Source organism: uncultured Microbacterium sp. (assembly GCF_963521645.1).
Classification (GTDB): domain Bacteria; phylum Actinomycetota; class Actinomycetes; order Actinomycetales; family Microbacteriaceae; genus Microbacterium.
The window spans coordinates 56,428-103,987 of record NZ_CAUQVQ010000002.1 but is presented as its reverse complement, the minus strand read 5'-3'; the positions used below and the strand labels follow the sequence as shown (position 1 = coordinate 103,987).

At 68.6% G+C, this 47,560-nt stretch carries 38 protein-coding genes and 2 pseudogenes; 18 read left to right on the top strand and 22 right to left on the bottom strand.

All coding sequences use genetic code 11. The features are described 5' to 3' along the window. The 5 genes and pseudogenes from RWO82_RS01535 to ligD form a co-directional block, all read left to right on the top strand. Positions 1 to 621, top strand: a pseudogene (locus RWO82_RS01535) (ABC transporter permease); the annotation flags it as partial. 116 nt (positions 622 to 737) lie between these two features. Further along, the gene (locus RWO82_RS01530; RefSeq protein WP_314422382.1) at positions 738 to 3,899 is read left to right on the top strand and encodes a lamin tail domain-containing protein; all 3,162 of its coding nucleotides are present in this window, start codon (positions 738 to 740) and stop codon (positions 3,897 to 3,899) included. Positions 3,900 to 4,035: 136 nt separating this feature from the next. Further along, positions 4,036 to 6,480: a UvrD-helicase domain-containing protein gene (locus RWO82_RS01525; protein ID WP_314422379.1), complete on the top strand. Its 2,445-nt coding sequence runs from the start codon at positions 4,036 to 4,038 to the stop codon at positions 6,478 to 6,480. Positions 6,481 to 6,506: 26 nt separating this feature from the next. Then, entirely contained in the window at positions 6,507 to 7,646 is a 1,140-nt protein-coding gene (locus RWO82_RS01520) for an SseB family protein (RefSeq protein ID WP_314422378.1), read from the top strand. Between the two features lie 50 nt (positions 7,647 to 7,696). Continuing rightward, positions 7,697 to 8,767 carry a non-homologous end-joining DNA ligase gene (gene ligD, locus RWO82_RS01515; RefSeq protein WP_314422375.1) on the top strand — a complete coding sequence of 357 codons (1,071 nt, stop codon included), beginning with the start codon at positions 7,697 to 7,699 and terminating at the stop codon, positions 8,765 to 8,767. A gap of 3 nt (positions 8,768 to 8,770) precedes the next feature. Here the strand turns inward: ligD and RWO82_RS01510 are convergent, their stop codons facing one another. Together RWO82_RS01510 and RWO82_RS01505 are read right to left on the bottom strand one after the other, a co-directional pair. After that, positions 8,771 to 9,814 carry an ATP-dependent DNA ligase gene (locus RWO82_RS01510; RefSeq protein WP_314422373.1) on the bottom strand — a complete coding sequence of 348 codons (1,044 nt, stop codon included), beginning with the start codon at positions 9,812 to 9,814 and terminating at the stop codon, positions 8,771 to 8,773. Between the two features lie 48 nt (positions 9,815 to 9,862). After that, entirely contained in the window at positions 9,863 to 11,314 is a 1,452-nt protein-coding gene (locus tag RWO82_RS01505; RefSeq protein ID WP_314422371.1) for an NAD(P)/FAD-dependent oxidoreductase, read from the bottom strand. Positions 11,315 to 11,355: 41 nt separating this feature from the next. Here RWO82_RS01505 and RWO82_RS01500 point away from each other — a divergent pair, with 41 nt between their 5' ends. Beyond that, positions 11,356 to 11,841: a hypothetical protein gene (locus RWO82_RS01500; protein WP_314422370.1), complete on the top strand. Its 486-nt coding sequence runs from the start codon at positions 11,356 to 11,358 to the stop codon at positions 11,839 to 11,841. Positions 11,842 to 11,883: 42 nt separating this feature from the next. Here RWO82_RS01500 and RWO82_RS01495 read toward each other — a convergent pair whose 3' ends face one another. Further along, on the bottom strand, positions 11,884 to 12,825 hold the full coding sequence (locus RWO82_RS01495; RefSeq protein WP_314422368.1) for an SDR family oxidoreductase: 942 nt from the start codon (positions 12,823 to 12,825) through the stop codon (positions 11,884 to 11,886). 130 nt (positions 12,826 to 12,955) lie between these two features. Between RWO82_RS01495 and RWO82_RS01490 the strand changes: the two genes are divergently transcribed. Beyond that, complete coding sequence (locus RWO82_RS01490) at positions 12,956 to 13,855, top strand: helix-turn-helix transcriptional regulator (RefSeq protein ID WP_314422390.1); 900 nt, start codon at positions 12,956 to 12,958, stop codon at positions 13,853 to 13,855. Between the two features lie 34 nt (positions 13,856 to 13,889). Here the strand turns inward: RWO82_RS01490 and RWO82_RS01485 are convergent, their stop codons facing one another. The 8 genes from RWO82_RS01485 to RWO82_RS01450 all read right to left on the bottom strand — a co-directional run bounded on the left by RWO82_RS01485 (position 13,890) and on the right by RWO82_RS01450 (position 19,110). Then, positions 13,890 to 15,125: an acyl-CoA dehydrogenase family protein gene (locus RWO82_RS01485; protein ID WP_314422367.1), complete on the bottom strand. Its 1,236-nt coding sequence runs from the start codon at positions 15,123 to 15,125 to the stop codon at positions 13,890 to 13,892. Between the two features lie 80 nt (positions 15,126 to 15,205). Beyond that, positions 15,206 to 15,868: a TetR family transcriptional regulator gene (locus RWO82_RS01480; RefSeq protein ID WP_314422365.1), complete on the bottom strand. Its 663-nt coding sequence runs from the start codon at positions 15,866 to 15,868 to the stop codon at positions 15,206 to 15,208. Positions 15,869 to 15,929: 61 nt separating this feature from the next. Further along, entirely contained in the window at positions 15,930 to 16,190 is a 261-nt protein-coding gene (locus RWO82_RS01475) for a hypothetical protein (RefSeq protein ID WP_314422362.1), read from the bottom strand. Beyond that, positions 16,187 to 16,630, bottom strand: a complete 444-nt coding sequence (locus RWO82_RS01470) for a hypothetical protein (protein ID WP_314422359.1) — start codon at positions 16,628 to 16,630, stop codon at positions 16,187 to 16,189. Before RWO82_RS01470 ends, RWO82_RS01475 begins: the two co-directional genes overlap by 4 nt. Further along, positions 16,627 to 16,911: a hypothetical protein gene (locus RWO82_RS01465; RefSeq protein ID WP_314422358.1), complete on the bottom strand. Its 285-nt coding sequence runs from the start codon at positions 16,909 to 16,911 to the stop codon at positions 16,627 to 16,629. The genes RWO82_RS01470 and RWO82_RS01465 overlap by 4 nt, the downstream gene beginning before the upstream one ends. Further along, on the bottom strand, positions 16,908 to 18,371 hold the full coding sequence (locus RWO82_RS01460) for a TNT domain-containing protein (RefSeq protein ID WP_314422356.1): 1,464 nt from the start codon (positions 18,369 to 18,371) through the stop codon (positions 16,908 to 16,910). The genes RWO82_RS01465 and RWO82_RS01460 overlap by 4 nt, the downstream gene beginning before the upstream one ends. After that, positions 18,368 to 18,697: a type VII secretion target gene (locus tag RWO82_RS01455; RefSeq protein WP_314422355.1), complete on the bottom strand. Its 330-nt coding sequence runs from the start codon at positions 18,695 to 18,697 to the stop codon at positions 18,368 to 18,370. Before RWO82_RS01455 ends, RWO82_RS01460 begins: the two co-directional genes overlap by 4 nt. Further along, positions 18,697 to 19,110 (bottom strand): YbaB/EbfC family nucleoid-associated protein, encoded by a 414-nt coding sequence (locus RWO82_RS01450; protein ID WP_314422352.1) that lies wholly within the window; start codon positions 19,108 to 19,110, stop codon positions 18,697 to 18,699. Before RWO82_RS01450 ends, RWO82_RS01455 begins: the two co-directional genes overlap by 1 nt. Before the next feature lie 162 nt (positions 19,111 to 19,272). On the opposite strand from RWO82_RS01450, the gene sucC reads away from it, so the two are divergent. Together sucC and sucD are read left to right on the top strand one after the other, a co-directional pair. Then, on the top strand, positions 19,273 to 20,439 hold the full coding sequence (gene sucC, locus RWO82_RS01445; RefSeq protein ID WP_314422350.1) for an ADP-forming succinate--CoA ligase subunit beta: 1,167 nt from the start codon (positions 19,273 to 19,275) through the stop codon (positions 20,437 to 20,439). A gap of 27 nt (positions 20,440 to 20,466) precedes the next feature. Continuing rightward, on the top strand, positions 20,467 to 21,369 hold the full coding sequence (sucD, locus tag RWO82_RS01440; RefSeq protein ID WP_314422348.1) for a succinate--CoA ligase subunit alpha: 903 nt from the start codon (positions 20,467 to 20,469) through the stop codon (positions 21,367 to 21,369). A 236-nt stretch (positions 21,370 to 21,605) separates the two neighbouring features. Here sucD and RWO82_RS01435 read toward each other — a convergent pair. The 3 genes and pseudogenes from RWO82_RS01435 to RWO82_RS01425 all read right to left on the bottom strand — a co-directional run. Next, a pseudogene (locus tag RWO82_RS01435) lies at positions 21,606 to 22,091 on the bottom strand (homocysteine S-methyltransferase family protein); the annotation flags it as partial. Between the two features lie 12 nt (positions 22,092 to 22,103). Next, on the bottom strand, positions 22,104 to 22,316 hold the full coding sequence (locus tag RWO82_RS01430; RefSeq protein ID WP_314422347.1) for a hypothetical protein: 213 nt from the start codon (positions 22,314 to 22,316) through the stop codon (positions 22,104 to 22,106). A gap of 65 nt (positions 22,317 to 22,381) precedes the next feature. Then, positions 22,382 to 23,839: an NCS2 family permease gene (locus RWO82_RS01425; protein WP_314422344.1), complete on the bottom strand. Its 1,458-nt coding sequence runs from the start codon at positions 23,837 to 23,839 to the stop codon at positions 22,382 to 22,384. 92 nt (positions 23,840 to 23,931) lie between these two features. On the opposite strand from RWO82_RS01425, the gene RWO82_RS01420 reads away from it, so the two are divergent. The 8 genes from RWO82_RS01420 to RWO82_RS01385 all read left to right on the top strand — a co-directional run bounded on the left by RWO82_RS01420 (position 23,932) and on the right by RWO82_RS01385 (position 34,796). After that, positions 23,932 to 25,344, top strand: coding sequence for a DUF6350 family protein (locus tag RWO82_RS01420; RefSeq protein WP_314422342.1), 1,413 nt, complete (start codon positions 23,932 to 23,934; stop codon positions 25,342 to 25,344). Between the two features lie 43 nt (positions 25,345 to 25,387). Beyond that, positions 25,388 to 25,975, top strand: a complete 588-nt coding sequence (purN, locus tag RWO82_RS01415) for a phosphoribosylglycinamide formyltransferase (protein ID WP_314422341.1) — start codon at positions 25,388 to 25,390, stop codon at positions 25,973 to 25,975. 40 nt (positions 25,976 to 26,015) lie between these two features. Beyond that, the gene (gene purH / locus RWO82_RS01410) at positions 26,016 to 27,623 is read left to right on the top strand and encodes a bifunctional phosphoribosylaminoimidazolecarboxamide formyltransferase/IMP cyclohydrolase (protein WP_314422339.1); all 1,608 of its coding nucleotides are present in this window, start codon (positions 26,016 to 26,018) and stop codon (positions 27,621 to 27,623) included. Positions 27,624 to 27,767: 144 nt separating this feature from the next. Next, the gene (locus RWO82_RS01405; RefSeq protein WP_314422337.1) at positions 27,768 to 29,267 is read left to right on the top strand and encodes an AlkA N-terminal domain-containing protein; all 1,500 of its coding nucleotides are present in this window, start codon (positions 27,768 to 27,770) and stop codon (positions 29,265 to 29,267) included. After that, positions 29,264 to 29,761, top strand: coding sequence for a methylated-DNA--[protein]-cysteine S-methyltransferase (locus tag RWO82_RS01400; RefSeq protein ID WP_314422335.1), 498 nt, complete (start codon positions 29,264 to 29,266; stop codon positions 29,759 to 29,761). Before RWO82_RS01405 ends, RWO82_RS01400 begins: the two co-directional genes overlap by 4 nt. A 350-nt stretch (positions 29,762 to 30,111) precedes the next feature. After that, positions 30,112 to 32,064, top strand: a complete 1,953-nt coding sequence (locus RWO82_RS01395) for an ABC transporter ATP-binding protein (protein WP_314422333.1) — start codon at positions 30,112 to 30,114, stop codon at positions 32,062 to 32,064. Beyond that, the gene (locus RWO82_RS01390) at positions 32,061 to 33,875 is read left to right on the top strand and encodes an ABC transporter ATP-binding protein (RefSeq protein WP_314422331.1); all 1,815 of its coding nucleotides are present in this window, start codon (positions 32,061 to 32,063) and stop codon (positions 33,873 to 33,875) included. Before RWO82_RS01395 ends, RWO82_RS01390 begins: the two co-directional genes overlap by 4 nt. A 117-nt stretch (positions 33,876 to 33,992) precedes the next feature. Then, positions 33,993 to 34,796 carry a hypothetical protein gene (locus RWO82_RS01385; protein ID WP_314422329.1) on the top strand — a complete coding sequence of 268 codons (804 nt, stop codon included), beginning with the start codon at positions 33,993 to 33,995 and terminating at the stop codon, positions 34,794 to 34,796. A 54-nt stretch (positions 34,797 to 34,850) separates the two neighbouring features. On the opposite strand, the gene RWO82_RS01380 is transcribed toward RWO82_RS01385, so the two are convergent. The 7 genes from RWO82_RS01380 to RWO82_RS01350 form a co-directional block, all read right to left on the bottom strand. Beyond that, the gene (locus RWO82_RS01380; protein ID WP_314422327.1) at positions 34,851 to 36,284 is read right to left on the bottom strand and encodes a GH1 family beta-glucosidase; all 1,434 of its coding nucleotides are present in this window, start codon (positions 36,282 to 36,284) and stop codon (positions 34,851 to 34,853) included. After that, positions 36,281 to 38,530: an alpha-xylosidase gene (gene yicI, locus RWO82_RS01375; RefSeq protein ID WP_314422325.1), complete on the bottom strand. Its 2,250-nt coding sequence runs from the start codon at positions 38,528 to 38,530 to the stop codon at positions 36,281 to 36,283. The genes RWO82_RS01380 and yicI overlap by 4 nt, the downstream gene beginning before the upstream one ends. Continuing rightward, complete coding sequence (locus tag RWO82_RS01370; protein WP_314422322.1) at positions 38,530 to 39,417, bottom strand: carbohydrate ABC transporter permease; 888 nt, start codon at positions 39,415 to 39,417, stop codon at positions 38,530 to 38,532. The genes yicI and RWO82_RS01370 overlap by 1 nt, the downstream gene beginning before the upstream one ends. Beyond that, positions 39,417 to 40,382, bottom strand: a complete 966-nt coding sequence (locus RWO82_RS01365) for a sugar ABC transporter permease (protein WP_314422319.1) — start codon at positions 40,380 to 40,382, stop codon at positions 39,417 to 39,419. The genes RWO82_RS01370 and RWO82_RS01365 overlap by 1 nt, the downstream gene beginning before the upstream one ends. A gap of 57 nt (positions 40,383 to 40,439) precedes the next feature. After that, the gene (locus tag RWO82_RS01360; RefSeq protein ID WP_314422317.1) at positions 40,440 to 41,747 is read right to left on the bottom strand and encodes an extracellular solute-binding protein; all 1,308 of its coding nucleotides are present in this window, start codon (positions 41,745 to 41,747) and stop codon (positions 40,440 to 40,442) included. 124 nt (positions 41,748 to 41,871) lie between these two features. After that, complete coding sequence (locus tag RWO82_RS01355) at positions 41,872 to 42,885, bottom strand: LacI family DNA-binding transcriptional regulator (RefSeq protein WP_314422315.1); 1,014 nt, start codon at positions 42,883 to 42,885, stop codon at positions 41,872 to 41,874. 204 nt (positions 42,886 to 43,089) lie between these two features. Further along, on the bottom strand, positions 43,090 to 43,548 hold the full coding sequence (locus tag RWO82_RS01350) for a GNAT family N-acetyltransferase (protein WP_314422312.1): 459 nt from the start codon (positions 43,546 to 43,548) through the stop codon (positions 43,090 to 43,092). Positions 43,549 to 43,728: 180 nt separating this feature from the next. Here RWO82_RS01350 and RWO82_RS01345 point away from each other — a divergent pair, with 180 nt between their 5' ends. After that, the gene (locus tag RWO82_RS01345; RefSeq protein ID WP_314422310.1) at positions 43,729 to 45,948 is read left to right on the top strand and encodes an NADP-dependent isocitrate dehydrogenase; all 2,220 of its coding nucleotides are present in this window, start codon (positions 43,729 to 43,731) and stop codon (positions 45,946 to 45,948) included. Positions 45,949 to 46,037: 89 nt separating this feature from the next. On the opposite strand, the gene RWO82_RS01340 is transcribed toward RWO82_RS01345, so the two are convergent. Then, positions 46,038 to 47,522, bottom strand: coding sequence for a L,D-transpeptidase family protein (locus RWO82_RS01340; RefSeq protein ID WP_314422309.1), 1,485 nt, complete (start codon positions 47,520 to 47,522; stop codon positions 46,038 to 46,040). Positions 47,523 to 47,560 lie beyond the last annotated feature (38 nt).

Below are 47,560 nucleotides of genomic sequence, written 5' to 3'. Positions count from 1 at the left end.
AACCCGCTCGTGCTGCTCGTGTCGCTGCTCGTGCTCGTGACCGAGATCGTCATCGTCGCGGCGATCGGCGTGGGGCTCAGCGGCCTGATCGCCAGGCCCCTGTTCTCGGTGGCGACCACATACCTCGTGGTCGCGGCGCTCACGATCGGCACCCTCATCGTCTTCTCACTCGGAGGCATGGCGATCCGCACCGAGACGACGCAGCACAGCCGGCCGTACGACGATACGGGCATCGTCGACTGCGAATCATGGGAGTCGTACACGACCGAGGTCCCGCGCTTCGACCTCGTCTGGTGGGTGCTCGCGGCGAACCCGTTCGTGGTGCTCGCCGACGCGACACCGACGGAGTTCACCCCGGAGGGCTACCCCGTCGACATGTTCGGCCAGATCAAGCTCGGGGTGCGCAGCGCGCAGCAGGCGCCGACCGACCAGCGCTGGGACGAGTGCACGTCGTCGCCCTACGACTACACGACTCCGCGGGAGATCATCGACAGCACGGTGCCGAGCTGGTTCGTGGGCCTGGGGGTGCAGATCGTGCTCGCCGGCGCCCTGTTCGCGGGTGCCTGGTCACGCACCCGCACCCCGGCCACGCGGTTGCCCCCGGGGACGCGCATCGCCTGAGGTGCGGGTGGTGAACGGCAATCCGCCGTTCACCACCCGTGCACCGTGGCGACGTCGGGCGGTCACCCCCACTCGGTGGTGTGGGGTGATACCCGTCTGCCTTCCTCAGGAGCCCCATGTCCCGCCTGCACTCCGCGGCTGCGGTCACGACGGTCTGCGCCCTCAGCGCTGCCGCTCTGCTCGCCGTTCCGCTCGCCGCCACCGGAGCCGAATCCGGCGTCCGCATCAACGAGGTCGAATCGAGCGGGGGAGTGCCCGGCGACTGGATCGAGTTCGTCAACCCGTCCGGTGCGGCGGTCGATCTGAGCGGCTACATCGTCAAGGACGACGGAGAGGATGAGTCGTACACCTTCCCGGAAGGGTCGGTCGTCGAACCGGGCGGCTACCTCGTGCTCGAGGAGACGAGCGACTTCGCCTTCGGTCTCGGCAAGGACGATCAGGTGCGTCTGTTCGCCCCGGGTGCCGTGCTCGTGGACGAGACGTCGTGGTCCGCCCACGCTGCGGTCACCTGGGGATCGCGCGAGGTCGAGGGCACCGTGGAATGGGCCGAGACCTCGGAGCCGACGAAGGGAGCGGCCAACGTGTTCGCCGCCGACACCCCGGCCGGCGGGTCGATCGCGATCAACGAGATCGACTCGCAGCCGGCGGACTGGGTCGAGTTCGTCAACGCGGGCGATGCCTCCCTCGACATCTCGGGGTACGAGATCCGCGACAACTCCGACGACCATCGCTGGCAGTTCCTGCCGGGCACCGAGATCGCCGCAGGCGAGTTCCTCGTCGTCGAGGAGGGCTCGACTGGTCTCGTCGACGGCGTGCAGGCCGCGTTCCGCGATGCGATCGGCATCGGCAGCGCCGACCGCATCCGTCTCTTCGATGCAGCAGGCGCGATGATCGACGACACTCTCGCGTGGAACGGCCACGCCGCGATCAACGGTGACGCCATCGCAGCGACTCTTGCACGGTGCCCCGACGGTGAGGGCGCCTTCGTCCTCGCGTACTCGACCCCGGGGCAGACCAACTCCTGTGTGATGCCCGACGTCGTGATCAACGAGATCGAGTCCAACGGCGACGTGACGGACTGGGTCGAGGTCGTCAACACGGGCAGCACCCCGGTCGACGTCTCCGGCTGGAGCGTCATGGACGGGGACCCCGTCGGACACGTGGCCGAGACGACGCCTCTGCCCGCCGGCACGGTGCTCGCGCCCGGAGCGTATCGCGTCTTCGATCAGCCGAGCGACTTCGTGTTCGGACTCGGCAACGGCGACACCGTCACGCTGCGCGACGCGAACCTCGGCGTCGTCGACGAGCACGTGTACACGGCGCATGCCGCGGGCGTCCTCGCCCGCTGCGCGGACGGCAGCGGCGAGTTCGTCGACATCGCGGTCTCGACCAAGGGCCTGCGCAACGCGTGCGGGAATCCCGTGCGGATCAACGAGGTCGAGTCCGACGGCGGTGCGCCCGGTGACTGGATCGAACTCGTCAACCCGACCTCGTCGGAACTCGACGTCTCGGGCGTCGTCGTGAAGGACGACGACGACTCGCACGCCTACGACGTCCCGGCGGGGACGACGATCGCGGCAGGGGCATACCTGGTCATCGAGGAGGCAGAGCTCGGCTTCGGCCTCGGCGGAGGCGACTCTGTGCGGGTGTTCGACGGCGACCTGCTCGTCGACTCGACCACCTGGGGCGCACAGCACGCGGCGACCACGTGGGGCCGCTGCCCCGACGTCACGGGCGCGTTCGCCGCGACCGCGGAGGGCACGAAGGGCGCCGCGAACGTCTGCGCCGGCGAGATCGCGGTCTCCGCCTGGCCCGGTTCGGCCGACGTCCACGTGATCGACACGGTCCCGACGTTCCTCGAGGACAGCTCCGGGCTCGACGTGCAGGAGACCTCCGACGGAGCGTTCCTCTGGGCCGTCGACAACGGCGAGGGACGCATCTGGAAGCTCGCGGCCCGTGCCGACGGATCGTTCACGCAGATCGACGGCTGGGAATCGGGAAAGCGCGTGCGCTTCTCGAAGGACGCCGCAGACCCGGGTGCCGCCGGCCCCGACACCGAGGGGATCACGGTCGACGGCGAGGGGCGCGTCTACGTCGCCTCGGAGCGGGACAACAGTGCGAAGGGCGTCAACCAGAACACGATCCTCATGGTCGACCCCGAGGCGTCGATCGGCGACCTCATCGCCCAGCAGGAATGGAACCTCACCGCGCTGCTGCCCGCCGTCGGCGCGAATCTCGGCATGGAGGCCGTGCAGTGGGTGCCCGACACCGCCCTCGACGGCGAGCTCTTCGACACCAACACGGGCGCGGCCTACGATCCGACCGACTACGCGGGGCACGGCGACGGGCTCTTCTTCGTCGCCGTCGAGGACAACGGCCACATGTACGCCTTCGCGCTCGCCGCAGACGGCGGCGCCACGCTCGTCTCGGAGATCGCACCGGGGCTTCCCGGAGTGATGGCGCTCGACTACGACAGCGTGCTCGACGTGCTGTGGGCGGTCTGCGACGACGGATGCCACGGGCAGTCAGCGCAGATCACGCTGAACGGCACGGAGAAGCCCGGGCTCGCGCACTTCGCGCGTCCCGCGTCGATGCCCGACATCAACAACGAGGGCTTCGCCACCGGGCCCGCATCGCTCGCGGTCGACGGACACCGCCCGGTGTGGTGGTTCGCCGACGGCTTCGCGTCCGAGGCTCTGCGCGCGGGCACTCTTCCCGCCGAGCCGGCGGAGAACCCCGGTGGGGAGCAGCCTGGTGGGGAGCAGCCTGGTGGGGAGAACCCTGGTGGGGAGAACCCCGGTGAGGAGCAGCCCGGTGAGGAGCAGCCCGGTGGGGAGCAGCCTGGTGAGGAGACTCCCGGTGAGGTGGTGACGCCGCTTCCCGGCGACGCGCTGACGGATGAGAACCGCAACGGCGTCACCGTGAACCCGTCCGTCGCAGGTCGCGGCGACCGGGTGACGGTCAGCACGGGAATCGCACACGCAGGCGAGCGTCTCGCGGTCTGGATGTATTCCGAGCCTGTCGCTCTCGGTGCGCGCACGGCATCGGACACGGGCGCGGTGACCGTCACGATCCCCGCGGATGCTCAGTTCGGCGCGCACCGCATCGCCGCGTACGCCGCGGACGGCTCGCTCGTCGGCTGGGCCGACATCACGATCGCGGAGCAGCAGGGGCTTGCGGTCACCGGAGGCGAGGCGCCGGTCGTGGCCGTCGTCGCCGCGATGATGATGCTGGTCGCAGGTGCTCTCATCGTCCGCCGGAGGCGGCGCGCCCTCTGATCGATCATTCATGCAGAGGGGAGCGCACGGCGGATCGTGTGCTCCCCTTCCTGCATGCGCTCGGACTCGCGGTCCCTGCTCGGGCTCCGCAGGCTCACGCCGCGATGTCGGCGCCTCAGCCTAGACTCGTAGTGCCATGACAGAAGCCCCCCTCATCGTGCCCGGAACCGTCGGACCCCGCTCCACCGGGAACCAGGGTCAGGACGATCTCCTCGCCGGTCTCAACCCGCAGCAGCTCGAAGCGGTCACCTACCGCGGCCCCGCGCTGCTCATCGTCGCGGGGGCGGGCTCGGGCAAGACGAGCGTGCTCACGCGGCGCATCGCCTCGCTGCTGCGCGCACGGGAGGCGTGGCCCAGCCAGATCCTCGCCATCACCTTCACCAACAAGGCCGCAGGCGAGATGCGCGAGCGCGTCGAGGCGATCATCGGCGACGCGGCTCGAGGCATGTGGATCTCGACGTTCCACTCGGCGTGCGTGCGCATCCTGCGTCGCGAGGCAGAGCAGTTCGGATTCACCAAGTCGTTCACGATCTACGACTCGGGCGACTCGCGGGCGCTGATCAAGAGACTCGTCAAGGAGCACGAGGCCGATGCCTACGGCCTGACGCCGGGAGCCGTGCAGTCGCGCATCTCCAAGCTCAAGAACGAGCTGTCGGATGCCGAGGGGTATGCCCGCCAGGCCAACATGTCCGATCCGGCGGAGCGCATCTTCGTCGAGCTGTTCGCCGACTACCAGCGCCAGCTGCAGAAGGCCAACGCATTCGACTTCGACGACCTGATCGGCCAGACCGTCTACCTGTTCCGCGCGTTCCCGCAGGTCGCCGACACCTACCGGCGACGCTTCCGCCACATCCTCGTCGACGAGTACCAGGACACCAACCACGCGCAGTACGCGCTCATCCACGAGCTGACGAGGCCCGTGTCCGGAGACGCCCCCGATCCGTACGCCTCCAACGGCATGATGATCTTCGAACCCGAGTCGACTCCGGAGCTCGAGGGGGCATCGCTCACGGTCGTCGGCGATTCCGACCAGTCGATCTACGCGTTCCGCGGGGCCGACATCCGCAACATCAGCGAGTTCGAGCGCGACTTCCCGGGTGCGAGAGTGGTACTCCTCGAACAGAACTACCGTTCGACGCAGAACATCCTGTCCGCGGCGAACGCCGTGATCGGCAACAACTTCGACCGCAAAGACAAGAAGCTGTGGAGCGACAAGGGCGACGGCGACAAGATCGTCGGCTTCACGGGGTACTCGCAGCACGACGAGGCGCAGTTCGTCGCGGATGAGGTCGAGTCGCTGCGTCGTTCCGGCATCCCCTACTCCGAGATGGCCGTGTTCTACCGCACGAACTCGCAGTCGCGAGCGCTCGAGGAGATCTTCATCAGATCGGCCGTGCCCTACAAGATCATGGGCGGCACGAAGTTCTACGAACGCGCCGAGATCAAGGACGCGCTGGCCTACCTGGTCGCGGTCGCCAATCCGGCCGACGAGATGGCGGTTCGTCGCATCCTCAACAAGCCCCGTCGAGGCATCGGAGATGTCAGCGAGACGGCGATCGCGAGATTCGCGGAGGAGCACGGCATCACGTTCCGTCAGGCGCTGTCGGTGCCAGACCAGCTCGGTTTCGGTCCCAAGATCCAGAGCGCGATCGCGCAACTCGACGCGGTGCTCGCCGAGGCGACTCAGATCATGCTCCCGGAGTCCGGCGAGGTGCCGGCGCCCACGACCGTCGCCGACGGGCTCAGTGTGCTGCTGTCGAAGAGCGGGTATCTCGACGCTCTGCGCGCGAGTCGCGATCCGCAGGACGAGGCGCGGGTGGAGAACCTCGACGAGTTCATCGCCGTGGCCAGGGACTTCGCGCGCAACAACCCCGAGGGCACGATCGTCGACTTCCTCACCGAGGTGGCGCTCGTCTCCGACGCCGACGACCTCGACGACGAGTCGGGCTCGGTGTCACTCATGACGATGCACACGGCGAAGGGGCTCGAGTACGACGCCGTCTTCGTCACGGGTGTCGAAGAGGATCTGATCCCGCACCGGATCTCGGCCGGGGAGCCGGGAGGCCCGCAGGAGGAACGCCGACTGTTCTATGTCGGCATCACCCGCGCCCGCAAACGACTGCACCTCTCACTCGCCATGACCAGGGCGCAGTTCGGCGAGGTGTCGGTCGCCATGCCGAGCCGCTTCCTGCAGGAGATCCCCGCCGGCCTCATCGACTGGCGGCAGTCGCCCGGCGATGTGAACTCGCGCGGAGGCATGCAGTCGCGAGCCCTCAACGCCCGCCGTCCCGGCGGCTCGGGATCCGGCGATCGATTCGCCGCGAAGCCGCTGCCCGGCAGGGACTCTCTGAAGCCGCTCTCGACCGCGATGGACAAGTTCCCCAACCGTGTCACAGCCAAGATGCGGGACAACGGCGACCTCGAGTTGGCCGCCGGCGACCGCATCCGCCACTCGGACTTCGGCGAGGGGCGCGTCGATGCGGTCACAGGAGAGGGAGCGAAGCGCATCGCGCACGTGCGTTTCGATTCGGCAGGGCAGAAGAAGCTGCTGATCAAGGTCGCGCCCATCGAGAAGATCTGAAGCTCACCCGGGTTAGGCTGATCGATATGGCCCTGTTCTCCCGCCGCAAGAAGTCCGCTGACGACGCCGTCACCGATCCGGCCGAGACCGCGGATGTCGATTCGCTCGACGAATCCGCGAACGACGGCGCGAGCGAATCCGCGAACGATCATGCGCCGACAGAGGAGGCGCCGAGCATCGGCATCTCCGTTCAGGCGTTCCGCGGGGTCGGCGCGCAAGCGGGGCCCGAAGTCTCGCTGAGCGAGTCCGAGCCCGCTGCGGCGAGCCCGACGACGCCCGCAGCTCCCGCCGCCGCCCCGACCGGCGCGCCGGTGCCGCCCGTCGAGCGACGACTTCCCCTCGCATCGCCGACGCCGCCGGAGCAGACCGAGACCGTCGCCGGGATGAAGGACAACGTCCTGCTGCGCGAAGCGCTGACCGAGATCGAGAAGGGCGCGACCAACGAACAGCTCCTCGGTGTGCTCCGCCAGGCGCTGCAGGGGCACCTGTACATCCGTGTGAACGGCGATGCTCGTGCCCAGATCAGCGAGGGGAAGCCGCTCTCCGTGGCCGTCGTGCGTGATGGGGAGCGTCAGTTCATGCTGGGATTCAGCTCGGCGGGCGCGGTGCGCGACTCCGTGCAGCTCGAGAAGGATCCGACCGCGACGTCGGCCGTCGCTCAGCCGGTCACCTCGGTCTTCCAGCAGGTGGTGTCCGGCGACTTCGCGGGTCTCATCGTCGACAACGCGTCGGCGCCGCATCGCGTGGTGTTCCCGACCGAGCTTCTGCAGAAGACTCTCGAGCAGGCCGACGTCGACATGACGGTCAAGTCGCTCATCGCGGCACCCCGGCAGCAGGACTCGGCAGTCAAGGTCGGAGAGGCCCTCGCGAGCACCCGCATGTGGGTCGCGGTCAACGACGGCGCCGGAACCGGCCAGGTCGGCATCGCCGAGGCGCAGACGCCCGACGGCAAGCGTTTCCTGCAGCTGTTCTCCCACCCTCTCGAGGTCATCGCCCTCGGTCGGGGCGATCGACCGCTGCCTTTCGAGCCGCTGCAACTCGCGAAGCTCCTGTCGTCGCACACCGACATGGCCGGTGTCATCATCGACCCCGCGGGTCCGACGATGATCGTCGAGCGGGACGCGCTCAGCGCGGTGCTGATCCTCGCGATCGATCTCGACGACTGACCTGTCGCCCCGGGGTTCCGTCGTTCCGGCGAGGCCCCTAAGGTCGGAGCATGGCATCCGAGCGCGTCACCCTGACCGTCGTCGATCCCGACGCTGAGCGCGAGGTCGTGCTCTCGAGTCCCGACAAGGTCGTGTGGCCCGACGTCGGCATCACCAAACGCGAGCTCGCGGACTACTTCCAAGCGGTGAGCGGCCCTTTCCTCGAGGCGAACGGACACCGTCCGGTGTCGCTCGAGAGGTTCCGTGACGGTGTCGGCTCGTCATCGACCGAGAAGCCCGAGGGATTCTTCTCGAAGAACCCGCCCAAGGGCACGCCCGATTACGTCGACGCGGTGACGGTGACCTACAACAGCGGACGCCGGCATCCGCAGATCGTCCTGAATCGACCCAGCGCGATCGTCTGGGCTGCCCAGATGAACACGATCGTGTTCCACCCCTGGGCCTCGCTGGCCTCGCAGCCCGACAACCCGGTCGAGTTGCGCATCGATCTCGATCCTCAACCCGGAACAGGCTTCGACGATGCCGTGCCCGCGGCGAGGGAGCTGCGCGAAGTGCTGAGGGAAGTCGGTCTGACCGCGTTCATCAAGACCAGCGGCAACCGCGGCCTGCACGTGTTCGCACCCATCGAGCCCGAGCATGAGTTCCTCGACGTCAGGCATGCGGTGATCGCCGCAGGACGCGAGCTCGAGCGGCGGATGCCCGAGCAGGTCACGATGAACTGGTGGAAGGAGGAGCGAGGCGAACGGGTGTTCATCGACTTCAATCAGGCCAACCGGGATCGCACCATGGCGGGCGCCTACAGCCCGCGGGCGCTCCCCGCAGCGACGGTCTCGACTCCGGTGCACTGGGACGAGCTCGACGGCCTCGACCCGGCGCGCTTCACGGTGCGCAGCATCCCGAAGCGGCTGGAAGACGTCGGCGACCCCTGGGCGGGCATGCAGAGCGCGCCGGGCAGGATCGACGCACTGCTCGCGTGGTGGGAGCGCGACACGCAGAACGGCCTCGGCGAACTGCCGTTCCCCCCTGAGTTCCCGAAGATGCCGGGGGAGCCTCCGCGAGTGCAGCCGAGCAAGAAGGTGGCGGCGAACTGGGACGAGAACGGCGATCCGGTCGAGGAATGACCGTCAGCCGATGACGTCGGCGAGATCGTATCCCGCCACGGTGTCGAGCTGGTCGTACGTGCAGGAGCGCGCATCGCGGTCGGGTCGCCACCGCTCGAACTGCACGGTGTGGCGGAAGCGTGCGCCCTCGAGCTGGTCGTAGCGGACCTCGAGCACGAGTTCGGGCCGCAGCCGTACGAACGACACGTCCTTCGATCCGCTGAATCGCGAGCGCTCGCCGGCGCCTGTGACGACTCCGCCCTCGTCGTCGCGTTCCACGAGAGGGGCGAGCTCGTCCACGAGCTCCGCGCGCCTCTTGTCGCTCCACGCGGCCACGCCGCCGACCTGTCGCAAGGTTCCGTCCGCGTCGTACAGGCCGACCAGCAGTGAGCCGACGCCGGAGCCCGACTTGTGGACCCGGTATCCGAGCGCGACCACATCCGCTGTACGGGCGTGCTTCACCTTGATGAGCGCGCGCTTTCCCGGTGCGTAGGGTTCTCCGAGCGCCTTCGCGACGATGCCGTCGAGTCCTGCGCCCTCGAACTCCTCCAGCCAGCGCACGGCGGCGTCGCGGTCGGTGGTCGTGCGAGTGATGTGGAAAGGGTGCTCGACGTCGCTCATGAGCGCTTCGAGCCGTTCGCGCCGCTCTCGGAACGGAATGCCCAACAGGTCGTCGTCGCCCAGAGCGAGCAGATCGAATGCCACGAACATCGCGGGCGTCTCGACGGCGAGCTTCGCCACCCGCGACTGCGCGGGGTGTATGCGCTGGCTCAGCGCCTCCCAATCGAGTCTGAGCGAGCCCTCGGTCCCGGTCGCGACCACGATCTCCCCGTCGAGCAGGCAGGGTCCCGGGAGCTGCTGCCGCATCGCCTCGACGAGCTCGGGGAAGTAGCGTGTCAGCGGCTTGGCCCCCCGCGACCCGATCTCGGCGCTCTCGCCGTCCCACGCGATGAGCCCTCGGAATCCGTCCCACTTGGGCTCGAAGAGCAGTCCGCCGGGCGTCTTGCCGGGGTCCGGGACGGATGCCGCCGCTTTCGCCAGCATGGGAGCGGGGATGTCGTAGCGCATGGGTCCATCCTGCCCGTGGCGCGCTCGCTGCAGAAGGGGCGCGGGGAGTCAGCCGAACAGATCGTCGAGCGTCGCGCGGTGTCCCGCGTCCTTCAGGGCGGTGCGGGCGGCGTGCCATCCGGCCATGCCGTTCACTCCGGGGCCCGGCGGGGTGGAGGCCGAGGCGAGGTAGACGCCGCGCATCGGCGTGCGCCACGGAGCGGTGCTCAGCACAGGGCGGCGGATCGCCTGGGGGATCGTGAACGCGCCGCCCAGGATGTCGCCGCCGATCTCCGACGGGTTGATCGCCTCGCGAGACGACGCGGGCACCGAGTGGTGCGCGAGGATGAGGTCGCGGAATCCGGGTGCGAAGCGCTCGACCTGGCGCGTGATGACTTCGGTGGCATCGAAGTCGGAGCCGTGCGGCACATGGATGTACGCCCACAGCACTGCTTTGCCCTCGGGAGCGCGCGTGGGATCGAAGATCGAGGGCTGCACCGTGAGCGCGTACGGCCGATCGTTGATCCGACCGCGGGCGACGTCGTTCTCGCTCGCCCAGACCTCCGCTCTCGTGCCTCCGATGTGCACCGTGGGTGCGAGCCCGACCTCCGGATTACTCCAGGGGATCGGGCCGTCGAGAGCGAAGTCGACCTTCGCGGCGCCCGGGCCGTAGCGGAAGTTCCTGATCGCTCTCGCGTAGCGCGCCGGGATGTCCGGGTGGGTGAGCATCAGCTTCGGCGAGGTGTCGAGGAGCAGCACGTCGCCGCGATCGGGGTCCCCCCAGTCGAGGGCGGCGAGATCGACGATGTGCCGGCCCGATTCGACCGCGCCGCCGTGCGCCTCGAGGTCGGCGACGAGGCTGTCCGCGATGCTCTGCGCGCCGCCGCGCGGGTACATCCAGCCGTCGGCGTGACCTTCGGCGGCGAGCAGCAGTCCGGCTGCCGCGCCCGCCAGGGTGGGCAGGGGAGTCGGAGGGTGCGCGAGCACTCCTGCGATGAGCGCCGCGGCCTCGTCGGTGCGGAAGGTGCGCGTCGCCAGGGGAGTGCCCTGATCGAGCATCCGCAGAGCGAAGCGCAGGGCGGTCAGCGGGTTCCGCGGCACGCGCAGCATCTGGTTCCCGGTGAAGTCGACGACGCCCTCCACGTGGGTGCTGAGGGGGCGCAGCAGGGCGAGCCACGCCCGTTCGTCGACGCCGAGACCGGCGGCGGTGCGTTCGATGTCGCGCCACGCGATCCCCGCGCGTCCGTCGTCGAGCGGGTGCGCATAGGAGATGTCGGGGTGAATCCACTCGACCCGATCGGCGAGGCCGAACGCCTGGAAGAACGGGGATGTGAGGGCGGAGGGCAGCACGGCTGCGCAGACGTCGTGCACGAACCCGGGAAGCGTGGATGCGGTCGTGCGCAGGCCGCCGCCGATCGTGTCCGCGGCCTCGAGGACCTGCACCTCGTATCCGCCGCGAGCGAGCGCGACCGCGGCTGAGAGACCGTTCGGACCGGACCCGATGATCGTCGCGCGTGCCATGCGGCCAGTCTTCCATGTCCGGACGTGAGATCCTTGAAGAGATGAATGAAGTTCAGGGCCCGACCCCCACAGGCACCTCCCGTCCGTACCGCACGCTCGCTGAGGCGCTTCGCGCGCACCGCATCGCCGTCGAGAACCACGAGTTCATCGCGGCGATCACGGATGCCGTGGGCATCTCCTCCTACATCGACCGCGGCCGCTACATCGAGGCGATCCGCCGCGGCGAGGGCGCCGCCCTGCACATCGGCAAGACCTACACCAACGGGTTCGCAGAGGACGAGGTCGTCGTGGTCGGTTCGACACCGCTGCGCCTGCGCCCGAGTGAAGGGCGTGCGCCGTATTTCTACGTGACCCACCCGAGCGAGTTCCGTCCCCTGGCGCCGGTGAAGACCAAGCGCTCGACGACCCCGCGCGTCGCGGCGGCGCCGAAGGCCGAGCGCACACCCAAGTTCGTCGAGCGGGACTACGGCGTCTGCGACGTCTGCTTCATGGTGAAGACGCCCGCCGGGGGCTGCGGCTGCGACTGATCGCCTCCGTCGTCGGGGCGGTGGCGCATGGCATCGCGCCGGTCAGACGGCGACCCCGACGCCGGTGAGCTCTTCGGAGATCCGCCAGATGCGACTCGCCGCGGCCTCATCCCGGAGACGTGAGTAGAGCCGCTGCGGCCCGGGGCCTCCGCTGAGGTGGCCGAGTCCCGAAGGCCCGTAGAATCCTCCGCCCACGGCATCGGGCGAGGTTGCCGCGTACAGGGCGGGGAGCCCCGCCGTCTCGGCGGTGCCGGCGAGTATCCCTCGGCGCGACAGCGCTTCGATCACCCTCCGGCTCGGCGTGGCGGCGGAGCGTCCGAGCTCGGGCTGTGCCGCCAGGAGATTGGTGGGGGCGATGCCCGGATGCGACAGGACGCTCGTGATTCCCCATCCCTCCGCCCGGCTCCGCCGCTCGAGCTCGAGCCCGAAGAGGCCGTACGCGATCTTCGACTGGCTGTACGCACGCATCCCGTCGTACGCACGCTCCCACTGCAGATCGTCCCAGTTGATCGAGCCGCTGTTGGCCGCGATGCTGATCTGCGACACGACTCTCGCCCTCCCGTCGATGAGAAGCGGCAGCAGACCGCCGACGAGTGCGAAGTGTCCCAGGTGGTTCGCGCCGAACTGCAGTTCGAACCCGTCGGCGGTGGTGCGACGCTCCGGCGGGGTCATGACCCCGGCGTTGCCGATCAGGATGCTGACGGGCGTGCCCTCCTCGCGCAGAGACTCCGAGAGAGCCGAGACGGACTCCAGCGATGCGAGGTCGACGTCCCGCAGAGACACACGCGCATCCGGCGTCTCGCGCCGGATGCGGTCGATCACCGCGGCCCCCTTCTCGCGGCTGCGCACCGGGAGAACGAGCTCGGCGCCCGCCGCCGCGAGTCTGGCGGCGATCCCGACGCCGATGCCGTCGCTCGCGCCGGTGATCACCGCCCGCTCGCCGTGCAGTGATCGAATCGTCAGTCCAGTGTTTCTCCGAGGCATGGTCGCTCCTGTTCGTCGGTGTGTCGATGGTCTCCCGCCCGGCCCGCCGCATCCAGGGATCGTCGATCCGATGATCAGGACGCCGCCAGGTGCTACAACGGAGAGACGACGCGACGGGGAGACCACCATGATCATCGACAGGAGCGGACTCGCCGCGTTCCTCCGTGGGCGGCGTGACGCGCTGCAGCCGGAGGACGTCGGGCTCCCGCGCGGGCCTCGTCGCCGCACGACGGGTCTGCGGAGGGAGGAGGCGGCCGCGCTGTGCCACATGTCGACCGACTACTACGCGCGACTCGAGCAGGAGCGCGGTCCTCAGCCCTCGGAGCAGATGGTCGCCGCGATCGCGCAGGGACTGCATCTCTCGCTGGCCGAGCGGGATCACCTGTTCGCACTCGCAGGGCACACTCCGCCGGCGCGCGGAGCCGAGAGCGACCACGTGAGTCCGGGGATGCTGCGGATCTTCGACCGGCTGCAGGACACCCCCGCCGAGATCGTGACGGAACTCGGTGAGACTCTGCGTCAGAACGTGCTCGGCGTGGCGCTGGTGGGCGAGCTCACCCGGTTCACGGGCCCGGAGCGCAGCATCGGATACCGCTGGTTCACGGATCCGGCGTCTCGCCTCATGTACGACGAGGCCGATCGCCCCTATCTCTCACGGCTCTGGGTCTCGGGGCTGCGCGGAATCGCAGGGCTCCGCGGACCGGGGTCGCGCGCGGCCCGATTCGCCGATCTTCTCCTCGGCCGCAGCGAGGAGTTCCGGAGCCTCTGGGAGAGGCACGAGGTCGGCCTGATGCCTCCGCACACGAAGAGGTTCGTGCACCCCGAGCTCGGTCGCCTGGAGCTCGCCTGCCAGACGCTCGTCGACCCGGAGCAGTCGCATTCGCTCCTGGTGTACACGGCGGCGCCGGCGAGCGAGAGCCAGGAGAAGCTGCGTCTGCTCTCGGTGATCGGCGCGCAGCGGTTCGCGGCCACGCCCGTGCCCTCTGAGGAGTCGGGTGCTCTCGCGGCCGAGGAGCGCGCCGACAGGTGAGTCCGGAGTGCGCCACCGGGTGACGACTCTTCGCTCAGGTGAAGGCGCTCATCCCCGTGATGTCGCGCCCGAGCAGCAGCGCCTGCACGCTCTCCGTTCCCTCGTACGTGTGGATCGCCTCGATGTCGGCCATGTGCTGCATCACACCGTTCTCGAGCAGGATCCCGTTGCCGCCGAGCAGGTCGCGCGCGACGGAGGCGACACGTCGCGCCGCCCGGGTGTTGTGGAACTTCGCCAGCGACGCCTGCGTGGGCCGCAGTTCGCCTGCGCTCTCGAGATCCGCCAGCCGCCGACAGTACAGCTGCATCGCGGTGAGGTCTTCGAGCATGTGCGTGAGACGCTCCTGCACCATCTGGAACTTCGCCAGCGGCTTGCCGAACTGGACGCGCTGCGTCGCGTAGGCCAGGGCGGCTTCGTAGCAGGCGGTGGCGTGACCGAGCGCCGACCAGGCGACTCCCGATCGGGTCGCGTACAGCACCACGGATGCGTCCTTGAACGACTTCGTCCCCGGCAGCACGGCGTCCAGCGGCACCCGCACGTCATCCAGCACGATGTGCGCCTGGTGGATGGCGCGCAACGATGCCTTGCCTCGGATCGGTGTGCCGGTGTACCCGGGGGTGCTCTGCTCGACCAGGAAGCAGCGCACGGCACCGTGCTCTTCCGCGGTGTCGTCGTCGACGCGCGCCCACACGAACGTGATTCCGCCCGATGCGCCGTTGCCGATCCACTTCTTGGTGCCGCGGATGACCCACTCGTCACCGTCGCGACGCGCCACGGTCTCGAGCGAGACCGAGTCCGAACCGTGGTCGGGCTCGGTGAGTGCGAAGGATCCGAAGACGGAGCTGTCGGCGAGGCCGGTGAGCCACCTGTCCTGCTGCGCGGGTGAGCCGAACAGTGCCAGCGTGCGCAGCGCGAGTCCGCCCTGCACGGCGAGCACGGTGCCGAGCGAACCGTCGCCGCGCGAGATCTCCATGTTCACGAGCCCGGCGGCGAGGGGGGACAGCCGGGTGAGCGAAGGATGCTCGATGCCGTCGACCACGAGATCCATCTCGCCCATGCGGCGGGCCGCGTCGAGCGGATACTCCGCGCGGTCCCACGCATCCGCCATCTGCGGCGCGACCTCATCGATGTACGCCTTCGCGCGGTCCCACGCAGATCTGTCGGCGGCGGGGATGTCGGCGAAGACCGCGTAATAGTCGCTGTCCTGCCGTCCCGTGATGTCGTACGACGAGACGCGCTCGCCGGGGAAGGGAGAAGCTGCAGTGCTCATGGAGACTCCTTTGTGGCACTAGGTATCGTACTACCCGATACTGAGTTCCACGAGTCGCCGAGGATCCGGCCGATCGAATGTCAGGTGATCTGCGAGCGCAGTCGTCTGGTGACCTCGGCGATCGGCATCGAGCGAGGGAACACGGCGACGACGATGTCGTCCGGAGCATCCGCCGCGGCCTCGGAGGGCACGCCGTAGCGTCGCCGCACCTCGGCCAGGGCGGTCTGCAGCGTGCTGAGCGGCACCTTCTTCGAGCCCCGCAGCAGCTGCCTGAGGACGTGGTTGTGCACGGCGGTCACGGCGGCGGAGAACCCTACGGCGTCGAGCGGGTCGATGCCCGGCAGCGAGCTGCGCAGATAGTCGTCGAAGAGGCGCTCGTATCGGAACACGGTGATGATCTCGCGCTCGCGCAGCACCGGGACCTGCCGGACGATCTGGTAGCGGCGGCGGGCGAGTTCAGGGTCGTGCGCGAAATGGCTGAAGACCGATTCGGATGCCGCGCACACCGCACCCCACGGATCCTCGTGCCCCTCGGCCAGGAAAGTGCGCAGCTGCTCCAGAAGCACTTCGTGATCGGCGAACACGACGTCTTCCTTGCCGCCGAACTGACGGAAGAAGGTCGAGCGCGAGACTCCGGCGGCCTTGGCGATCTGCTCGACGGAGGTCTGATCGAAGCCCTGCGACGCGAAGAGCTCGAGCGCAGCGGCCACGACGCCGGTGCGCAGTTCTGCGGATTCGTGCATGGGATGAGCCTAGACCCGTCGATGGCGTCGACTGCCGTCGGCGTCGCCGCGGATCGGTGCCTCAGCCCGTCGAACGGATGCCGCTGATGCGGTTCCAGATCTCCACTCGGTGAGCGAAGTCGGCGAGCGCCTCGGGCTCCTCGTCGAAGGTGCGGAGCGAGCCCTCGATCGGCTGTGCGCGCTCGTCTTGGATCCAGCTCTGGAATCCGTTCCTTCCGAACGCGAGGACCACGACGTTCGGCTTGCCGCGGGGGTCCTCGAACAGGGCGTAGCCCTCACGGCCGCGTGCGCGCAGATCGGCGATCAGGGTGTCACGGTTCATGCCGGACCTCCAGGGACGGCCAGTTCTCGGATGAGTCCGAGTCGCAGGTAGAACGACAGCGGCAGAGGCAGCACGAGCTGCGTGGCGCCGCCGGGATCGCCGAAAGCCGGAGCCACGATGCCACGGTAGATGGGCTCATCCCAGCGGTAGTAGCCGATGTCCACGAGATCCTCGAGGTCGCGGCGAAGAGCGGCGTCGTCGGATCGCTCGTATGCGGCGCGAACGTGGACGCAATCGCCGATGACGGCGAACTGATGGTAGGCGGACGGGTTCTCGACCCACGGAAGAGACCGTTCGGCGTATGAGGCGGGCTGCCCGTTCTCGACGAGGTACACGTACCGGGTGTTCACGGGTCCGTACATGTCCCACACTTCGGCGCCTGCCGGCACGGGCTCGCGAGTGAGAGCGCGCCCGTCAGGGCCGATCCACAGCTCGGTCATGCGGAGTCTCCGATCCGTCGCACTGCCTGAGAGTTCCCCGCCCTGTACCGACGCGCGATCTTCAGGAAGAGATCCAGCGCCTCCGCCTCCGAGCTGAAGTGGAGCGGGTCGTGGAACGTGTCTCCGCGCTCGTCGGTCTCCCACACGATCCAGCCGTCGCCGTCGCGGTCTATCCACGCCGCGGACTGGCGGCGACCGGTGCGGCCGAACCAGTTCGCGGTCGCCGTGAGCTGCTCGTCTCGGATGATGCGCTGCGCGTCGTCGGCGGTCAGGTCGGTCATGGGATCTCCTTGAGCAGGCCCAGCGCGATCAGCTGCGCGGCGGTGAGCGGAAGCTGCACCTGCACGCCGCCTCCGGTCGAGCCGAACCCGCGCGCGATATCTCCCTGGTACCCCTGCGAGCCGAGGTATTCAGGCCTGAGCCCGCCGGCGAGGAGCTCGTCCTTGACGTGCTGAGGGGCGCTGTCGTACGCGCCCCGCAGGTCGGACATGTCGCCGATCACTTCATAGCGGTGGTAATGCGCGGGGTTCTCCACATAGGGGAGGGACCGTTGGTCGTAGGTGTACGGCCCATCCTCCGGAATGGGCGAGGTGTACCGGCCCTCGGGAGGACCGTATCGGTCGAGCACGTCTCCGGGTTGCGGTGTGTGGGGAGTCTTGATCGGATCGCCGTTCGTGTCGAGGACGTACCCGCCGTGGGGGACCTGGTCCCAGTCGATGTTCCCGTCGGGCTGCAGGACCTCCGGCCCCTTCGGGATCTGGACGTCGGGCGGGAGCGTGCCGTCGTTCGCGAAGTCGTCGGCGTACTCCGGATAGTTGGTCTCGAGGTACGTCCGGAGCTGCTCGTCGGTGAGCGTGCTCTGGTCGCGCACGCTCGGGCCGGGCGACGAGGGCCCGTCGGGTGCGGTACCGCCCGGAGTCGTGCCGTCCGGGCCATGCGGGGTGCCCGGGGTGTGCGGTGATCCGGGGCTCGACGGTGCGTTCCCGCCGGGACCGCGCGAGAAGAGGTCCCCGAGGCGCTGGAAGAGCGCCTTGAGCTCGTCGAGGTGCTTGGCGAGGGCCGTGACCGCGTCGACGAGCTTGAGCACCGTGCCGGAGATCCGGGCGGTCATCGCCGAGACGCGGCTGGTCGCCTGGGCGATGACATACGGGGTGGCGGTGCCGAGCGAGATGACGAGCGTGCTCGCGTACGAGATCAGTGAGCCCACAAGCTGCGAGAGCGTGTCGCGAACGAGCTCGTGGACGACCTGCACGAGCATGGACGCCGCTTCCATGCCCGTCTTCATCCCGCCCGCCCATGAGGCGGCGGCCGAGATGTGGGCTGCGACGTCGGACTGGAGTCGGAGGTACGCCTCGATCGCCTCACCGGACATCGAGCTGACGTCGGCGAGGCGCGCATCGAGCGTCTGGCCGGCCTGCTGCAGATGCTGAGCGATGTTTCCCCAGGTCGCGGCGAATCCGGCGACCTCGCCGGCGTCGCCGGTCAGGTCGTTGAGCCAGCCCTTGAGCGGCTCGAGATGGTCCATGAGCCAGCCGAGCCCCGCCGCGATCAGCGATCCGAGCGGATCCATCGCCGTCGCGACGGTGTTCGCCAGGGCGGAGAACGAGGCGAGGCCACCGGACACCCAATCGCCGCTCTCGATGGCGTTGACGAGCTCGTAGCCGTCTTCGAGAAGCCCTGCTCCGCTGAACGGCGTCGTGGGGTCGATCGGTCCGGCGACCAGCGGGTTCGGCGGCGTCACCGGGTGCCGCCCTCGACAGATGCCATCAGGCCGTTGATCGTGTCGAGCTGCCGCTGTTCGCCCTCGTCGAAGTCATCCGCGAGGCCCCTGAGCTGCTCTTCGGACTGCTCGAGCATGGTCGCCGCGGCGGAGATCGCGCCGGTGGCGATCGACGAGACGAGCTGTGCGGGCGGGACGAGGAACGCGCACATGACTCCGAACGCTCCGCCGCCGACATTCATCGATCCGGCGGCGTTCTCGGCGAGCCGCACGTCGGACGCGACCTGCCCGACGCGCTGCGCGTGCATGCGGACCGTCTCGGTGTCGACGGCGATGAGCTCCGCCATCAGCGGTACTCGATCCGGGGCTGGCCGTCCTGACTCGGGTCGGGGAGCTGAGCGATCTCTTCTCGCAGGTGCTCGACGGCTGCGTCGTCTGCGCCGAACGCCTCGGCGGCGATCTCGACGGCCTTCGCACCTGCCGCGCGCTGCGCCTCTCCGGCGAGGGCGACGATCAGGGCGCCCAGGGCGGAGGGGGAGCGGTCGAACGCCGCATCTGTGAGTACGACGTCGGCGAGTCGACCGGAGGAGTCGACCGTGACTGCGACATCGCGGCCGGGCGACGTCGCTCGCTCACGCACGGCGGCGATGTCGTCGCGCACCTGCTCGGCCCTCGCCGCGCGGCGCTCCGCGTCCTTCACCTGCTGCTCGATGCGGGCCCGGGTGGCGACCGGATCCGACCAGTCGAACGTGTCCGTCATCTGTCTCCCCCTGATTCGGCGCACGAGAATGCTACCGGACGGTGTCGGGTCGCCGCCCGGCTCTCCGAACGTGGGCTGTCAGACGGCGGTAGTAGGCTGGGGGATTGATCGATGTCTCGACATCGAGAGAATTCCAGGCCGCAGCCCAGTGAAGGAAGCACAGTGGATCTGTACGAGTACCAGGCACGAGACGTTTTCGAGAAGTACGGAGTGCCGGTCCTCGCCGGCATCGTCGCCGACACCCCCGAGGAGGTGAAGGCAGCCGCCGAGAAGATCGGCGGCGTGGTCGTCGTCAAGGCCCAGGTCAAGACCGGTGGTCGTGGCAAGGCGGGTGGCGTCAAGGTCGCGAAGACCCCCGACGAGGCGTACGAGGCCGCGAAGGCGATCCTCGGTCTCGACATCAAGGGTCACGTCGTCAAGCGCGTCATGGTCGCGCAGGGTGCGCGCATCGCCGAGGAGTTCTACTTCTCCGTGCTGCTCGACCGTGCCAACCGCTCGTACCTGAGCCTCTGCTCGGTCGAGGGCGGCATGGAGATCGAGGAGCTCGCGGTCGAGCGCCCCGAGGCTCTCGCACGCGTCGAGGTCAACCCTCTGACGGGTATCGACAAGCAGAAGGCCGTCGAGATCGCTCGCGCCGCGAACTTCCCCGAAGACCTCGTCGAGAAGGTCTCCGACGTGTTCGTCAAGCTCTTCGACGTCTACAAGGGCGAGGACGCGACTCTGGTCGAGGTGAACCCGCTGGTCCGCACCGAAGAGGGCGACATCATCGCTCTCGACGGCAAGGTCACGCTCGACGACAACGCCTCCGAGATCCGTCACCCCGAGCACGAGGCGCTCGAAGACAAGGACGCCGCCGACCCGCTCGAGGCCAAGGCCAAGCAGAGCGGTCTGAACTACGTGAAGCTCGACGGCGAGGTCGGCATCATCGGCAACGGCGCAGGACTCGTCATGTCGACGCTCGATGTCGTCGCGTACGCCGGTGAGAACCACAACGGCGTCAAGCCCGCGAACTTCCTCGACATCGGCGGCGGCGCCTCGGCCGAGGTCATGGCAGCAGGTCTCGACGTGATCCTCGGCGACCCGCAGGTCAAGAGCGTCTTCGTCAACGTCTTCGGCGGCATCACCGCATGCGACGCCGTCGCGAACGGCATCAAGGGCGCTCTCGAGACCCTCGGCAGCGCAGCCTCCAAGCCGCTGGTCGTGCGCCTCGACGGCAACCGCGTCGACGAGGGTCGCGCGATCCTCGCCGAGTACGCACACCCGCTCGTCACACTCGCCAGCACCATGGACGAGGGCGCCGACAAGGCCGCCGAACTCGCCAACGCCTGATCGCAGAGAGACACAAGGAACAGAGAAATGTCGATCTACCTCAACAAGGACTCCAAGGTCATCGTCCAGGGCATCACCGGCGGCGAGGGCACCAAGCACACGGCGCTCATGCTCAAGGCCGGCACCCAGGTCGTCGGTGGCGTGAACGCCCGCAAGGCCGGCACCACGGTCTCGCACACCGACAAGGACGGCAACGCCGTCGAGCTCCCCGTCTTCGCCTCCGTGGCCGAGGCCATGAAGGAGACCGGCGCCGACGTGTCGATCGCCTTCGTCCCCGGCGCCTTCACGAAGGACGCGATGATCGAGGCCATCGACGCCGAGATCCCGCTGCTTGTCGTGATCACCGAGGGCGTCCCCGTCGGCGACTCGGCCGAGGCCTGGGCCTACGCGCAGAGCAAGGGCAACAAGACCCGCATCATCGGGCCGAACTGCCCGGGCATCATCACCCCCGGTGAGGCGCTCGTCGGCATCACGCCCGCGAACATCACCGGCAAGGGCCCCATCGGCCTCGTGTCGAAGTCGGGCACGCTGACGTACCAGATGATGTTCGAGCTGCGCGACCTCGGCTTCTCGACCGCGATCGGCATCGGTGGCGACCCCGTCATCGGCACGACGCACATCGACGCGCTCGCCGCGTTCGAGGCAGACCCCGAGACCAAGGCGATCGTGATGATCGGTGAGATCGGCGGCGACGCCGAAGAGCGCGCGGCCGACTACATCAAGGCGCATGTCACGAAGCCGGTCGTCGGCTACGTCGCGGGCTTCACGGCTCCCGAGGGCAAGACCATGGGTCACGCCGGCGCCATCGTCTCCGGTTCCGCAGGCACCGCTCAGGCGAAGAAGGAGGCCCTCGAGGCCGCCGGGGTCAAGGTCGGCAAGACGCCGTCCGAGACCGCCGCCCTCATGCGTGCGGTGATCGAAGGGTTCTAGCCAACCGGTTACTGAGCGAGGAGCGCAGCGACGAGTCGAAGAACGTCGAGTCGCTCTAAGCGCTATACTCGAAGAGAAGGCCCTGGACTCCACTCCGGGGCCTTCTCTGTACCCCCGATCCCGACGTCTCGTGCGCGACGCGGGTCATCCTGTATCGTCCCGGTCCGGTGCATCGTGAGAGATCCGGTCCGCTGACGGCCCGCACAGGTCACCGCCTCCCTGCGAGGGGGCCGACGTCATCGGTGGACGTCGAGTCGCTCCCAGATCGCCGCGACGTGACGCGTGTCCGTGCCGCAGCACCCGCCGACGACCCGCACCGACGGCATCCGTTCGAGGAGCGCGCTCACACGTGTCGCCAACTCGACCGGGTCGCCGTCGTCGAGGGTGTCCGACTCGTCCAGCTCGGCGTGCGAGAGGCGAGAGGCGTTCGGGCGGATGCCGGCGATACGCGGAGACGTCTCGGCGTCCAGGGCGCGAGCGAAGTGATCCGGGTGGGCGCAGTTGAGCAGGTAGGCGTCCGGGGCGCCTGCCGCGTCGACCTCGGCGATCGTCTCGGCGAGGGTGAGACCCGTCGCGAGCCGTCCGTCCGTCTCGACGGTGAAGGAGATCTCGACGTCCGCGCCGACCTCGCGCGCGGCGCGCACGATGCCGCGAGCCTCCGCCGCATCGTTGAGCGTGTACGCCGCGATCACGTCCGCATCCGCCTCGGCGAGTGCCCGTACCTGGTCGCGGTGTTAGCGGTAGGCATCGTCGGATCCCGTCACGGGGTCCCATGCTCCGGAACGATAGCCGTCGCCGCGAGGGCCGAGCATGCCGACGATGCGTACCGCCGGCAGGTCGGATTCGGCGGCGATCTCCTGGAGGAGTCGCACCGCATCGGCGTTGATCCGCCGCAGCGCTTCGGCGTCGTATCCGAGCCTGGCACCCTGCACGCGGAGCGGCGCCACAGGTATCGCAGACGACGAGAGGGGCGGATGCGACTCGCATCCGCCCCTCCGTCGTTCTCGATCGCTCAGGCGACGCCGAACAGCGCCTCGATCGGTCCGCGGGCGAAGAAGATCACGAAGCCGACGGCAACGATCCACAGCAGCGGGCTGATCTTGCGGGCCTTGCCGGAGAGCGCCTGGATGAGCACCCAGCTGACGAAGCCGGCGCCGATTCCGTTCGCGATCGAGTAGGTCAACGGCATCACGGTCACGGTCAGGAACACCGGCAGCAGCACGTCGAACTCGGTCAGATCGATGTACTTGATCTGGGCCATCATCATCGCTCCGACGATCACCAGCGCCGCGGCGGCGATCTCGGTCGGCACGATCGACGTGAGCGGTGTGAGGAACATCGCGAGCAGGAACATGCCACCGGTGATCAGGTTCGCGAAGCCGGTGCGCGCACCCTCTCCGATACCCGCTCCGGACTCGATGAACACGGTGCTCGACGACGACGAGGTACCACCACCGACGATCGCGCCGACACCTTCGACGACCAGTGCCGACTTGATGCGCGGGAAGTCGCCGTTCTCGTTCGCAAGGTCGGCTTCCTTGGCGAGACCGGTCATGGTGCCCATGGCGTCGAAGAAGTTCGAGAAGACCAGCGTGAAGACGATCATCACGATCGCGACGAGGCTGACCTTGCTGAAGTCGAAGCTGAAGTCGACCGCGCCGACCAGGCTCAGGTCGGGCAGGCCGAACGGCGAGCCGGTGAGCGTGGGCACCGTCAGCCCCCAGCCTCCGGCGTTGCCGTCTGCTGCGGCACCGAGGTGCCAGATCGCCTCGACGATCACCGCGAGCACCGTGCCCGAGACGAGGCCGATGAGCAGCCCGCCCTTGACCTTGCGGGCGACCAGGATGCCGGTGACGATGAGCGTGACGATGAAGAGAACGGTCGGGACGGTCGCGACGGAGCCGCCGACTCCCAGGCCGACCGGCGGGGAGGCACTGCCGGTGGCGGTGACGAAGCCCGAGTTGACGAAGCCGATGAAGGCGATGAACAGGCCGATTCCGACCGTGATCGCGATCTTGAGCTGGAACGGCACAGCGTCGAAGATCATCTTCCGAAGGCCGGTGGCCGCGAGGAGCACGATCACGAGACCATTGATCATGACGAGCGCCATGGCCTCGGGCCAGGTGACCTGGCCGACGACCGAGAACGCGACGAAGGCGTTGATGCCGAGGCCGGCTGCGAAGCCGAAGGGCAGGCGGGTGATGAGACCGAAGAGGATCGTCATCACGCCGGCGGTCAGCGCGGTCGCGGCGCCGACGGCGCTGAAGTCGAGGGTGTTGCCTGCGACATCGGCCGAGCCGGACAGGATGATCGGGTTGAGGATCACGATGTAGGCCATCGTGACGAACGTCACCAGACCACCTCGGATCTCGGTGCCGATCGTGGATCCGCGCTTGCTGATCTCGAAGAAGCGATCCAGCGCGTTCGCGGGCTCGGCCTGGGAGCGGGTGGGGGACGGGGCAGTTGACATCGGGAAACCTCCGCAGGAGACGATATCGTGTCGCCCGCACCGCGCGCGTCCCCAGGGCTCGCACGGCCTTCACGCCGTAGTCTCGAAGCGATATGCAACGCCTCCTCGTCGCGCTCCTCGCCGCCTTCGACGCCGCCATCGCCGCGGCGGTGGGGCTCGTCGTACTCCTGGCTCCGCTGACCCTGCTGTGGACGCTCGCGTTCGGAGCGACCGCCGACTGGGGTGCCCTGTGGCCGCTCACCGGCACGCTGTGGCAGTTCGGGCACGGTGCACCCGTGAGCGTCGAGATATCGACGGAGGTTCTGCGCACCGCGGGGGTCGCACCGGACGCCGCCGCTTTCACGCTCTCCGTCACGCCGCTGGCGCTGCTGCTCTTCACCCTGCTCTTCGCCGCGCGCTCCGGAGCCCGTGCGGCCCGCGCCGGTGCGTGGCTGCTGGGAACGCTCGCGGGGACCGCGGCCTTCGCCGCGATCGCCACCCTCGTCGCGCTCACCTCCCACCTCGACGCCGCTCAGGTGCCTGTCGCGGAGGCGATCGTCCTCCCGATCGCCGTGTACCTGGCCGGGGCGCTGTGCGGCGCGGTCAGGGCGGTCTGGGATGACGGAGACGGCGGTCTCATCGATCGACTGCATGACCTCATGGACACGTGGGGCGACTGGACGCCGGTGCCGGCAGCCGCCGTGCGCGGGGCCGCGTTCGCCGTGCTCGCCGTGACGGCGGTCTCGGGCATCGCCCTGGCGGTCATGACGATCGCGCGGGGCGGTGAGGTCGTGGCGCTGTTCCAGGCTGCGCGCGTGGATGCGCTCGGCGCGACCGTGATCACGCTGGGACAGCTGGCGTACCTGCCCACTCTTCTGGTGTGGACGGCATCGTGGCTGGCCGGGCCGGGATTCGCGGTCGGCGTCGGCACCGCGGTGTCGCCGGCCGGAACCCAGCTGGGGGTCGTACCGGGCATCCCCGTGCTCGGTCTGCTTCCTGAGAACTCGTCGATCTGGATGCTCATCGTGGTGATCATCCCGATCGGCGCCGGCGCGTTCGCGGGATGGGCCGTGCGCTCCCGCCTCGTGTGGGAGGACACTCCGCTCGGCACGGCGCCGCGCGCCGTGATCGCGATCGCCATCGGTGCGGTCACGGCGGGTCTGGCAGCCGTCGCCGCGCTCCTGGCGGGGGGATCGCTGGGACCCGGTCGGCTGGCGGAGGCGGGGCCCGCGGTGCTGCCGTTCGCGCTCGCGCTCGGCGGCGAGGTGCTCCTGGGGGCGGCGATCCTGCTTCTCTCGCCCCGCAATCGCGATGAGCTCGCCGAGGAGCGCACCGATCGCTGGATCGCGGAGATGTCGGCATCCGATCTCGTGGCGGCCCGTGATCGCGGTTTCGCCCCCGCGATCCCCGACGACGGCTCGGCGGCGGCGTCGCACTCCGACCCGTCCACGCACGACACCGCGCCCCTGGGAGATCTCACCGAGCCCCCGTCCGCGCATCGCGACTCCGAGGATCCGCGCGCCTGACGCGTCGGTCGGGGCGGCAGGCGCGCCCCGGTAGACTGGGCGCGTGCTCACGGTCGCCGTTCTCATCTCGGGCACCGGCTCGAACCTTCGCGCCCTCCTCGAGGCCGCTCGTCACCCCGATTTTCCCGCGCGGGTGGTGGTCGTCGGCGCCGATCGCGAAGCCGACGGGCTCGCGCACGCGGAAGAGTTCGGCATCCCGAGCTTCACGGTTCCGTGGCACGAGCACGAGTCCCGCGAGGCGTGGGGCGAAGAGCTCGGTCGTCAGCTGGCTGTGTGGAACGCCGATCTGGTCGTGCTCAGCGGCCTGATGCGGCTGCTTCCCTCCGGGCTCGTGGCCGCACTCTCGCCGCGCCTGATCAACACGCACCCGGCGTACCTCCCGGAGTTCCCCGGCGCGCACGGTGTGCGCGACGCCCTGGCCGCCGGCGTCTCCGAGACCGGCGCCAGTGTGATCGTCGTCGACGACGGCGTCGACACCGGCCCGGTCCTGGCGCAGGAGCGCGTGCCGGTGCTGCCGGGCGACACCGAGCACAGCCTGCACGAGCGCATCAAGCCCGTCGAACGCCGACTGCTCATCGACGTGGTGCGCCGCATCGCGACCGGCGAGCTCACGCTGTCCGCAGCATCCTGAACCCATCCACGCACGTCACCCTCGTACGAAGGAGCCCATCATGGCCGGCCCACGCCACGACCACTCGCTGTACCGCGATCGCGACACCGTTCCGGTGCGGCGCGCCCTCGTCTCGGTCAGCGACAAGACCGATCTCCTCGTGCTCGCGAAGGCGCTCTCCGAGGCCGACGTGCAGATCGTCTCGACGGGATCGACCGCGTCGACCATCCGCGACGCGGGATTCGACGTGACCGATGTCGCCGCCGTCACCGGCGTCGCCGAGATGCTCGACGGCCGGGTCAAGACCCTGCACCCCAAGATCCACGGCGGTCTGCTCGCCGATCTGCGCCTCGAGGACCACGAGCGTCAGCTCGACGAGCTCGACATCGAGCCGTTCGAGCTGGTCGTCGTGAACCTCTACCCCTTCGTCGAGACGGTCGCCTCGGGCGCCGAGGGCGACGACGTGGTCGAGCAGATCGACATCGGCGGCCCTGCCATGGTCCGCGCCGCAGCCAAGAACCACGCCAACGTCGCGATCGTCGTCTCGCCGCAGTCGTACCCCGGCATCATCAGCGCGATCGAGAGCGGCGGCACCACGCTGACGCAGCGTCGTGAGCTCGCCGCCCGCGCCTTCGCGCACACCGCCGCCTACGACACGGCCGTCGCGGCGTGGTTCGCCGAGGGCACGCTGGGCGACGGCGACGACCTCCCCACGCACCTGACGATCCAGGCCGAGCGCCTCGCGACGCTGCGCTACGGAGAGAACTCGCACCAGCGCGGTGCCATCTACACGCGCGTCGGGGGTCACGGCATCGCCCAGGCGACTCAGCTGCAGGGCAAGGAGATGTCGTACAACAACTACGTCGACGCGGATGCCGCACTGCGTGCCGCCTACGACATGGTCAAGCCGGCCGTCGCGATCATCAAGCACGCGAACCCCTGCGGTATCGCCACCACCGCGCCCAACGCCCTCGACCCCATCGCGAGCGCGCACCTCCGTGCGCACGAGTGCGACCCCGTGTCGGCGTACGGCGGAGTCATCGCCGCGAACGGCACGGTGACGCTCAAGATGGCCGAGAACCTCAAGGACATCTTCACCGAGGTCATCGTCGCGCCGTCGTTCGAGCCGGCGGCGCTCGAGGTGTTCAAGGCGAAGAAGAACCTGCGTCTGCTGCAGCTGCCGGAGGACTGGCAGCAGGAGCGCATGGATGTGCGCCTCGTCTCGGGCGGCCTGCTGCTGCAGGACGCCGACCGCTTCCCCGACGACATCGTGTCGGTCGCGAAGAACTGGGAGCTCGTCTCGGGCGAGCGGCCCAGCGACGAGGAGATGGAGAACCTCATCTTCGCGTGGAAGGCCTGCCGCGCCGTGAAGTCCAACGCGATCGTGCTCGCCAAGGACAACGCCACGGTCGGTGTGGGCATGGGGCAGGTCAACCGCGTCGACTCGTGCCGCCTGGCCGTCGAGCGCGCGGGCGACCGCGCCGCCGGATCGGTGGCCGCGTCGGACGCGTTCTTCCCGTTCGCCGACGGCGCCCAGGTGCTCATCGATGCCGGAGTGACCGCGATCGTGCAGCCGGGCGGATCGGTGCGCGATGAAGAGGTCGTGGACGCCGCGCGCAAGGCGGGCGTCACGATGTTCTTCACGGGGGAGCGCCACTTCTTCCACTGAGTCCGGCGGCCCCAGGGCCGACACGTCTCCGAGACCCCTCGCGCCGACATCGCGCGAGGGGTCTCGTCGTGTTCCGGGCCGAGGGTCCACAGCGATGTCCGATTTCCGCCAGCCGGTGTCGGTGCCGCGTGACAGAGTGGAGCCATGAGCTTCCCCGTGACCGACTTCGACGAGCGGTATCGTGCGATCAGCGCACGCGACACGCGCTTCGACGGTCAGTTCGTGACCGCAGTGCGCTCCACCGGCATCTACTGCCGGCCGAGCTGCCCCGCGCGCACCCCCAAGCCGCAGAACGTCACCTTCTATCCGACCAGCGCCGCAGCCCACGAGGCCGGCTTCCGTGCATGCAAGCGCTGCCTCCCGGAAGCGGCGCCGGGCTCACCCGCGTGGGACCTGCGCAGCGACGTCGCCGCCCGGGCCATGCGTCTCATCGCGTCGGGCGTGGTCGAGCGCGAGGGGGTCTCGGGGCTCGCGGTGCGTCTCGGGTACTCGACGCGGCACCTCACGCGGCTGCTCTCGACAGAGCTCGGCGCGGGTCCGCTCGCCCTCGCCAGGGCGCACCGCGCACACACGGCGCGGATGCTGCTCGTCGGCACCGACATGCAGATCTCCGACGTCGCGTTCTCTGCGGGCTTCGCGAGCATCCGCCAGTGCAACGAGACGATCCGCGAGGTGTTCGGCCTCACCCCGGGCGAGCTCCGCGCCCGTCGCAAGGCGCCGGCGTCGGCGGCTCCGGGCGCGATCGACCTCGTGCTCCCGTACCGTGGACCGCTCGACGCGGCCGGCATCTTCCAGTGGATGGCGGCCCGCGCGGTCACCGGGGTCGAAGAGGCCACGGCCTCGTCGTTCTCGCGTCACCTGCGCATGGCGGGCGGACCGGCCTGGTTCGAGGTGAGTCAGGACGCGACCGAGCGACTGCATCTGCGGGCCCGTGTCGCGCAGCTCGGCGATCTCGCCCCGCTGGTGTCGACCGTGCGACGCATCTTCGATCTCGACGCCGACCCTCTCGCCGTCGATCAGGCGCTGAGCACGCACCCCGAGCTCGCTCCGCTCGTCGCCAGGACCCCCGGCATCCGCGTCCCCGGGTCTGCGGATCCGCACGAGATGCTGATCCGCGCGATGATCGGTCAGCAGATCACGGTCGTCGCGGCTCGCACCGCGCTCTCGGCTCTCACCGAGGCCCTGGGGGAGCGCACCGAGCAGGGACTCCTGTTCCCCACGATGTCCGCGATCGCCGAGCACGGCGCAGAAGTGCTGCGAGGCCCGGGCGCACGGATCCGAGCGATCGTCGGCGCCGCCGCGGCACTCGCCGACGGCTCGCTCCCGCTCACGGTCGGTGACGACGGCGTCGCGCAGCGCGCCGCGCTGCTCGCGATGCCGGGCATCGGTCCCTGGACGGCCGACTATGTGCGGATGCGGGTGCTGGGCGACCCCGACGTGCTGCTCCCGGGCGATGTCGCACTGCGTGCAGGAGCGGTCGTCGCCGGACTCCCGGGGGATCCGCTGCCGCTCGTCGCGTGGGCGGAGCGCGCTGCTCCGTGGCGCAGCTATCTCAGCGCGCACCTGTGGCGAGCCGCACCGGCGCGGCCGACCAGACGGATCCGCACCCCACAGACCATCAGCCCTGCGAAGGAGACCCCATGAACGCCATCATCCAGACCATCGAGACCCCGGACGGACCGTTCACCATCCTCGCCGACGAACAGCAGCGGGTGCTCTCCTCCGGGTGGACCGCCGACCAGGCGACGATCGTCGCCCGTCTCGCGCCCCGTGGGCGGCCGACGGAGGTGCGCGAGCGCGAGACCGATGCCGCGGCCGCGGCGCGCGCGTTCTATGCAGGCGATCTCACGGCGATCGACGCGGTCGCGGTGACGCAGACGGGCACGATGCTGCAGCTCGCCGGGTGGTCGGCGCTGCGTGAGATCGAGCCGGGGGAGCCGTTGACCTACACCTCGTTCGCGGCGCGGCTCGGCAACCCTCGTGCGGTGCGGGCCGCCGCCTCGATCTGCGCCCGCAATGCTCCGGCGCTGTTCGTCCCGTGCCATCGCGTGCTGCGCACCGACGGCACGCTCGGCGGATTCGCGTGGGGTCTCGACGTCAAGGCGAGCCTGTTGGAGAGGGAAGCGGCGCGGGGGTGAGGCGACCGACCGCGTGACGTCGCGATCGTCGTCCGCGGCCGACGACCGTGATCGACCTCGCCCGTGACGCGATCCGGAGCAATCGGGAATCTCTCTTGTGCTCAGCTGGTTCACAGGAATAGGCTGGTGGGCTGTCGCACCGACCGGACGACATCGCCGAGCCTGAGGAGGACACCATGACATCGATCGCCGCTGTGCAGATCGCCGCTCTCGGCTCGACCCCGGTGCGCCCGCTCCGCTAGAGCCACTTCCGACACGCACGACCTCCCCGGATGCCGGACTCCGAGAGTCCTTCGCTGCCTCCGCCTCCGTCAGCAACCGCTTCCCCATACGAAACTCGTCTGAGAGACATGTCTTCCTCGCCTTCATCGCAGAACGCCTCCCCGTCTTCCTCGCTCTCCACTCCGGCCGCGCTGTGGCGCCTCAAGCCCTTCGTGAAGCCCGTCATCTGGCGGCTCGCCGGAGGCGCCGCCAGCGCACTCGTGGCGGCGATCATCGCTCTGATGATCCCGATCGTCCTCGAACAGATCATCCGCGGGCCGGTGCAGACCGGAGCCATCGAGGCCATCGCCTGGGGCGCGCTCGCCGTGTTCGGCCTCGCCCTCGGAGAAGCGCTGATGGTCTGGCTGCGCCGCCAGTTCGTGCTGAACCCTGCGACCCAGGTCGAGTACACGATGCGCACCGAGCTCTACTCGCGTCTGCAGACCCTCCCGGTGTCGTTCCATGACCGCTGGCAGTCGGGTCAGCTGCTGAGCCGCATGATGCAGGACATCGGCCTGATCCGTCGGTGGCTCGCGTTCGGGCTCGTGCTGCTCGTGGTCAACGTCCTGACCATCATCATCGGATCCGTGCTGCTGTTCCGCTGGCATTGGCTGCTCGGGGTGATCTTCATCGTCACCGCGATCCCGCTGTGGGTGCGCGGCTACCTGTTCGAGAAGCGGTACGGCGCGCTGACGCGGCGCAGCCAGGATCAGGCCGGTGACCTCGCGACCAGCGTCGAGGAGAGTGTGCACGGCATCCGCGTGCTCAAGGCGTTCGGCCGTGGCAAGCATGCGCTCAGCCGTTTCAGCCGCCAGGCCGAGACGCTGCGCGAGACCGAGATGAGCAAGGCCGGCGCGGTCGCCTCGATCTGGTTCTGGCTCGACCTGATGCCACAGATCGCCTTCGGTCTCAGCCTGATGTCGGGCATCTGGCTCATCTCGCAGGGGCAGATCGACCAGGCGGAGCTGTTCGCGTTCTTCGCGATGGCCGTGGTGCTCCGCTGGCCGATCGAGTCGATCGGATTCCTGTTCTCGTTCATGCTCGACGCACGCACGGCCACCGATCGCGTGTTCGACATCTACTCGGAGACGAACTCGATCACCGACCCGGAGAACCCGGTGCACATCGCCGAGCCCCGAGGCGAACTCGCCTTCGAGGGGGCGCACTTCCGCTACCAGGATGCGGGCGCACACGAGCGCGACCTGCTCGACGGCATCGACCTGGTGCTGCGTCCCGGTGAGACCATGGCGCTCGTCGGCCTGACGGGCAGCGGCAAGACCACGTTGACGACGCTCCCGACGCGGCTGTACGACGTGACCGGCGGCCGGGTCACGCTCGACGGCGTCGATGTGCGCGACCTCCCGCTCGCCGAGCTGAGGCAGCACATCGCCATGGCCTTCGAAGACGCGACACTGTTCTCGGCGACGGTGCGCGAGAACGTGCTGCTGGGTCGCGCAGATCTCGACGTGCACAGCGACGAGGCCGAACGCGTGCTGCGGGAGGCTCTCGGCGTGGCTCAGGCCGCTTTCGTGGACTCGCTCCCCGAGGGCGTCGAGACGATCATCGGTGAAGAGGGACTGAGCCTCTCCGGCGGTCAGCGTCAGCGGCTGGCCCTCGCCCGTGCCGTCGCCGCGAACCCCAAGGTGCTCGTGCTCGACGATCCTCTCTCGGCGCTCGACGTCGACACCGAGGCGCTCGTCGAAGAGGCGCTGCGGCACGTGCTGGCCGACACCACGGCCATGATCGTCGCGCACAGGCCGTCGACCGTGGCCCTCGCCGACCGCGTCGCACTGCTCGAGGCCGGGCGCGTCACGGCGGTCGGCACCCACAGCGAGCTGCTGAGGACGAGCCGGCACTACCGGCATGTCATCTCGAGCCTCGAGGCGGAGGAGGCGGCGCGCACCGGCGCGATCCCGATCGTCCGCGACGAGCAGGAGGAGATCGCACTGGCCGTCCGCGACGGCATCCGTGAGAACGCCGCCGACGAGGCGTCGGCGGGCTCGGCAACCCCCATCGACGTAGAGAGCGAGGTGCAGCGATGAGCTCCGCCATCACCGGAACCCAGGATGAAGACCGCTCCCGGTACACGAAAGAGGAGAGTCGCGAGATCCGGCGGCGCTCGCTGCGCCTTCTGGGTTCGCTCGTCCGTCCGCTGAAGCGGCAGATCGCGCTGGCCGCGGTCGTGCTGGTGATCTCGACCGCGCTCCAGGTGGCGGGGCCGATCCTCATCAGCATCGGGCTCGACCGAGCCCTGCCCGCCGTGATCGAGCGCGCCGACTGGATGCCGACCTTCATGATCGGCGGGATCTACCTGCTCGCGGGCGCCGTCGCTGCGGCGATGATCGCCTGGTACGTGATCATCGCGGCGAAGCTGACCCAGGCGGTGCTGCTCGACCTGCGCAAGCGCATCTTCCTGCACACCCAGCGCCTCAGCCTCGAGTTCCATGAGTCGTACACGTCGGGCCGAATCATCTCGCGCCAGACGAGCGACCTGGATTCGATCAAGGAACTGCTCGACGGCGGGCTGAACGAGCTCGTCTCCGGTGTGCTGTTCGGACTGTTCACCTTCATCGCCCTGTGCATCTGGGACTGGCAGTCGGGTCTCATCCTGGCGATCGGCGGGGTGCCGCTGTTCTTCCTGATGCGCTGGTTCTACTCGCGATCGCAGCTCGTCTACCGCGAGTCCCGAGTGATCAGCGCGAAGGTCATCGTGCAGTTCGTCGAGACCATGACGGGCATCCGGGCGGTCAAGGCGTTCCGCAAGGAGCCGCGCAACGACGCGGCGTTCCAGAAGATCGCAGGGGAGTACCGCGACGTCAACCGCCGCTCGATGCTGCTGTTCGGCACGTTCGAACCGGGCCTCATGGGCGTCGCCGCCCTCGTGCTCGGGATCGTCGTGCTGTGGGGCGGCATCCGTGTCTCCGACGGCGCTCTCACCGTCGGAGTCCTGCTGTCGGCCGTGCTGTACGTGCGGAACTTCTTCGCGCCCATGCAGGAGATCGCGATGTTCCTCAACTCGTACCAGTCGGCCACCGCCGCGCTCGAGAAGGTGTCGGGAGTGCTCGAAGAGGTCCCGACCGTTCCGGATCCGGAGAAGCCGGTCGACCTGTGGGATTCGCGCGGGCACGTCGAGTTCGACGAGGTGACCTTCGGGTACAACGGGGAGAAGACGATCCTGCCGAACTTCTCGCTCGACATCCCGGCCGGACAGACGATCGCCCTCGTCGGCACGACCGGCGCGGGCAAGTCGACCCTGGCGAAGCTGATCTCGCGTTTCTACGATCCCTCCGCGGGGCGCGTCACGCTCGACGGCATCGATCTGCGCGAGCTGCATCCGAAGGATCTCCGCCGCGCGATCGTGATGGTCACGCAGGAGGCGTATCTGTTCAGCGGGACCGTCGCCGACAACATCGCTCTCGGCAAGCCGGATGCGTCGCTCGACGAGATCCGGGCTGCGGCACGGGCGGTCGGAGCCGACGAGTTCATCTCGTCGCTGCCCGACGGGTACGGCACCGACGTCAACAAGCGCGGTGGTCGCGTGTCGGCGGGTCAGCGCCAGCTGATCTCGTTCGCGCGTGCCTTCCTCGCCGACCCGGCGGTGCTGATCCTCGACGAGGCCACCGCCTCGCTCGACATCCCCTCCGAGCGACTGATCCAGGATGCGCTGCAGACGCTGCTCAAGGACCGCACGGCGATCATCATCGCGCACCGTCTGTCGACCGTCGCGATCGCCGATCGCGTGCTGGTGATGGAGCACGGGAGGATCATCGAGGACGACGCTCCCGAGGCCCTCATCAACGGGACGGGCAAGTTCGCCCAGCTGCACGCCGCCTGGCAGGAGACGCTGGTCTAGCCGCCCGCGCTCCGGCCGCTCTGCGCACGCCGAGGCCACGATCGATCATCGGTCGTGGCCTCGGGCGAGCGGGGCGGAGACGGAGCGGACGGCCGCGCACGTAGGTAGCATCGAGGTATGGATCCGCTCATGCTCGCTGTCGAGTTGTGGTGGATCGCGCCCGTCGCCGCCGGGGGCGCCGTCGCGAGTGCGGTCGGATTGCGCCGTCGCAGCACGAGGAGCGGCCGTCGACTCGAGTACGACGCGGCTCGGCACGACCTCAAGGCGGCGCGGCAGACAGCCGTGGAACGGCGCATGGCGGTCAAGCTCGCGCGAGCCGACGTCGCCCGCATCTCGGCCGAGCGCACCGCGCGTCGTGCGACCCCCGAGCAGGTCGCGGGTGCCAAGAGGATGCTCCGCGCCAAGGAGAGCGATGCCAAGGCGGCGGCAGCCGACGTGAGGGCCAAGCAGGTACGCCTCAATGCCGCGAGAGCGGCGATCCCCGCGGCGTCCGCCCCACGCCCTCTGGAACGACTGCAGGCGCAGCACGACGCGATCGTGGTGCGCTGGATGCACTACGAGACCGATCCGGGTCTGCAGATCGCGTATCCCGCGATGACCGACGTGAGACAACCGGCGACCGCCGAGTACCTTCGGGCGGCAGCACACGCGGTGGAGACCAGGAGAGCGGCGACGGGGCGTGTCAGCGCCTCGGACTTCGCCGCCTACCGTGATGCGGTCGCCGCTCTCGAGCGCGCGCTCGAAGCCGCAGAGTATTCCGCGCGGGTGCAGGCCGGTGAGGCTCCGCAGACATCGTCGGTCTGGCAGGATGCCGCGCACGACCTCATCTCGCGATCGACCGAGGCGATCGATCGCGCGGCGGACGCCGCGGCATCCGCGTTCGCCGCGTGGAACGACCGCCGACGGTCGGACAAGCGCTGAGCGCCGCCTCCCAACGAGGAGACGGCGCTCGACGATCGCGCTCGGGCGTGCGTCTCAGGCCTGCACGGTGCGCGAGTCGATCAGCCGTGCGTACCAGTGCCCGGAGTCCTTGACCGTGCGTTCGAGGGTCTCGAAGTCGACCCGCACGATGCCGAACCTCTTGGCGTAGCCGTAGCCCCACTCGAAGTTGTCGAGCAGCGACCACACGAAGTAGCCCCTCAGGTCGACGCCCCGCTGGATCGCACGATGAGCGGCGGTGAAGTGACGGCGCAGGTAGTCGGTGCGCTCCGGGTCGGAGACGGAGCCGTCGGCGGAGACCACATCATCGAACGCGGCGCCGTTCTCGGTCACCATCAGCGGCTGCCCCGGGAACTGCTCCGCGAGCGAGACGAGCAGCTCCTCCAGACCTTCGGGGGCGATGTTCCAGCCCATCGCGGTGTACGGCCCGGGCTGCTCGACGAACTCGACGAGCTGATCGCTGCCCGGCCAGGCGGTACCGCCGGCGGTGCCCTTGTGCCCGTCGTTCTGCTGCTTCTCCGACACTCCGTCCCACAGTCGCACCGTCGCCGTCGAGTAGTAGTTCACTCCGAGCACGTCGATCGGCTGTGCGATCGTGGCCAGGTCTCCCTCATGCACGAACGACCAGTCGGTCACGCCGGCGGTGTCCTCGATGAGATCCGCGGGGTATTCCCCTCGGAGCATCGGATGAGTGAAGGCCCGGTTCGCCAGACCATCGATCCTGCGCATGGCCTCGTCCGCTCCCTCGCCGACTCCGCGCAGCACGTGGAAGTTCAGCGTCACGGAGTAGTCGGGGTCGCCGGTCGAGGTCGCTCGGAGCGCCTGGATCGCACGGCCGTGCGCGAGATTCAGGTGATGCACCGCGGACAGGGCGGATGCCGGCTCGTGGCGGCCGGGCGCGTGGCCTCCCTGGCCGTAACCCAGGTAGGCCGAGCACCAGGGTTCGTTGAGCGTCGTCCACGTGTGCACCCGGTCGCCGAGCGCCGCGCCCATGATCGATGCGTATCGCTCGAAGGCATCGGTCGTCGCCCGAGAGGTCCACCCGCCTGCATCTTCGAGGTACTGGGGGAGGTCCCAGTGATACAGGGTCGCCACCGGCTCGATGCCGCGCTCCAGCAGCCCGTCGACCAGGCGTGAATAGAAGTCGATGCCGGCCTGGTTGACGCGGCCGTCCGCCGCAGGCACGATACGCGGCCACGCGATCGAGAAGCGGTACGCCTGGAGTCCGAGATCCGACATCAGATCGAGGTCCTGGTCGACGCGGTGGTAGTGATCGCAGGCGACGTCGCCCGTGTCGCCGTTCCACACCTTGCCGGGTGTCTTGCTGAATGTGTCCCAGATCGACGGCGTCCGACCGTCCTCCTCGGCCGCACCCTCGATCTGGTACGAAGCCGTCGCCGATCCGAACGTGAAGCCCTCGGGCAGCACGAGTCCGGAGCCGCGGTAGTCGTGTTCAGCGGGAAGAGTCACCGGGTCACCTCCGTCAGATCGACATCGTAGATCGTCTCACGGCCGTCCGGGTTCGTGACCGTCACAGACGTCGTGCCCGAGCCGCCGGGGAACACCCGCAGCTGCAGACCGTCGTGGTAGTCGTAGTCCGGTCTGTCGGTGCGTGCCCCCCAGGGGAGGGCGGTGCCCGGCCGCACGTACAGCGGAAGCGAGTCGAACGCGTGGGTCTCCCGGCGCCATCCGCCACCCGTGACAGTGTCGCCGGTCAGCAGCGAGGTCCACTCGCCCTCCGGCAGGTAGAACTCCACGGTCCCGTCCTCCGAGAACACCGGCGCGACCAGCAGATCGGATCCGAGCATGTACTGCCGGTCGAGGTGGCCGACCGCCGGGTCATCGGGGAACTCCAGCTGCATCGGCCGCATCACGGGCAGTCCCGTGTGCACGGCGTCCAGACCCTGCTGATACAGGTAGGGCATCAGCCGCATCTTCAGCTGCGTGAACCGGCGAGTGACGTCGACCGCCTCGTCGTCGAAAGCCCACGGCACCCGGTACGAGCTGGATCCGTGGAAACGCGAGTGCGAGCCGAGCAGGCCGAAGGCCGTCCAGCGCTTGAAGACACCGGCATCCGGAGTGCCCTCGAACCCGCCGATGTCGTGGCTCCAGAACGCGAAGCCGCTCAGCGCGAGAGAGAGCCCGCCGCGCAGGGTCTCGGCCATCGACGCGTATGTCGACGTCGAGTCGCCGCCCCAGTGCACCGGCATGCTCTGACCGCCGGCGGTCGCCGAGCGTGCGAACAGCACGGCGTCGTCGGCGCCTCGCGCCTCCACGAGCACTTCGTGCACCGCGCGGTTGTAGAGGTGCGTGTAGAGGTTGTGCATGCGACCGGGGTCGGCGCCGTCGGCCCACACGACCTCGGTGGGGATGCGCTCGCCGAAGTCGGTCTTGAAGCAGTCCACGCCCTGCGCGATCAGCCGGCGCAGGTGCGCCTGGTACCAGGCCGTCGCCGCGGGGTTGGTGAAGTCGACCAGGCCCATGCCCGCCTGCCAGAGGTCCCACTGCCAGACCGAGCCGTCAGCCCTCCGCACGAGGAATCCCTGCTCGGCGGCCTCGCGGAAGAGCGGCGACCGCTGGGCGATGTACGGGTTGATCCAGACGCACACACGCAGATCCTTGTCGTGCAGCCGGGCGAGCATGCCCTCCGGATCGGGGAAGACCCGGGAGTCCCAGACGAAGTCCGTCCAGTTGAACTCGCGCATCCAGAAGCAGTCGAAGTGGAAGACCGACACCGGCAGCTCACGCGCCGCCATCTCGTCGATGAACGAGTTCACCGTCTGCTCGTCGTAATCGGTCGTGAAACTGGTCGACAGCCAGAGTCCGTACGACCAGGCGGGCACGACCGGTGGTCGTCCGGTGAGCGCGGTGTAGCGCCCGAGCACGTCCTTCGGCGTCGGACCCGCGATGACGAAGTACTCGAGCACCTCGCCGGCGACCGAGAACTGGACGCGCTCGACCGACTCCGACCCGATCTCGTACGACACGTGGCCCGGGTCGTTCACCAGCACGCCGTAGCCGCGGTTCGACAGATGGAACGGGATGTTCTTGTACGCCTGCTCGCTCGAGGTGCCGCCGTCGGCGTTCCAGATGTCGACCGACTGGCCGTTCTTGACCAGGGGCCCGAAGCGCTCGCCGAGGCCGTAGATCAACTCGCCGACGCCCAGATCGAGCTGCTCGTGGACGAACGCGGATGCGGTGGGAACCGTGCCGCTCGCACCGGAGCCGCCCTGGCGAGCATTGTCGACGATGCCCGAGTCGACCTGGGCACCGGGTGCGAGGCGCACATATCCCTGCGATTTGTGGCCGCTGCCCGTGACGCGGCGACCGTCGACCTCGAACGAGAGGCTCCACGGCGATCCCGGCGCGATCCTGGCCACCAGAGCACCTGCATCGAGGGTCCCGCCGGCATCGGAGACGGACGACACCGCCCGGCCCGCACCTGCCCCGGGCAGTCCGAAGCCGCCGTGCCACTTCGCCCCCTCGTGGTGGGCGATCCGCACGCGGATCACGCCCTCTGCGGGAGACGAGATCGTGGTCGTCAACACGGGCCTGTTGAGCGTGTCGCCCCGCTTGGCGATCACCATGGTGGGAGCCGTGATGACCAGACCGGGGCCGTCCGGGGTGTCGGTGGTCTCGGTGATGTCGTAGGCCTCCTGCGCATAGAGGGCGGTGACGCCCGGTCGCAGCTGCCAGAACCCATCGGTGAACTTCATTACTTGACTGCTCCTGCCGTGATGCCGCGCGTGAGTGTGCGCTGGAAGATGAGGAAGAAGATGAGCGTGGGGATGATGCCCAGCAGCGCCGAGGCGCTGGTGGTGGTCACGTCCATCAGCCGGTCGCCCTGCAGGACGCTGATCGCGACCGGCACGGTCTGGTTGGCGTTCGATGCGAGGAACGTCAGCGGGATCAGGAATTCGTTCCACGTCCAGATGAAGAAGAAGATGAGCAGCACCGAGAGGGTCGGCCGGCTGATGGGGAAGACCACCCGCCAGAGGATCTGCCAACGGCTCGCCCCGTCGAGCGACGCCGCCTCGAGGATCTCCTTCGGGAAGGTGCCGTAGACCGACGACAGCAGGTAGGTTCCGAACGCCGCTTGGATCACCGTGAAGACGATGATGACCGACCACACGTTGTCGTACAGCCCCACCGACTTGAACATGTAGTACAGCGGGTAGAGGAGCGCCTCCTGCGGCAGCAGGTTCGCGAGCAGGAAGAGCAGCACGATCCAGCTGCGGCCCCGGACGCGGCCGATCCCGATCGCGAAGGCGTTGAGCATCGAGATGACCACGGCGAGCACCGAGACGATGCCGGCGATGAAGATCGAGTTCCAGACCTTCTCGGGGAAGTTGACGCGCTCCCAGAACTTGATGATGCCCCCGAAGTCGAGGGTCTCGGGGAAGGCGAGAGGGCCCGACGTCGCATAGTCGACGGGGGACTTGAACGAGTTCACGAGCACGAGGTAGAAGGGCGCGATCACGAGCAGAGCGCCGATCACGACGAGCGCGAGCAGCAGCCAGTCGACCGGGCGCTTCTTGGTCATGCCGCCGCGCGCACGCGTCGTGCTCGGCTTGCCGGTGACGATGGCAGTGGTGGCGTGCATCACAGACCTGCCCTTTCCTTGCGCTCGAGAGAGTTCTGGACGCGGATGAAGATGATCGACACGATGACCACGACGATCGTGAGCACGGTGGCGATGGTCGCGCCGTAGCCGACGTTCCTCTTGGTGAAGAACTCCTGGTAGGCGTAGTAGGCCGGCACGAGGGTCGAGCCTGCGGGGCCGCCGCGCGTGATGATGTACACCGGCCCGAAGACCTTCAGTGCGGCGATCGTGCAGGTCAGGGTGACCACGAAGATCTCGGGGCGGATGATGCTCATGGTGATCGCGGAGAAGCGCTGGAACCAGTTCGCTCCGTCGAGCTCGGCGGCTTCATAGAGCTCGGGATCGACTCGCTGCAGCGCGGCCATGAAGACGACCACCGGATAGCCCAGCTGCACCCAGACCATGACGACCATGAGAACGATGAGCGCCGACGGCATCTGTCCCAGCCAGTCATAGGCCGGGATCCCGAACCAGCCGAGAATCTGATTCAGCGCTCCGTCGCCGCCGGGGCGCACGATCCAGCCGATCACGATGCCGGCCACGGCGATCGGGAGGATCTGGGGGAGGTAGTACGTCGCTCGCAGGAAGCTGCCGACCTTGCCGCCGAACTTCCGTCCGACGACGTCGAACAGGAGCGCGGCGACCATGAGTCCGACGATCGTGGGGACGACCACCATCGCGATGATCATCCACACCGAGTTCGTGAAGGAGGTCCAGAAGTCGGCGTCCGTCAGGATCTTCTGCCAGTTCTCGAGTCCGATGAACTCCGGCGCGCGCACACCCCTCCATTTGGTGAAGGTGAGGTACACGTTCCAGATGAGCGGGACGATGACGACGACGAGCAGGAGCATGAACCCGGGCAGGAGGTACATCCAGTAGGCGCCGGTCCCACCGCTGCGCTGCGGGATCGACGGCTCTTCGGGCGGCAGCGCGGTGCGGCCCTCGCGGCGTGTGATGAGTGACATGTTCATCTCCAGGAGGATGCGGGGGCGGCCCCGTGAGACGCCGCCCCCGCGAGTGGATCAACGGAATTCCGCGGTGCCTTCGTCGTACTGCTCGCCGAGGTTCTCGTTCGTGGTCGCGGCGTCCTGCGTCCCCGTGATCAGCCCCTGCAGCTCCTGCACGAGCACGTCGTAGAAGCCGGGTGCGGGCCAGTCCGGGTAGAACGAGAGTCCGTCTGCATCGAGCACGCCGTTGAACGTCTCGATCAGGGCCGCGCTCTTCTCGTCCGTGATGTCCGCGGTGTCGGCGGCGACCGGAAGGCCGCCGTTGTTGCCGATGATCGCCTGGATCTCGGGCCTCATCGTGATGTCGATGAACTCGTACGCGAGCTCCTTGTTGGCGGCGTTCTCCGGAACGACCCACAGGTTGCCCGACGATCCCAGCGACAGGTCGGCGCCGGGGAACGCGGTCAGCGTCCAGTCGAAGTCGGTGGCCTCGGCGACGAAGCGCCCGAACCACCACGAGCCGGAGACGAAGATCGGTGCGCTGCCGTTGATGAAGGAGACGCCGGCGTCCTCCGCCTTGACCGACGACACGTCGGAGGCGATGTAGCCCTTGTCGACGTACTCCTTGAGCGTCTCGCTCGCCGCGGTGACCTCGGGGCCCTGCCAATCGACCGGCTCCGCGTACAGCTGGTAGTCGTCGACGAAGCTGCGGTCGCCCTCGTTCAGGGCCAGCTGGTACCAGAGCTGTCCGAGGGGGTATTCCGCTCCCGCCTCGGCGAGAGGTGTGACGCCCTGCGCCACGAACGCGTCGAGCACGTCGACGAACTCGTCGTAGGTGGTGGGGATCGCAAGGCCCGCCGCGGCGAACGCGTCCTGGTTGTAGTAGACGCCGACGAACTCGCCGTAGTTGGGGACACCGAACCACGTGTCGCCGCCCATGACTCCGTCCTCCGAGTACTTGGCGGTGGTCTGCAGCGAGGGGGCGAGCTTCTCATCCCAGCCGTATTCGTCGACCGCCTCCGAGATGTCGGAGATCAACCCGGTGGAGGCGAGGAATCCTGCGGTGGCGTTTCCCTTGTTGAACTCCATCAGATCGGGCGCGGCGTCCGTGTCGAGGACCTGGCTCGCGGTCTTCTGGATCTGTTCGAAGGACTTCTCCTCGAACTCGACGGTCGCTCCCGTCTCCTCCTCGAAGATCGCGATTGCCTCGGCCCAGGCCTTGCCCATCGCGCTGTCGGCGCCCTCGTAGTGCCAGAGCTTGAGGGTCTGTCCGTCGCCTCCGTCATCGGAGGAGCCTGCGGTGCAACCGCTGAGTGCGATTCCTGTCGCCGTCAGTGCGGCCAGGGCCGCCAGCGTCTTCGTCCTGCGTGTGGTGCGTGCCATCGTCGGCACTCCTTTCTGTGGGCCGTGAGGCCGGACACATCGGTGGGTCGTTCTTCTTCAGTTGTCGCGCCATTCGTCGAAGCGCTTCGATGACGGACGTGCGCGTGTGCGTCCCCGCCCACGGTCACTCCCTCGCGGGGGCGACCGATCCGGCGGAGTGGTACTCGGGAGGGATGAGATGGATGCGGGCGGGAGTGCCCGGATGCTCGAGGTGCTGTTCGGCGAGCTCGACGGCCAGTTCGCACGACTGCTGCGGGATCAGCGGGATGGAGTCGATCGGAACCGCGAGCGTGGTGGGGTCGAACGACGCGGCGGCGGAGATCACGGAGACGTCCACGCCCACCCGCAGTCCTCGCGCGTCGAGCGTGCGCAGCAGGATGTCGTGCACGTCGCCGACCGCGTGCACGATGAACGCGCGGTCCCCGCGGTCGAGGGCGGCCTCGGTGGCTGCACGGACGACGGCGGGTTCTGTCACGGAGGCGCCGGTGGTCGCCCATTCGAGCGCGACGCCTCGAGTCGCGGCGCGTTCCTGCACGCCCTGCAGCAGACGTCGGGGGAAGTTGGATTTGCGGTACGAGACGTCGGTCTGCCCGAGCAGAGTGATCCGCGTGTGCCCGGCATCCGCCATCCGGTCGACGGCGAGGTGCCCGGCGGCACCGAAGTCGAGGTCGACGCACGTGAGGCCCTCGGGCTCGTCGGGGATGCCGATGAACACCGTGGGGGTGCGCACGCTGCGGGCGATCGCGGCGCGCTCGTCGTTCGGAGCGACGTCGAGGACCAGGATGGCGTCGACCAGACGACTGGCGGCGACCCTGTTCATGCCGTCCGACGCCTCCTCGTCGGTGAGGAGCAGGATGTCGTAGCCTCGGCGTCGCGCGGCGACCGCCGTCGCCAGCACGAACGCCATATGGGTCGGGGCGTGGGTGTCGGCGCGCAGGGGCTCGGTGAGGGCGAAGATGTGCGTGCGTCGACCGGCGAGCATGCGGGCGCCGGCATCCGGTTCGTAGCCCAGATCCCGCACCGCACCTTCGATCCGCATGCGGGTCTTCTCGGAGACGGGGCGCTTGCCGCTCAGCGCGTAGGAGACCGTGCTGATCGACACTCCGGCAGCCTTCGCCACCTCGTGGATCGTCGCCATGCTGACTCCGTCGTCATTCGTTCGGGATGCTCATCGAAACGCTTCGCTTCGTGCGTCAGAAGCGATGATAGGCACGGTCCGTCGGCTCACGCAACCTTTTTGTGGCGAATCGCAACAAAAAGGTTCGGGGCGCAGAGGACCCGTCGCGCCGGCCGGGGCGACGAGGTCTCGATGGGGGAGGGGATTCGAGACCCCGCCGCCGGTCTACGAAGCGACGCGGATCTGCGCGATGACTTCGGAGTACTCGGTCTCGCCGACCGGGGTGAACCCCACGCGGAGGAAGAACGCCTCCGGTCCGTCCTCCCCGGCCTCGTAGATGACGTTGACGTGGTCGAAGCCGCGAGCACTCGCCTCTTCGACGAGCTGTTCGACCGCGAACCGGCCGACGCCCTTGCCCTGGTCGTCGGCGTCGACGTTGATGCGCCAGAGCACCGAACGGAAGTGCTCCTCGGGGGCCTCCGGATCGAAGTTCGCGCTCACGAACCCGACGACCTGATCGCCGTCGAGCACCACCCGCTGCCAGGAGGTCTGGGGGTTGATGACGGTCGCAGCGATGCCGTAGGACACCGGAGCGAGGAACTGCTCCTGTCCGGGCTTGAGCGACAGGTTGTTCACGGCGACGATCGTCGCAGCGGAGAGTTCGACCATGCGCAGTTCGGACATAGTCACAGGCTAGCCCCTCCGGTGGTCGCCTGCCCAGAATCCTCGACTTTCGTCGGGGGTCGCCCGGCCGGGAATACCGGAAGTCGATGCGCCGGGCATCTCCCGGCGGACATGCGCCTCGAGACCCTCAGGTATCTTGGTATCGAGACAAATATGCCCTCGCGAACGGAGAACCTCCTGGTGACCGACGACGCCATCATCTACACGTATACCGACGAGGCTCCGGCTCTCGCCACCGCCTCCTTCCTTCCGATCATCAAGGCCTACACGGGCCAGGCGGGCATCGAGGTCGAGACCCGCGACATCTCGCTCGGCGGGCGCATCCTCGCGGCGTTCCCGCAGAAGCTCACGCCCGAGCAGCAGGTGGGCGACTCGCTCGCGGAGCTCGGCGGACTCGCGACGCTCCCCGAGGCGAACATCATCAAGCTGCCGAACATCTCGGCATCCATCCCGCAGCTCAAGGGCGCGATCGCCGAGCTGCAGTCGCAGGGATACGACATCCCCGACTTCCCGGACGAGCCCTCCTCTCTCGAGGAGAAGGACATCCGTGCGCGTTACGACCGCATCAAGGGATCAGCGGTCAACCCGGTGCTCCGTGAGGGCAACAGTGACCGCCGCGCTCCTCTGGCCGTCAAGAACTACGCCAAGAAGCACCCGCACCGCAACAAGCCGTTCGCGGAGGGCTCGAAGACCCGTGTCGCCACGCTCGGCCACGACGACTTCAAGCACAACGAGCGCTCCTGGGTCGCGGCGCACGACGACGTGCTGAGCTTCCGTCACACTGCCGCAGACGGCACCGTGACGATCCTCAAGGAGGGGCTCAAGGTCCTCCCGCGCGAGATCATCGACGCGACGTTCCTGTCTGCCGCGCATCTCGACGAGTTCCTCGCGGAGACGCTCGAGACGGCGAAGAGCGATGACATCCTCTACTCCGTGCACCTCAAAGCGACGATGATGAAGGTCAGCGACCCGATCATCTTCGGTCACGTCGTGAAGGTCTTCTTCTCGGACGTGTTCGCTCAGTACGGCGACAAGCTCGCAGCGGCGGGCCTCAACCCGAACGACGGTCTCGGCTCGATCCTGGCGGGTCTCGGCTCCATCGCCGACGGCGCGGAGATCGCGGCGGCCTTCGACAAGGCGATCGCCGAGGGGCCCCGTCTCTCGTACGTGAACTCCGACAAGGGGATCACGAACCTCCACGTGCCCAGCGACGTCATCGTCGACGCCTCCATGCCTGCGCTCGTCCGCAACGGCGGCAAGCTGTGGGGCAAGGACGGCGGCGAGGCCGACACCCTCGCGGTCATCCCGGACTCCTCGTACGCGAGCGTCTACCAGGCCGTGATCGACGACGTGATCGCGAACGGTCCTCTCGACCCCGCGACCATCGGAACCGTTCCCAACGTCGGCCTCATGGCGCAGGCGGCCGAGGAGTACGGCAGCCACGACAAGACCTTCGAGATCGCCGCCGCCGGCACCGTCCAGGTGCTCGACAGCGAGGGAACCGTGCTGATCGAGCACGAGGTCGGCGCCGGTGACATCTGGCGCGCGACGCAGACCAAGCACATCCCGGTCATGGACTGGGTGAAGCTCGCCGTCTCGCGGGCTCGCGCGACGGGCGTCCCGGCCGTGTTCTGGCTCGACGCCAACCGCTCGCACGACGCGCAGATCATCGCCAAGGTGCACCAGGGTCTCGCGACGCTCGACACCAAGGGCCTCACGATCACGATCCTCGCTCCCGAGGAGGCCACTCGGTACACGCTCGCGCGCATGCGCCACGGCCTCGACACCATCTCGGTGACGGGCAACGTGCTGCGTGACTACCTCACCGACCTGTTCCCGATCCTCGAGGTGGGCACCAGCGCCAAGATGCTGTCGATCGTCCCGCTCCTCGCGGGCGGAGGCCTCTTCGAGACCGGGGCAGGCGGTTCGGCGCCCAAGCACGTGCAGCAGCTCGTCGAGCAGAACTACCTGCGTTGGGACTCCCTGGGCGAGTTCTTCGCGCTCGCGGCATCGCTCGAGCACTTCGCCGACCGCACCGGCAACGAGAAGGCTCGCGTCCTCGCGGAGACGCTGGATGCGGCGACGGGAACCTTCCTCGAGGAGGACCGGTCTCCGGGCCGCGCTCTCGGCACGATCGACAACCGTGGCAGCCACTTCTACCTGGGCCTGTACTGGGCGCAGGAGCTGGCGAACCAGACGAAGGACGCCGAGCTCGCCGCGGCCTTCGCTCCGGTCGCCGCACGGCTCGCTGGGAACGAGGAGAAGATCGTCTCCGAACTCAACGCGGTGCAGGGCAAGGCCGTCGAGATCGGTGGGTACTACCGTCCCGACGATGCACTCGTCACGGCCGTCATGCGCCCGTCTGCGACGTTGAACGGCATCGTCGACGCGATGGTCTGACCGAGACACGAGAAAGGGGCCGGATGCGAATGCATCCGGCCCCTTTCCGCATCGGGCCTGCAGCGCTGAGAGTGCGCGGCCCGAGTGTGTCAGTTGTGCACGGAGACTTCCAGGCCGATGGGCGACCAGTCGTACACGAACTTCGCGACATCGATCGGCATGTTGATGCAGCCGTGGCTGCGCGGGTTGCCGAAGTCGTTGTGCCAGTAGGTGCCGTGGAAGCCCTCGTCGCCGTTGAAGTACGTGACCCACGGAACGTTCGGCGTCTCGGTGATCGACCCGTCGGGCTCGCGGCTCTTCATGTTCTGCGAGCGCAGGTGCGCGTACACCGTGAAGTTGCCGACATCGGTGGGCGTCGCGGCCTTGCCCGAGGAGATCGACCACGAGCGCACGACGTTGCCGTTCTCGATGAGTGTCGCCGTCTGCGAGCCGAGGTCGACGTCGATGCGTCGCTGCAGGTTGATCGACTCGAAGGGAGTCTCCGTGACCTGGATCGGGATGATCCCGTTGCCGCTCTCGAGATTCGCCGCGGCCTCGGAGGCGAGGGTGGACGTGTCTCCGACGGCTCGCCCGGTGACGCCTGCGGTCTCGACGCGCAGGATCTCGCCCGACGAGTTCACGATGTTCGTCGCCGTGACCGGGGCGCGGTCGACCGCGCCTGCGAGGCCGTCGACGGTCGCCTGGATCGCTGCGGCATCCGCGGAGATCCGCAGCTCACCGTCTTCGTTGACGACGGTCACCCATGTCGACACCGTCGCCGGGTCGATGGGCACCGTGCGCTCCTCGCCGATGTAGAAACCGACCGAACCGAGCATCTGGTTCATCGACGCCGCGAGCGCGGTCGCGTCCTCGTCACTGACGGCGGGCGCAGCCTCCGCGGGGCCCGCGGCGAACTCGAGGCTCTTCTCGCCCGACGCGACCGCGTCGGTGATCGCTGCCGTGAGAGCGTCCACGTCGACTGCTGTGCCGGGGGCGGAGGGGGTGATCGCGAATGCGCCGGCGGTGCCGTCGTAGACGACTCCGGCGTCGACCGGCTCCTCGAAGCTCGACGGCACGGCGTCGCGAAGAGTCGCGTCCGCCGTGGCGGCATCGAGGGTGATGTCTCCGGGAACGGGATCGCCTGACCACGCTCCGATGTTCCAGAGGGGGCGCTCGGCGAAGGCCTGGTCCGCGAGGGCCGCGGCATCGATGCTCGCTCCCAGCTCGGCGCCGCTGAGCACGACATCGCCGTCGGCACCGGTCAGTGTGACCTCGGTGGTCTCGAGGTGTGCGTCGATCGCATCGGCAGCAGCCCCGGGGGTCATCCACCCCACCGGGATGCCCGCGACCGTCGTCCCCGGCGCGATCAGGATCATCGACGCGGCACCGGCGCCCAGCGCGACGACTCCCACACCGAGGCCGATCCAGAGACCGAGGCGCTTCTTCTTGGGCGCCGGTTCGATGGGGGCCCACTCGACGGGGGCATCCCCATCGCTCGGCGGAAGCACGTCAGTCGGCGCGCCGGTGGTCGGTGCCTCATTCAGCTTCGCGGTCTTCGCATCGTCAGCTGAGATCAGATCGGTCACGAACTTCACCCCCCGGTTCTCACGTGGCCTGTATATCGCTCAATCGT

Excerpts from the sequence above, each read along its gene's own strand:
- sucD (WP_314422348.1), top strand. The coding sequence starts at position 20,467 with ATGTCGATCTACCTCAACAAGGACTCCAAGGTCATCGTCCAGGGCATC.
- RWO82_RS01350 (WP_314422312.1), bottom strand. The coding sequence starts at position 43,548 with ATGTCCGAACTGCGCATGGTCGAACTCTCCGCTGCGACGATCGTCGCC.
- RWO82_RS01360 (WP_314422317.1), bottom strand. The coding sequence starts at position 41,747 with ATGGCACGCACCACACGCAGGACGAAGACGCTGGCGGCCCTGGCCGCA.
- RWO82_RS01505 (WP_314422371.1), bottom strand. The coding sequence starts at position 11,314 with ATGGCACGCGCGACGATCATCGGGTCCGGTCCGAACGGTCTCTCAGCC.
- RWO82_RS01500 (WP_314422370.1), top strand. The coding sequence starts at position 11,356 with ATGAATGAAGTTCAGGGCCCGACCCCCACAGGCACCTCCCGTCCGTAC.
- RWO82_RS01470 (WP_314422359.1), bottom strand. The coding sequence starts at position 16,630 with ATGACCGAGCTGTGGATCGGCCCTGACGGGCGCGCTCTCACTCGCGAG.
- RWO82_RS01465 (WP_314422358.1), bottom strand. The coding sequence starts at position 16,911 with ATGACCGACCTGACCGCCGACGACGCGCAGCGCATCATCCGAGACGAG.
- RWO82_RS01365 (WP_314422319.1), bottom strand. The coding sequence starts at position 40,382 with ATGTCACTCATCACACGCCGCGAGGGCCGCACCGCGCTGCCGCCCGAA.
- purH (WP_314422339.1), top strand. The coding sequence starts at position 26,016 with ATGGCCGGCCCACGCCACGACCACTCGCTGTACCGCGATCGCGACACC.
- RWO82_RS01405 (WP_314422337.1), top strand. The coding sequence starts at position 27,768 with ATGAGCTTCCCCGTGACCGACTTCGACGAGCGGTATCGTGCGATCAGC.
- RWO82_RS01510 (WP_314422373.1), bottom strand. The coding sequence starts at position 9,814 with ATGCGCTACGACATCCCCGCTCCCATGCTGGCGAAAGCGGCGGCATCC.
- RWO82_RS01370 (WP_314422322.1), bottom strand. The coding sequence starts at position 39,417 with ATGCACGCCACCACTGCCATCGTCACCGGCAAGCCGAGCACGACGCGT.
- RWO82_RS01400 (WP_314422335.1), top strand. The coding sequence starts at position 29,264 with ATGAACGCCATCATCCAGACCATCGAGACCCCGGACGGACCGTTCACC.
- RWO82_RS01485 (WP_314422367.1), bottom strand. The coding sequence starts at position 15,125 with ATGAGCACTGCAGCTTCTCCCTTCCCCGGCGAGCGCGTCTCGTCGTAC.
- RWO82_RS01420 (WP_314422342.1), top strand. The coding sequence starts at position 23,932 with ATGCAACGCCTCCTCGTCGCGCTCCTCGCCGCCTTCGACGCCGCCATC.
- yicI (WP_314422325.1), bottom strand. The coding sequence starts at position 38,530 with ATGAAGTTCACCGATGGGTTCTGGCAGCTGCGACCGGGCGTCACCGCC.
- RWO82_RS01395 (WP_314422333.1), top strand. The coding sequence starts at position 30,112 with ATGTCTTCCTCGCCTTCATCGCAGAACGCCTCCCCGTCTTCCTCGCTC.
- RWO82_RS01425 (WP_314422344.1), bottom strand. The coding sequence starts at position 23,839 with ATGTCAACTGCCCCGTCCCCCACCCGCTCCCAGGCCGAGCCCGCGAAC.
- RWO82_RS01455 (WP_314422355.1), bottom strand. The coding sequence starts at position 18,697 with ATGGCGGAGCTCATCGCCGTCGACACCGAGACGGTCCGCATGCACGCG.
- RWO82_RS01390 (WP_314422331.1), top strand. The coding sequence starts at position 32,061 with ATGAGCTCCGCCATCACCGGAACCCAGGATGAAGACCGCTCCCGGTAC.
- RWO82_RS01520 (WP_314422378.1), top strand. The coding sequence starts at position 6,507 with ATGGCCCTGTTCTCCCGCCGCAAGAAGTCCGCTGACGACGCCGTCACC.
- RWO82_RS01530 (WP_314422382.1), top strand. The coding sequence starts at position 738 with ATGTCCCGCCTGCACTCCGCGGCTGCGGTCACGACGGTCTGCGCCCTC.
- RWO82_RS01355 (WP_314422315.1), bottom strand. The coding sequence starts at position 42,885 with ATGGCGACGATCCACGAGGTGGCGAAGGCTGCCGGAGTGTCGATCAGC.
- RWO82_RS01525 (WP_314422379.1), top strand. The coding sequence starts at position 4,036 with ATGACAGAAGCCCCCCTCATCGTGCCCGGAACCGTCGGACCCCGCTCC.
- ligD (WP_314422375.1), top strand. The coding sequence starts at position 7,697 with ATGGCATCCGAGCGCGTCACCCTGACCGTCGTCGATCCCGACGCTGAG.
- RWO82_RS01480 (WP_314422365.1), bottom strand. The coding sequence starts at position 15,868 with ATGCACGAATCCGCAGAACTGCGCACCGGCGTCGTGGCCGCTGCGCTC.
- RWO82_RS01475 (WP_314422362.1), bottom strand. The coding sequence starts at position 16,190 with ATGAACCGTGACACCCTGATCGCCGATCTGCGCGCACGCGGCCGTGAG.
- RWO82_RS01495 (WP_314422368.1), bottom strand. The coding sequence starts at position 12,825 with ATGCCTCGGAGAAACACTGGACTGACGATTCGATCACTGCACGGCGAG.
- RWO82_RS01385 (WP_314422329.1), top strand. The coding sequence starts at position 33,993 with ATGGATCCGCTCATGCTCGCTGTCGAGTTGTGGTGGATCGCGCCCGTC.
- RWO82_RS01450 (WP_314422352.1), bottom strand. The coding sequence starts at position 19,110 with ATGACGGACACGTTCGACTGGTCGGATCCGGTCGCCACCCGGGCCCGC.